This window comes from Nocardia sp. NPDC004260, from assembly GCF_053603155.1.
Window position 1 is genome coordinate 1 of record NZ_JBSGEZ010000019.1, and the last position, 55,959, is coordinate 55,959.

Consider the following 55,959-nt stretch of genomic DNA (forward strand, 5'->3'; position numbering starts at 1 on the left):
CCTGTTCAACGTCGCGCCGCAGCTGACCGAAGCGGTCAAGACGCACAAGGGCTGATCGGGCTCTCGCCGTCGAACGGCCCCGGACCTCGTGTCCGGGGCCGTTCGCGTTCCGGGGCGCATCTCGGGTCGCGTATTGTGGCCCATCGGAAAAGATCGGCGCGAAATTCGTGCGAACTCTCAAGGCCACTCGCGCGAAATTCGTGACCGAGGCGAAAGAAATTATGGCGCAGGCGATTTCGCGTCGAAATCGCAGGTCACGGACGTACACTCGGCCGGTGAGCATCCCAACGGAACCGATCGGTAGCATCCCTCGACCTCACGATCTGTTGGCCGCCATGGCCGATGAATCCGGCGACGCCACCGCGCTCGCCGAACTCCAGCGCAGCGCGGTCGCCGAGACCGTGCGCAAGCTGGAAGAACTCGGCTCTCCCGTCGTCACCGACGGCGAGCAGTCCAAGCCGAGCTTCGCCACCTATCCGATTGTCGGGCTGGATAATCTGGCCCCAGACGGGGCGATCATCCCGTTCGCCGACGGACACCACAGACAGCTGCCCCGGCTGGCCTCCGGTCCGTTCCGCTATGCCGCGCACGCGGCGGACTATCTGCGCGACGCGCAGCAGCACGCCACCGTTCCGGTGAAGCAGGCCGTGATCGCGCCGTCGGCGCTGAGCCTGCTGTATCCGGCCGACGGGATCGAGGGTTATCCGCGCGAGCAGTTCCTCGCCGACCTCGCCGACGCGGCGGAGGCCGACATCCGCGGCTGCCTGGATGCGGGTGCGCACCTGGTGCAGCTCGACTTCACCGAGGGGCGGCTGTCGCTCAAGCTGGATCCGAGCGGCGGCGTGCTCGACCAGTTCATCGAGCTGAACAACACAGTGCTCGACCGGTTCTCGGACGAGGAGCGAGCCAGAATCGGCGTGCACACCTGCCCGGGCGGCGACCAGGACTCCACGCACAGCCTGGACGTGGACTACGTCGAATTGCTGCCGAAGCTGCTGCAACTGCGGGTGGGCGCGTTCTATCTCCAGTTCGCGAGCGAGCCGGATCCGGAGAAGGTGCTCGCAGTGGTCGCCGAGCACCTGCCCGCCGAGGCGCGGGTGTTCATCGGTGTCACCGACCCGATCGACCCGCAGGTCGAGACACCCGAACAGGTCCGCGACCGGGTGCTGCTCGCCGCTCGTTTCCTGCCCGTCGATCGGTTGGGCACCTGCGACGACTGCGGCTTCGCACCGTTCGCCGACGACACCTCCACCTCGCGGGAGACCGCGTTCGCCAAGATCCGCGCGCGCATCGAGGGCACGGCTCTGGCGTCGACGGAACTGGGCGTCTGACCCTGGGGCGACTCGTGCGACCGGCCCCGGTTGGACCGGGGCCGGTTCCGTCCGGCGAGAAGTCGGATTGCGGTTGCCGGAGGGTTCGGCGCAGATGCGCAGCAGGGTCGTTGCGCCGTAGGGGAGCCCCTTGCCGATCTCGCTCTTTCGCCGGAAAGGATTCGATGGACGCAATGGAGCAGCCCCGCTCCGGCCGTGTGGTGGGCGGTGCGGGGCCAGTCGTTTCCCGTTAGTGGGTGCGAGTTCTCGTCAGGCGGGGCGGTCGAATTCGCCGACCTGCACGCTTGTGGTGAAGGCGTCCCACTCACCTGGTGCGAACACCAATGCTGGGCCGGTCGGGTTCTTGCTGTCCCGCACGCCGATCATGCCGCTGTGGAGCCATGCCACTTCGACGCATTGCGAACCACTCTCGCTGCGGCGGCTCTTGAACCATTTCGCCCCGGATAGGTCACTGTCCACCGCTCGTAACTCCTTGCCACCCGCCGAAGCAGGTCTCGCGATTCCACTTCGTGGCCGCGAGGGGCGTTGTCGTCCTGCGAGGCCTGAATCAGCAACGATGCAACGCGGTGAGCAGGGTGTCGAGGATCGGTGAGCGCCGGGCGTCGGCGCGCAGGACCGCCGACACGGGGATGCGCAGCTTGGATTCGGCCAGCCGCAGCACCACCAGCCCCTCGGTCGTGCTCTCCGCGTAGAGCACCGTCCACGCCTCGGGCCGGTTGATCAGCTCCATCGTCGCGGTGTGGTCCGGCGGAATGGGCGGTCCGAAGGTGGGGCCGGTGGGCAGTTCGGCGAACGCGTTGCGAATCACGGTGTGTAGCAACACCTGTTCCTGCTCCGGGGGGAGTAGCAGGGGGTAGGAGGCCAGATCCGCCAGGGTCACCGTGTCCTTCGTGGCCAGCGGATGCGCGCTGGAGGTGGCGATCACCAGATCCTCCACCCACAGCTGCTCGACCACGAGGCCGGGCTGGTCGACTCGGCCGCGGATGAGGGCCAGATCACAGTCGCTGTCCGCCACCGCGGTGATGCGCTGACGGAAGGGTTTGATGACGAACTCGATCTCCGCCTCCGGATGCGCGGCGCGCGCCCCCGCGATGGCCGACAGCGAGCGGGTGGCGAAGGACATGTTCGCGGCCAGCCGGATGCGCGGGCCGACCGTCCGCACGGCGGCGCGGATCGCCGACTCCAGACTCAGCATTTGTTTCGCAAGGGGAAGTAGCCGTGCGGTGGCGTCGGTGGGCACGACCGAGCGGGTCGAGCGCTCGAACAGTTGCACACCGAGGTCGCGTTCGAGCCGGGAGATCTGGTGGCTGATCGCCGACTGCGAGATGAAGCAGCGCGCCGCGGCGCCGCTGAAGCTGAGTTCCTCGCACACCGCGACGAAGTAGGTGAGCTGCCGAAGTTCCACGGCGCCTCCTGATTAATTACGAATCGAGATAAGAGTCATCTTAATTATGCGCCCACACACCTGAAATATCCGCCCTCCGGATCGCGGTTCGTAATGAGAGAAGGAGGCTGTCATGCAGTACGTAGACGCGGGAATCGAAACCGCGGGTGTCGTCATTGTCGGATCGGGGTTCGGCGGGCTCGCCGCCGCCAAGCAACTGGCCAAGTCGGGGGTGGACTATGTGCTGATCTCCAGCACGCCCGAGCATCTGTTCCAACCGCTGTTGTACCAGGTAGCGACCGGTGTGCTCACATCGGAGGAGATCGCGCCGCCGATCGCGGGCATCCTGCGCCGCCATCGCGAGGCCGACGTTCGCCTCGGCACCGTGGTCGGCATCGATCCCGACCGCGCCATCGTCACCTATGAGCACGAGGGCGTTTCGCACCGCATCCGTTACGGCTCGCTGATCGCGGCCACCGGCGCGAGCCAGTCCTACTTCGGCCGCGACGATTTCGCGGAGAAGACCTATTCGCTCAAGACCATCGATGACGCGCGGCGGCTGCGCGCCCAGATCGCGCGCGTCTTCGCCGAAGCCGCGCAGGCCGACGAGCAGACCAGGCGCAAGCTGCTGAGCTTCGTCGTGGTCGGCGCGGGCGCGACCGGCGTCGAGGTGGCCGGTCAGCTGAAGGAGCTGGCGAAACGGTATTACCACCAGGAGGTTTCGGTCACCCTCGTGGAGGGCGCGGGCGAGGTGCTCCCGCCGTTCGGCGGCGGGCTGTCGGAGTACGCGAAGAAGTCGCTGACCGGCAGCGGCGTGGAGGTGCTGCTCGGCACCTTCGTCACCGACATCGAGCACGGCAAGGTCACCGTGAAGAGCGCCGACGGGGTCGAGCACGCGATCGCGGCCGAGACCGTGGTCTGGTCGGCGGGCGTGCAGGCGGGCGGGTTCGCGAAGATCCTGGCCGAGGCCACGGGCGTGGCGACCGACCGGGCCGGCCGACTGCTGATCAACCCCGATCTCACCGTCGGCGGCTACGCCGACATCTACGCCATCGGCGACATGACCTCGCTCAACGGCTACCCCGGGCAATCGCCGGTGGCCATGCAGGAGGGCAGGCACGCCGCCGACATCATCCGCCGCAAGAAGCAGCCCGGCACGCCCTTCACCTACTGGGACAAGGGCAGCATGGCGGTGATCAGCCGGTTCAGCGCCGTGACGAAGCTGAACGACCGCATCACCTTCCGCGGTGTGATCGCCTGGTTCATGTGGCTCGCGGTGCACCTGTTCTACCTGGTCGGTTTCCGCAACCGCTTCGCCGCGGTCGCGTCCTGGCTGGTCGCGTTCATCTTCACCGGGCGCCCCGGTTTCGCCGAGGAGGACACGACCGCGCCGAAGGTACTCGCCGCGGAGAGCCGAGCCGCTTAAATGGCTTCTCGCACCTGAGAATCGCGTCGCGCACGATCGAAAGGCGGCGCGATTCGCGGTGCGCGGTATTCACGCTGCGCGGGATCGGACCGCGATTCGCTCGGTAAACCGCATGTCGGAAGCGGTTTCGGTGCGGGAGGGCGAACGCGGTGGAACCGTTCGGTGAACGCTCGGTGTGACAGCCGTCTCGTTCACCCAACCGGCATCGTGGCGACACTTCGAGGTTGCTGGGGCGCATTGTCGGGCTGGCTTCATCGTGGATATGACTATTTCGTCCGTGCTGACAGCCCCGGCTCGACCGACGGACTCCCGGGAGGGACGGTCGCGTTACTCGCTGGTGGTCTCCTCCGACCTCGATCACCGCGTCGCCGCGCAGCGCCTGCGCTACAACGTGTTCGCCAACGAGCCGGGTTTCCGGATCCCGGATGACGGCAGCGGTTTGGACGCCGTCCATTTCGACGAGCACTGCGACCACATGCTGGTGCGCGACGACGCCAGCGGGGAATTCGTCGGCTGCTACCGGATGCTGCCGCCGGACAAGGTCGCCGCGGCGGGCGGGTACTACACGGCGACGGAATTCGATCTCGCTCAACTGGATCCGGAACGGATGCGGATCGTCGAGATGGGCCGCGCGTGCGTGGTCCCCGACCACCGCAACGGCTCGGTGCTCACCCTCATGTGGGCTGGGATCCTGCACTACATCCAGCTCACCGGCTACGAGTGGGTGATGGGCTGCGTGTCGGTGCCGATGCAGGACACCCCGGCCGACCCGCCCGGAGTGAACGTGCGCGGCGTGCGCGACATGCTGCTCGGGCGGCACGCATCCGACCCGGAGCGCCGGGTGCACCCCTACAACCCGGTGATCGTCGACGGCAAGACCCTCGACGAACTGACCCCGCCGTCGCGTCCGAAGCTGCCCCCGCTGGTGCGCGGTTACCTGCGGCTGGGCGCGGAGATCTGCGGCGAGCCCGCCCACGATCCCGCCTTCGCGGTCGCCGACTTCGTCGTGCTGCTCGGGCTGAACACCATCAACACCCGCTACCTCGATCGCCTACAAGACGCCGCCGCGTCGTTCGACGGGGGACGGTGAGGACAGTGGTCTTCGACGCGCCACCCGCCACGTCCGCCGCGCACGCATGGATGCCGTCGAGTCCCTGCGGTTCCGGCTGCATCGATCCGATCGACCGGGTCGGCCCGGCGCGGGTGGCCGCCCGGCTGGCCGGAGTCGCGGGCCTGCTGCTCAGCTACCCGATCGCGCACGCGGTGACCCCGCGCGGCAAGCGTGCGCCGTTGCAGCGCGGCTACGCGCGCCTGCTGCTCGGTGCCATCGGCCTGCGGTTGCGCGTCGTCGACAACCGACTGACCGCGGACGAGCGTGGTGTCGTCGATGAGGGCGACACCACGCTCGCACCCGCCGGTTTCGGCGCCCCAGGCCGGGGTGTGCTGATCGTCACCGGGCACATCAGCTGGACCGACATCGTCGCCTTGGCCTCGGTGCAGCCGCTCGGCTTCGTGGCCCGCGCCGACATGCTGGACTGGCCGATGATCGGCAAACTCGCCGAGTTGATGCGGGTGATCCCGATCGAACGCGAGAGCCTGCGGCAGTTGCCGGGCGTAGTGGCCGCGGTCGGAGCACGGTTGGCGGCCGGTGAGCGGATCGGCGTCTTCCCCGAGGGCACCACGTGGTGTGGCCGCGCCTACGGCGGCATGCGTCCCGCGTTGCTCCAGGCCGCGGTCGACACCGGCACCCCCGTGCAGCCGGTGCGGTTGCGGTACCTGGACCGGCACGGCGTGCCGTGCACGGTGCCCGCTTTCGTCGGCGTCGACACCTTCGGCTCCTCCGCCGGGCGGGTGCTGCGTTCGCGCGGAATGGTCGCCGAAGTGGTGCTGGAACCGGTGCTGGAACCGGGCCCCGACCGGCGCGAACTGGCCCGCCGCTGCGAGGCGGCCGTTCGCGGCACCGCGTCGCCGCGCCACGAAACCACGGAATGGATCGAGGCGGGGCACACCCGGGTACAGGACCCGTCGGTCGCGGCCGAAGCACCGGAAGTGCGCCGACCTCGCCGCCGCCCGATTCTGCGCGGCCGCCGCACCGCAGCGGTCGCCCGGTAAGCGACTCGACCGATTTCACGAGTGGCACACCACCGAGAGGTCTACTCGCGGTTTGCCACAGCCATGTGCCACTCGCGGACGTGTCTGTTGGGGGGGTCGCGCGTTCACGTGAGCACCGGCGTGGAGGGTGCCCGCACATGAGTCCGGGGCGAGCCGATGTCGACCCGCCCCGGAAGCTGGGGAAGAACTCAGAAGCCGCTTCCCGTCGGCGGCCGCCACCTGTTGTCCCAGCCGTGATCCCAGCCGCGATCCCAGTCGTCGTGGCGGTCGCGGCCGCGGAACCAGTCGTCGTGGCGGCCGCGGTCCCAGTCGTTGTGCCTGCCGCGATTCCAGTCGTCGTGACCGTGGCGGCCGTGGGTCGCGTCGAGCTGGTCGGCGGGTTCGAGCACGATCGGGTCGGCGAGCGCGGGCACCGCGACGGCGGCGACCGGCATCAGGGCGAGTACGGACGCGGCGGCGGCGCGTGCCAGCACACGTCGGGTACGTCCATGGGTGCGTGGGTCCATCGGAACTTCCTCACTATCGATTCGTCCGGGAGGCGACCGCTCGGCCGTCCCGGCCCGGATCCGCTCTCCAAAACGGATCGACGATCAACACGCTGAACAACGTACCGCTATTCAGCGGTACGATCAATAGGTGAAAGCCCTGAGATCCGGCCGGTCACAGGGCGTTCGAACCTGAACAGCGCCGGGGAACGGACTCCGCGCGGGCGCGCGAGCAGGGGGGAATAAGCGGCTGAGGGTGACAGCTATCCTTAACTGGTCATGAAGTCGGCTTTTTCGGGTCCGGTCAACGGTGCTGCGCCCCAGACGGTCTACCTCGATCACGCGGCCACCACACCGATGCTGCCCGCGGCCATCGAGGCGATGACGGCTGCCTTGCGCAGCACGGGCAACGCGTCCTCGTTGCACGGCTCCGGGCGCGCCGCCCGTCGGCTGCTGGAGGAGGCGCGCGAGTCGATCGCGGCCGACCTGGGCGCCCGCCCCTCGGAGGTCATCTTCACCTCCGGCGGCACCGAGAGCGACAACCTGGCGGTGAAGGGCATCTTCTGGGCACGCCGCGACGCCGATCCGCGCCGGAACCGGATCATCACCAGCTCGGTCGAGCACCACGCGGTGATCGACGCGGTGGAGTGGCTGGAGCGGCACGAGGGCGCGGAAGTCACCTGGCTGCCGGTCGACGACGAGGGCGTGGTCGCGGCCGGAGCGCTGCGCGCCGCGCTCGCCGCCCATCCCGACGAGGTCGCGCTGGTCACCGTCATGTGGGCGAACAACGAGGTCGGCACGATCCAGCCGATCGTCGAGCTCGCTTCCGTCGCAGCCGAATTCGGCGTGCCGATGCACAGCGACGCGGTGCAGGCGGCGGCGCATCTGCCCATCGACTTCGCCGCGAGCGGCCTGTCCGCGGCCAGCTTCGCCGGGCACAAGGTCGGCGGCCCGCACGGTATCGGGGTGCTACTGCTCGGCAGGCAGGTGCCGTGCGTGCCGCTGCTGCACGGCGGCGGGCACGAGCGCGACCTGCGGTCGGGCACCTCGGACACGGCGGCCGCGATCGGGCTGGCCGCCGCGCTGCGCCAGACTTCGATCGAACTACACGCCCGGACCGCCGAGCTGGTCGCGTTGCGGGACGCGTTGATCGACGGGATCCGCTCGACGGCGCCCGACGCGGTGCTCAACGGGCCGGCCGGCGAACGGCGGCTACCCGGCAACGTGCACGTCACATTTCCCGGCTGCGAAGGGGATTCGCTGCTGATGCTGCTGGACGCCGCGGGGATCGAGTGCTCGACCGGTTCGGCGTGCACCGCGGGCGTCGCCACGCCCAGTCACGTGCTGATCGCGATGGGTGTCGAGCCCTGGCAGGCGCGCGGATCGCTGCGCTTCTCGCTGGGGCACACTTCGACGCGTGCCGACGTCGACGCAGTACTGAAAGTCTTGCCGCAAGTGGTGGAGCGGGCCAAGGCCGCGGGCCTGGCCGGTGCGAAAGGAGGTGTTTGATGCGGGTACTCGCCGCGATGAGCGGTGGTGTGGATTCGGCCGTGGCGGCGGCGCGTGCCGTCGACGCCGGTCACGAGGTGGTCGGCGTGCATCTGGCGCTGTCGGCGACACCGGGCACGCTGCGCACCGGATCGCGCGGTTGCTGCTCGAAGGAGGACGCCGGTGACGCCCGGCGCGCCGCCGACGTGCTCGGCATCCCGTTCTACGTCTGGGATTTCGCCGACCGCTTCAAGGAAGACGTCATCGACGACTTCGTCGCGGCCTACGCGGCGGGCGAGACGCCGAACCCGTGCCTGCGCTGCAACGAGAAGATCAAGTTCTCCGCCCTGGCCGACCGCGCGGTGGCGCTCGGCTTCGACGCCGTGGTCACCGGGCACTACGCGCGGCTCGAGGACGGTGTGCTGCGCCGCGCCGTCGACGCCGACAAGGACCAGTCCTATGTGCTGGCGGTGCTGACCGCGCAGCAGCTCTCGCGCGCGATGTTCCCGGTGGGCGATACCCCCAAGCCGCAGATCCGCGCCGAGGCCGCCGAGCGCGGGCTCGCCGTCGCGAACAAGCCCGACAGTCACGACATCTGCTTCATCCCCTCCGGCGACACGCGCGCCTTCCTCGGCGCGAAGATCGGCATCCGGCCCGGCGCGGTCATCGACGCCGACGGCCGGGAGCTCGCGCGGCACGAGGGTGTGCACGGATTCACCATCGGCCAGCGCAAGGGTCTGGGGTTGCCGGGTCCCGCCGCCGACGGCAAGCCGCGGTACGTCACCGGCATCGATCCCGAGTCCGGCACGGTCCGCGTGGGCTCGGCCGAGGACTTGCAGGTCTGGACGGTCGAGGCGGAGCGCGCGATCTGGACGTCCGGCTCCGCGCCCGCGGGCCCGATCGAGTGCGTGGCGCAGGTGCGCGCGCACGGCGGCACCGCGCCCGCGGTGGCCGAGGCGGTGGGCGACGGACTGCTCGTGCGGCTGCGCGAGCCCCTGACCGGCGTCGCGCGCGGCCAAGCCGTGGTCGTCTACCGTCCGGATCCCGAGGGTGACGAGGTGATCGGCAGCGGGACCATCTCCGGCACCGCGCAAGAGCCTGTCACGAGTGAAACGGGGGCCGAGGCGGCGCGGTGATCCCGCACCATCCTCCGGTGTCGTCCGGTGCGGAAAACTGGGCTGTGACCGTCGAGGACGGCGGGTCCCGTAAATGGCGGAATCGATCGGATGGAGTGCGGCAACGGTGTACGAGACCGGCACAGATGACGTGACGCGAGATGGCGGGACAGACGTGACCGCCGAGCCGGTGCGCTTGCGAGGCGGCGTCGCCACCGGCGTCGGCTCTTGGCCGGGCACCGACCCGCGCGAGGCCGCCGCGACCATCGTCGGCGAACTCGGTGAGTTACCGCACCTGGTGGAGCTGCCCGGTCGGGGCGCGGGCGCGGATCTGGTCGGCCGCGCCTCCGCGTTGCTGGTCGATCTGCGTTTCGACACCACCTCCAGGGGCTATCGACTGGCGCCGCGCCCGGGTTCGGTCTCGCGGCGCGCCCATGACCTGCTGCGGACCGATCTGGACGCGCTCGAGGAAGCGTGGGAGAACGCAGGCCTGTCCGGTCGCGGCCGGACGGTGAAGGTGCAGTCGGCGGGCCCGCTGACGTTGGCCGCGCAGGTCGAGTTGCCCGGCGGTCATCGCGTGCTCACCGATCCCGGCGCGGTGCGCGACCTCTCGGAGTCCCTGGCCGAGGGGCTGGCGCAGCACGTGGCGGAGGTGCGCAAGCGCCTCGGCGCGCAGGTCGTCGTGCAGCTGGACGAACCGTCGCTGACCGCCGTGCTGGACGGCTCGCTGCGCGGGGTGAGCGTGCTGAACACCGTGCGCGCGTTGCCCGAACCGGAAGCGCTGGCCGTGCTGGACGCGGTGATCACCGCCCAGTCCGCGCCGGTGCTGGTGCACAGCTGCGCCGAGCCGCCCGCGCTCGGTGCGCTGCGCCACAGCGCCGCCGCGGGGATCGGGTTCGATCTGAGCATCATCGGCACCGGGCAACTCGACGAGGTCGGGGAGGCCCTGGAAGCGGGCAAGCAGCTCGTGCTCGGCGTCGTCCCCACCGCGGCGCCTGCCACGACGGTCACCTGGCGGACCTTCGCCGAACCGGGCGTGCGGCTGATCGATCGGCTCGGCTTCGGCCGCCGCACGCTGGCGGAGCGGGTCGCGGTCAGCCCGGCATGCGGACTGGCGGGTGGGTCGCTGGAGTGGAGCAGACGAGCGCTGCGCTTGACCGCGGACGTCGCGCGCGCGTATGCCGAAGAGCCGGAGGAGCTTTCGTTCTCCTGACGTCGCCGTGCGAGAACGCGAATCCCCGCTCGGACCCGCGGGGCAGGTCCGTTCGCGGGATGACACCTCGTGAACTCGGTCTGCCGTGGTGTGGGTTCCGCGACGGCGAGCCGGGGCAGGCCGCCGCACCGCCGGAGCGCCGGTGCTCGCGCCGAAGAACGGACCGGCCGGAATTCGGGTCCGCCAGGGCGGCGACGTGCGCGAACACGGCGGCTCCCTGTCGGTGGCCTCCGCTAATGTGCGATGGGTGAGTGACAGCGAGAGCGCGGCGGCCCCGGCGACGCCAGAGCAGCGGGTGGACTGGCAGCAACTCGCGGACGAGGTGCGTGAGCATCAGTTCCGCTACTACGTCCGGGACGCGCCGATCATCTCCGACGGCGAGTTCGACGCGCTGTTGCGGCGGTTGCAGGCCATGGAGGACGAGCATCCGGACCTGCGCACGCCGGACTCGCCGACCCAGCTGGTCGGCGGTGGGTTCGCGACCGATTTCACCGCCGTCGATCATCTCGAGCGGATGCTGTCGCTGGACAACGTGTTCGACGTCGACGAGCTACGCGCCTGGGCCGCCCGAGTGGAGGCGGAGACCGGGCCGGACCTGCACTATTTGTGCGAGGTCAAGATCGACGGCGTCGCGCTGAACCTGGTCTACGAGAACGGCAGGCTGGTCCGTGGCGCCACCCGAGGCGACGGACGCACGGGTGAAGACGTGACGCTCAACGCGCGCACCATCGATGACATCCCCGGCGAGCTGAACCCCAGCGCCGAGTTCCCGATCCCGCGGCTACTGGAGGTCCGCGGCGAGGTGTACTTCCGGCTGGAGGATTTCGAGACGCTCAACGCCGCCATCGTGGCCGAGGGCAAGCCGCCCTACGCCAACCCGCGCAACACCGCGGCCGGTTCGCTGCGGCAGAAGGATCCGTCGGTCACCGCGCGGCGCAGGCTGCGCATGATCTGTCACGGCTTCGGCCGGATCGAGGGCTACACGCCGACCTCGCAATACGAGGCGTACCGCGCGCTCGCCGCATGGGGCCTGCCGGTGTCCGAGCACACCAGACGGGTGCAGGGCATCGACGCGGTGATCGAGCGAGTCGCGTATTGGGGCGAGCACCGGCACGACATCGAGCACGAGATCGACGGCCAGGTGATCAAGGTCGACGAGACCGCGCTGCAACGCCGCCTCGGCTCCACCTCGCGCGCTCCGCGCTGGGCGATCGCCTACAAGTACCCGCCCGAGGAGGCGACGACCAAGCTGCTGAACATCCAGGTGAACGTCGGCCGCACGGGGCGGGTGACGCCGTTCGCGGTGATGGAGCCGGTGTCGGTCGCGGGGTCGACGGTCGCGATGGCCACCTTGCACAACGCGGCCGAGGTCAAGCGCAAAGGCGTGCTGATCGGCGACACGGTCACCATCCGCAAGGCGGGTGACGTGATCCCCGAGGTGCTGGGGCCGGTGGTGGACGCGCGCCCCGAAGACGCGCGCGAATTCGTCATGCCGACGCACTGTCCCGAATGCGGCACCGAACTGCGCCCGGAGAAAGAGGGCGACGCCGACATCCGCTGCCCTAACCAGCAGTTCTGCCCGGCCCAGTTGCGCGAGCGCGTGTACCACGTAGCAGGCCGCGGCGCTTTCGACATCGAGGCTCTCGGTTACGAGGGCGCGATCGATCTGCTGAAGTCCGGCGCCATCACCGACGAGGGCGACTTGTTCGACTTGGACGAGGCGACGCTGCTCACCACGTCGCTCTACGCCAACAAGAACGGCAGCCTCTCCGCCAATGGCAAGCGGCTGCTGGAGAACCTTGCCGCGGTCAAGAACCGGCCGCTGTGGCGGGTGCTGGTCGGCCTGTCCATCCGGCACGTCGGCCCCACCGCGGCGCGAGCGCTGGCCGCCGAATTCGGCAGCTTGGACCGCATCGAGGCGGCGTCGGTCGAGGAATTGGCCGCCGCCGACGGCGTGGGCCCTACCATCGCGGCCGCGGTGGCGGAGTGGTTCACCGTCGACTGGCACCGCGCCGTGGTGGCGAAGTGGCGGGCCGCGGGTGTGCGGATGGAGGACGAGCGCGACGAATCCATCGAGCGCAACCTGGAGGGTCTGTCCATCGTGGTGACCGGCTCGCTGCAAGGCTTCACCCGCGACGGCGCCAAGGAGGCGATCCTGGTGCGCGGCGGCAAGGCGGCCAGTTCGGTTTCGAAGAAGACCGCGTTCGTGGTGATCGGCGACGCGCCGGGGTCGAAGGCCGCCAAGGCGGAGGAACTCGGCGTGCCGATTCTCGACGAGGAGGGGTTCCAGCGGCTGCTGGCCGGCGGTCCCGAGGCGGTCACGCCGGAGACGGCCGCGGAGGACGCCGAAGCCGAGGAGTGATCGGCGCTTGACCTGAAGATACGTTGAGGTATGAGGATCGACTGGTAGGCGACTACCAGGAGGTCATCATGTCTCGTCCTACCGCACTGATCACCGGCGCATCGGCCGGGTTCGGCGCGGCGCTCGCGCGGGCGCTGATCGAACAAGGGTGGCGGGTGCTTGGAACCGGGCGTCGAGCCGACCGGTTGACGCGGGTGGCCGCCGAACTCGGGCCGTCGTTCCAGGCGGTCCCGGGCGACGTCACGGATCCGGCGGATCGCGCCCGGTTGGCGGACGCCGCGCGCGGTGCGGGGGAACTCGCCCTGTTGGTGAACAACGCCAGCCGTCTCGGGCCGAGTCCGTTGCTGGGCCTCGCGGACTATCCATCCGACGAGTTCGAGCGCGTCTTGCGCACGAATGTCGTCGCGCCACTGGCGATTCTGCGGCTCGTGCTGCCGCTGCTGCGGCCGGACGGCGCCGTGGTGAACATCAGCTCCGACGCCGCGGTGGAGCCGTATCCCACGTGGGGTGGATACGGTTCGTCGAAGGCAGCGCTCGATCAGCTCACGGCGATCCTCGGTGCGGAGCATCCGGGCCTGTCCATCTACGCGTTCGATCCCGGCGACATGCGTACCGAGATGCATCAGGCCGCGTTTCCCGGCGTCGACATCTCCGACCGGCCCGAGCCCGCGACGGTGGTGCCCGCGCTGCTGCGGTTGCTCGCCGAGAAGCCGAAGAGCGGGCGTTATGCCGCCGCGGATTTCGTGGCCGGGCGGGCGTCATGACGATGCGGACCGAACTGCCGTTCTTCGATCTGTCCCCGGATCGTAACGCCACCCTCCCGCCCGAGGCGAGAGGGATGGCGCGCGACGAAGTCCGTTTGCTCGTCGTCGACGACGGTCTGACGCACGCCCGATTCCGGGAGCTGCCCGACCGCCTTCGCCCGGGCGACCTTCTGGTGGTGAACAACTCGGCGACCATCTCGTCGGCGGTCGACGCCACGATGGACGGGGAGCCGGTCGTGCTGCATTTCTCCACCTGGCTGGACGACGGCCGCTGGGTGGTCGAGGTCCGGACCACCGAGCGCACCCCCTATCCGGCCGAGCGGCTCTCGGCCGGGACCGTGTTGCGATTGCCGGGTGCGACGGCCGCGCTGCGAGCGCCCTGGCTTCCCGGCGGACGTCGTCTCTGGAGTGCGGAAGTCACCGGCGACGTGTTCGGGTTGCTCGCCGCACACGGCCGCCCCATCACGTATGCCTATGTGCCGCAGCGGTGGTCGGCGGCCTATTACACGACGGTATTCGGCAGGGTGCCGGGCAGCGCGGAAATGCCGAGTGCGGCACGGCCGTTCACCGAGCGCGTGGTGTTGGATCTGATCACCGCAGGGGTTGCTCTCGCGCCGATCACCCTGCATACCGGCGTCTCCTCGCCCGAGGCCGGGGAACCGCCGAGCCCGGAACGGTTCGCCGTTGCCGCCTCGACGGCGCGGCTGGTGAACGACACGAAAGCCGCCGGTGGGCGGGTAGTCGCGGTGGGCACGACGGTGACGCGGGCGCTGGAGACCGCCGCCGACCCGTCGGGACTGGTCCACACGTCGTGCGGGTGGACCGACCTGGTGCTCGGCGCGCGGCGACCGGCACGCGTGGTGGATGGACTGATCACCGGTTGGCACGCGCCCGGCGCGTCACACCTGGATCTCCTGGTAGCAGTGGCGGGGGAGGAAACCGTCGCCGCCGCGTATGCCGCCGCCGTGGACACCGGCTACCTGTGGCACGAGTTCGGCGACAGCGCTCTGCTGTTCGGGCGTGACCCGCTCAGTGGACCGTGACCGTGGCGCCCAGCTGGCCCGCGATGTCGAACCGCCCGCAGCGGCCGTCGCTCAGGTCGAGCTTCTGGGTGATGATCTTGCCGCGGCGATTCTTGAACGTCGCCTCGGCGGACACGTCGGCGGCGGCCGTCGAGCACACCTTCGACACCACGCCGGGCGGGTCGTAGCTGACCGTCCCGCCGCCCTGGCAGGTGTTCGTGCTGTTGGCCAGGAACACGCGTGCGGTGCCCTCCGGACACGGCGCGTCCGCCACCGCCTCCGACGCCACGGTCAGCGAGCCCAGCGCGAGCGCGGCCACGACGGAGCCTCCGACCACTACGCGACGAACCGTCGATCCCATCGTTACCCTCATCCCATCGAACAACTTCGGCAGTACGCCGCGGCAAGACCACAGCGTGCAGGCATGCTAACCCGCTATCACACCTGCTGTCCTGATGACGGTCGTCCAGCTACTGGGAGAACAGCAGATCATCCACGGCGATGGTGGTGTCCGCGTAATGGACGGGAATGTGGTCGCCGGGCCGGTACCTGGTCCGAGTGCGATAACCCTCCGACGTCGGTTCGGTGTGTTCGTAGATCACATCTTTGGTGACGACCCAATAGGTCGGATATCCGGCGCGGCTGTACAGATCCGCCTTGCGGTTGAGATCCTGCACCACCGTTTCGTCCGAAACCTCCACCACAAGAAGGACATCGGAAGCCGCCCACACCGACAGCTTGTTGCCGATCAGGTCGACGGGCTCGGCGCCTGAGCGAAGTGCCCAGCAGTCGGGATCGGGCAACGACTGACCGGTAGGTAGTGTCGCATTGGTCACTTCCACACCTGCCCGTGGCAGCCGACCGACGATCCGGCCGACTGTGAACCCGTGCCAGTCCCCGATAACGACCGGCCATACCTCCCCCTCGACGAGTTCGACACGATGGTCGAACGCGCCCGCCTCCCACGCGCGCAGGAACTCGCTGCGCGTCCAGCGGTAGGCGATCGAAGCCTCGGTCATGCGCTCAGGGTACCGTGCCGCCGACCGTCGATCCATCGGTAACAGACCTGTTCGACCAGGTAGCAGTCGTGATCAGGCACCGCAGGCGGAAAAGTCGTCGCCGGCCGAATCGATGTGTGAGCCTGATGTGTGAGTATCCGATCTGGACACGACAGGCGCGGATCGCGGACGCCACCGGGTTGATGTCGCACAGCCGTGGCCCAGACGGAAGTATGGCGGCATGCTGCGCAGTTTTCAGGTGACCAATCACAGATCGCTGGCCGACGAGCAGGAGTTGCGGCTCACCAGAGGGAGCGGGCCGGTGGCGGTGCCGGTGACCGCCGTGCACGGCGGCGCCGCTGCGGGCAAGACGAACCTGATCGACGCGCTCGGGCAGATGCGCGACGCGGTGTTGCACTCGGTGACCGGGTGGGACCCGTACGCGGGCCCGGTGCGGGCGCCGCATCTCGGATTCCCGGACCGGCCTTCGGAGTTCGTGGCGGCGTTCGTCGCCGAGGGCGTGCCGTATACCTACGGGTTCCGGCTGGACAACGCCGACGTGACGGCGGAATGGCTGCACACCCATCCGCGCTCGCGCAAGCGAATCGTGTTCGAGCGCAACGGGGAACAGATCAAGATCGGCCCGATGTTCGAGGCCGCGCGCTACGGGATCACCGCGCTGGCTCCGCTGGTTCGTCCGAACGCGTTGCTGCTCAGCCTCGCCGGTCAGATGTATTCCGACGCGCTCGTGCCCGCCTACCGCTGGTTCGATTCCATGCTGGAGGTGCAGCGCGGTCCCGCTGAACCCGACGCCATCGCCCATCGGCTGGGCAGTCACATCTCCCGATCCCCGGACAACGCGGCGCGGCTGTTGATGCTGCTGCGCACGGCCGAGCTGGGCATCAGCGATCTGCTCGTCGCCGAACACGACCCGTTGTACGCCGACTACCTGCGTGATCTGGACGCCGACATCGCCGGTCTCGGCAAGCAGATCGATCTGTGCGCCTCCTCGCCCGGCCACGCCGATCAGTTGCTGCGTGACAACGGCCTGACTCCGGTGCTGCTCGAACGTGAGCTGACCAATCTGAAGGCCGCGCGCGATGCCTTGTACACGCGCATGGTGGCCCGGCGCGGCGTCGGCCTGAGCCTGGTGCACGACGGCATCGACGCCCCGTTCGGGATCGGCGACGAATCCTTCGCCACGCTGTCGTTGCTGCGGGTCCTGCCCGCCATGCTCGACGCGCTGGACGAGGGCCGGGTACTCGCCGTCGACGACATCGGCGCGTGCCTGCCCGCGGAGGAGACCGATCGGTTGATCCAGCTGTTCCAGAACCCGGAGACGAATGCCCGCGGGGCGCAGTTGATCTTCACCACGAACAATCGGACGCTGATCGATCGGGGCAACGGACGATCGCAACGCACCCGCACATTGGTCTGGCAGGTACGGCGGACGGCTCAGGGCGCCAGCGAGCTCACGCCGGTGTGACGCGACTTAGCATGGGGGCATGTTGGAGTTCGTCGCGCTGGTAACCCTGACCGCGGTGCTGGTGTCGCTGATCGTGTTCACCATCCGCGGCAAGCGGGGCTACCGCCCGGCGAACCCGGAGGAGGGGACGCTGTACGTCACCGGTGTGAGCCCGCGCCCCGACGCGACGGGCGACCAGTACGTGACCATCACCGGGAATCTGAGCGGTCCTTCCGTCTCCGGCAAGGTCGTGTACGGCCGTTTCGCCTGGGACACGAGTTCCTGGCCGTCGATCGGCGACCTGCTCACCGTCGTCTATCCGGCGGGCAAGCCCGACCGCTGGCAGATCTCTCGTCCCGGCTGAGCGGTCGCCGTGCCATAGCTCACACTATGGTCGATGGCATCATGCCGGGTATGGATGAGCGGGACGCGGGTGTCGTCGTCCGGGCGGCGCGGCCCGATGAGTACGCGACGATCGGCGAGTTGACGGTGGAGGTCTACGTCGGCGAAGGCTACGTGGCAACGGGCAGCTGGTACGCGGGCGAGCTGGCCGACACCGCCCGCCGCGCCGCCTCGGCCCGGGTCCTGGTCGCCACGCACGCGGGCCGGATCGTCGGCTCGCTGACGGTCGCACCCGCGGGCAATCCGTACGCGGAGATCGCGCTGCCGGGTGAACTCGAGTTCCGCATGCTCGCCGTCGCGAAGGGCGCGCGCGGACTCGGCGCCGGGACGGCACTCGTGCGCGCCGTGCTCGATCTCGCCCGCGCGGAAGGTTGCGCGGCGGTCGCCCTCACCACCATGGCCGCCATGGTCGACGCCCGGCGGATATACGATCGCTTCGGCTTCCTCCCCGTACCGAGCCGGGACTGGCGTACTCCCGCGGGGGAGCTGCTGCATGTGCTCCGGCTACCGCTCGGCCCTTCTGGCGATTCCGCCTAGGTATCTCCGCGGCGCGGAATCCGCTGCGCCGCTTGCGAATCAGCCGAGGACGGTGGCGACGATCCCGGCGAGGTAGCCGAGCCGGGCCACCTCGGAGGGCCGGAAGTCGGGGCCGCCCGGCCTGCCGAGCAGCAGCACCTTGCCGGTGTTGCCGAGCGGAGCGGCGGCGAGTTTGGTGTCCATGTCCCGCCAGATCTCCGGCACCCAGTCGGCTTCGGGGTCGAGCACCGTCGGCTTCTCCAGCGGCATCCACGGCGCCGAACCCGCTTGTGTCTGTGGCGCACTCGGGCTGCCCACCACCCGGTAGGCGCCCTGCGGCCCGATATCGATGATCGTGCTCCAGCCGACCCGCAGCACCCGTGGCACACCGTCCACCAGCACCTGCATCCGGTCGTCGCGAGCACCGGCCACCTGATCGATGAGCTCGAGCTCGCGGTGGGTGTCGAGCACGCCGGAGTACGGGCGGATCGAGTCCACGTGCACGTCGCCGATGGATTCGGCGGCGGTGATGAGGGTGTCGGGGAGTGCGCCGGAGGGCACCTCGACGACCAGATCGTCGACGGCGTAGCCCGCGCCGCGCTCGACCACGTCCAGCGAGAGGATGTCGGCACCGACGGAGCCGAGTGCGAGGGCGAGCGCACCGAGGCTTCCCGGTCGATCCGGAAGTTGCACGCGGAGCAGATACGACACGTGCGTTTCCTTTCTTAGGGCGGCCGAGGCTCTGAACGGATACCCGGGTGACGCAATACTTACACCCCTTACGGCCGGTTATCGAGTCGAAGACCGGCGAGTGATGCGCGCCACTCGATGAATTCGCGCGAAACCGGCGTGTCGGGCTAGTCCGAGCGGACGTGTCGCACGCCGGAGGGGGTTGCCGGGGACCTGCTGGGCGTTGGTTCCTCCGCCGCGCCGACGAAGCCCGGGTGCCGGGTGGTGAGCCGGGCCCCGGTGGCTAGGCTGTGTGGGTTGAGCATTGTTGATAACGAAGCCGAAAGGGGTCCCGCGGTGCCCGCCATCTCCCGCGACGAGGTCGCACACCTCGCCCGGCTGTCCCGGCTCGCGCTGTCCGACGCGGAACTGGATCAGTTCGCCGGACAGCTGGATTCGATCCTGAGCCATGTGCGGACCATTTCCGAGGTAGCCGCCGCCGACGTCCCGGCTACGGCGTCGCCGAACCCGGCGACCAATGTGACCCGTCCCGACGAGGTGGTGCCGGGCCTGACCCCGCGGGAGGCGCTGTCCGGCGCGCCCGCGGTGGACGAGCAGCGGTTCATGGTGCCGCAGATTCTGGGGGAGGGCGAATGAACGCGGCATCGCATCGCGATTCCATGGGGGGCGGTGGCGAGGCGACGGGTGGGCGTGATCTGACGACGCTGTCGGCGGCCGAGCTGGCGGGCAAGATCCACGGCCGCGAGCTGTCCTCGGTCGAGGTCACCCAGGCGCACCTGGACCGGATCGCCGCGGTCGACGGCGAGTATCACGCCTTCCTGCACGTCGCGGGAGAGCAGGCGCTCGAGGCCGCGGCCGCGGTGGACGCCGCGATCGCCTCCGGCGCCGAGCCCGCCTCGCCGCTGGCCGGAGTTCCGTTGGCGCTCAAGGACGTGTTCACCACCACGGACATGCCCACCACCTGTGCGTCGAAGATCCTCGAGGGCTGGGTGTCGCCGTACGACGCGACCCTCACCACGCGGCTGCGCGCGGCGGGCATCCCGATCCTCGGCAAGACCAACATGGACGAGTTCGCCATGGGCTCCTCCACCGAGAACTCCGCCTACGGTCCCACCCGCAACCCGTGGGACACCACCCGCATCCCGGGCGGTTCGGGCGGCGGCTCCGCGGCGGCGCTGGCCTCGCATCAGGCCCCGCTGGCCATCGGCACCGACACCGGCGGATCGATCCGCCAGCCCGCGGCCGTCACCGCCACCGTCGGCACCAAGCCCACCTATGGCACGGTGTCGCGCTTCGGCCTGGTCGCGTGCGCGTCGTCGCTGGACCAGGGCGGTCCGTGCGGTCGAACGGTGCTGGACACGGCGCTGCTGCACGAGGTGATCGCCGGATACGACCCGCGCGACTCCACCTCGCGCGATGTGCCGGTGCCGCCGGTGGTGGCCGCCGCGCGCGCCGGGGCGCAGGGCGATCTGCGCGGCGTCAAGATCGGCGTGGTGAAGGAACTGCACTCCGACAGCTACCAGCCCGGCGTGCTCGCCTCCTTCGACGCCGCCGTTGCGGTGCTGAAGGATCTCGGCGCCGAAGTGATCGAAGTGTCCTGTCCGCACTTCGAATACGCGCTGTCGTCCTACTACTTGGTGATGCCGTCGGAGGTGTCGTCGAACCTCGCGCGATTCGACGCGATGCGCTACGGCCTGCGCGTCGCCGACGACGGTCAGCACAGCGCCGAGCAGGTCATGGCGGCCACGCGCGCCGCCGGGTTCGGCCCCGAGGTCAAGCGGCGGATCATGATCGGCACCTACGCGCTGTCGGCGGGCTACTACGACGCCTACTACGGCCAGGCCCTGAAGGTGCGCACGCTGATCGCCCGCGACTTCGACAAGGCCTACGAGCAGGTCGACGTGCTCGTCTCGCCGACCAGCCCGTTCACGCCGTGGAAGCTGGGCGAGAAGGTCGATGATCCGCTGGCCATGTACCTGTCGGACCTGTGCACCCTCCCGACCAACCTGGCCGGTCATCCCGCCATGTCGGTCCCCTCCGGGCTGAGCAAGGACGACGGCATGCCCGTCGGCCTCCAGATCATGGCCCCCGCCCTCGCCGACGATCGCCTCTACCGGGTGGGCGCGGCCTACGAGGCCGCCCGCGGGCCCATCGCCTGATATCGCCGAGCCGCTCGGTTTCCGCGCACGCGGTACCGAGCGGCTCGGTGAATGATCAGGCGGGCCAGACGAATTCGGGGTCGCTGACGTAGTCGTCGCGGCGTTGATCCAACGCGAGTGCGACCATCTGGTGCGCGCCGGGCCCGATGATCTTGCGTAGCGGGGGGTTCGCCATGTGCACCAACTCGATCAGGCCCGCTGCGGCGACCTCCGGGGGCGCTTCGATCCATTCGGACTCGGTGTCGGCGCTCGGCTCCACCGAAGCGGTGAGCTCGTTCGATGTGTTTCCCGGCCCGGCTTCGGTCGACGTCGTTCCGGTCGCCGGACCGGCAGTCGCTTCGGCCGGGTAGTCCGGCATACCCAGGACGGCGTTGCGCAACTGCGCATAGGCGGGAATGCCAGTGGCGAATCGCATGCTCGACTTGGCCCAGTCGGTGTCGAAGCCGCCCATCTGCGCGAGCGTGACCCGGATGCCGAAGGCACGCAGTTCGTCCGCGAGCGAGGCGCTGAATCCCTCCAGGGCCCATTTGCTCGCGTTGTACAGCCCGAACAGGGGAAGACTGCCCACGGCCCCGACCGTGGAGATCTGCACGATGTGCCCCGAACCCTGCGTGCGCAGATGGGGCACCGCCGCTTGGGAAACCCAGAGGGCGCCGAAGAAGTTGGTGTCCATCTGGTCGCGGATCTGCGTCTCGGTCAGTTCCTCCACGGCGCCGACCAAGCCGTAACCCGCGTTGTTCACGATCACATCGATCGTGCCCGTCAGCGCGAACGCCTCGTCCACGGTGGCGATCACGCCGGCGCGGTCGCGAACGTCCAAGGGCAACACGGTGAGACGGTCGTCGGCAATGCCCGCGAGGGTCTCCGGGTTCCTGGCGGTCGCGACGACGCGATCGCCCTCGGCGAGCGCGGCCGTCGTGAAGGCGCGGCCGAGTCCGCGGCCTGCGCCGGTGATGAACCACGTTCTGGTCATGGGTGATCCTTTCGTCGCGAGACGCTCCGTCTCGTCGGATACCGTGCCAATCCGCTCGCGCCTTGTCAAGACGAGACGTTTCGTCTCGTCTTCTGCTACCGTCACGGCATGCCCGAGACTCCCACCGCCGCACGCCGCAGCGAGCGCTCCCGTGCGGCGATACTCGCCGCGACCGCCGAGCTGATCCGTGAGGTGTCCTACGCGAAACTGGGCATCGAGGCCATCGCGGCCCGGGCGGGCGTCGGCAAGCAGACGATCTACCGCTGGTGGCCGTCGAAGGGGGCGGTGGTGTTCGATGCCATGCTCGAAGCCGATTCGGGGCCCGAGGGCCCGGCGCTACCCGACACCGGCGACATCGCCGCCGATCTGCGCCAGTTGCTGCGCGGTTCGGTCGTCGCGCTGACCGATCCCGGGTTCGAATCCTTCCTCCGCGCGATGTACATCGAGATCCAGCAGGACGCCGAGTTGGGCGCCGCCTACCGTGAGCGCCTGTTGCTGCCTCAGCGCACCGCCGTCGCCGACCGTTTGGCCGCCGCGGTCGCCACCGGTGAACTGCGTGCGGACCTCGATCTCGAGCTCGCCGTCGATCTGCTGCTCGGTCCGATGCAGATGCGGTGGTCGCTCGGGCTCGGTGGCCTCACCGAGGCCTACGCCGATGCCGCGCTCGACGCCGCGCTGGCCTATCTGCGCGTGTGAACCCTGCCCTTTGCTCCGCCTTCAGGAAGCCCGCAGGGATTCGGCCTGCTTCTGGATGCCGTCGGTCATGCCCTCGAAACCCCGCCGGAGGTTCTTGCCCAGCGATGCGACGACCACGGGATGCAGCCATCCGCCGAGTTCGAAATGGGATTCGTAGCGAGCGCGGTTGTCCGGAAGCGGCGTCACGGTGTGGGAGCGCAGGCTGTGCAGTGCGCCCAGGGGCACGGGTTTCATCGCGTAACTCAGCTCGCGGCCCGGGGTGTGCGAGCGGATCCATTCCCGCTGCTTGCGCGGCTTCGAGCCGGAGACCTGGACGAGCATGTCGATCGGCTCGCCGGGCACCAGAGAACTGCGGCACTCCGTGACGAAGGGATTCCATTCGCCGTAGCGCGGGAAGTCGGTGATCACCTGCCACACCAGGTCGGCTGGGGCGTCGATGTCGGCAGCGAGGTCGATGACGAAGGCCATGAAGAAATTAGAACATGTTCTATGGCGGTCGCGGGTGAGTGGCGCGCCGAACAGCTCAGCACGAGCCCAGCGCCGTCCCTTGGTCCGGGCCGTACCGGTGGCCGTGGCCCGGCGGAGCGTGCAGCGCGGCGAGCAGATCGGCGGTGGTCTGCGCGAAGCTGACCACCGGAAGCCATTGCGGAACCGGAGCGTCGACGCGGGCGCCGGTGAGGTCGGGCGCGCGCCACAGCTGGGAAAGCGACCAGTGGATCACCGGATCCGAGCTATTGGCCAGCACGGTCGCGCCGGCGCGGTGGACATTGTTGGCCGGTGGGCCAGCCCAAAGAACCGCGCAGGTTCGGTCGTCCTGCTCGGCGTCGTCGGCGAAGACGGCGTTGCCGCCCAGAGCGCCCAGGCTCTGCCCGTACAGGTACAGCTTCGGCTTGTGCGCCTGGCTTCGGATGTGGCGCTCGACGGCGGTGAACAGGGCGCGAGCGGCCGTCACCGCCGATTCCCGGCCGAACACGAACGTCGCCCAGCTCGGGAGATAGGAGTATTGCAACCCGACCAGCGCCACGTCACCGCCGAAGCGTCGATCGAACCCCGCCACGGCGTTCGCGTCGATCCAACCCGATCCGGTGGGCACCGTGACGACCAGGTGCGAGCGCGCGAAGCCGCCCGACCGTTCCAGTTCCCGGATCGCCAGCGCGACGCGGCTGTCCAGGTCGGGTGCGGAGGCCACCCCGACGTAGACCCGCACGGCGCGCACCGACGGGTCGCTCACGAATTTGCGCCCCTCGGCGCCCAGCGACGTCCAGCTCACCGCCGACTCCGCGCTACCCGATCCGGCGTGCGAAACCGGTCGCACCAGAGTGGGATCCAGCTCGGCGTTGGCCCGCGCGTACGCCGCCTCCCGCCATCCGACCACCGCGGGCACACCGACCAGGTACAGCAGCACCGCAGCGACGGCAGCCAGCGAGACGCCCCGCGACCAGCCCAGTTTCCGCCAGGCCCAGGCGACCGAGCGGGTGGCGGCGGCGAACAGCCCGATGATCAGCGCCGCGCCGAGCGCGCAGCGCACCCAGTAGTCGGCGCCGATCGGCGACGTGCCCATCGCGGCGCGCAGCCGGTTCTGCCAGTGTCCCGCGTTCGCCGCTGCTCCCACCACCAGCACCGATATCGCGATCAGCAGGGGCAGTCGCAGCCACGCATGGTGCCGATCGAAGTCGAAACCCCGTCGCCGCACGATGATTCGCAGCGTTCCGGCCACGCCGAGCGTCAGCGCCGCGAGGAGCCCGGTCAGCACGGCTTGCGCGCCCGGTGTGCGAGGGAGCAGACCCGGGGCCAACGACGCCAGTGTGCCGAGCCCGATGCCGAGTGTCGTGCCGATCCGCGGCGGTCGCACCTGAAATCGGAGACGGCGGTTCGGCAACGACGCGGTCATCGCCGCACCGTTGCCGCGACGGACGCAGGTGGCGGGCAATCCGCGAGTGCGGAGCCACGCCGCCGGTGGCCGACGACGAGAGCCGCGCTCATAGCGGCGATTCCGGCGGCGAGCACGCCGAGCAGCGTCCAGCTCGACGCCGAGCCGGACTCGGCGGCGTCGAACAGGGGCTCGACTACCGGTGCGCCGTAATCCTGCCGGCGCGAGTTCAGATCGACGGCGGTGTTCGCGATCGATGCCATCGCATCGCAGCGGGCGCGGGAGAACGGGTCCACGCGGGTGGCGCAGGCCTGGTGCATCTGCCGGTCCAGCGACGCGTCGAGGGCCTGCCGCGCCCATGGGCCGAGCGGTTCGCCGCGCTGGTCGGCGTAGCGCAACAGGTCGTAGCCGAGGTCATGGGCCTTGCACGCGGTGTCGAACTCGGCGGGCAGCGTCACCGGGGACGAGCAGTCGCCGTCCGGATCGACCAGGAAACCGTCCACCGTGCTGGGCCGGTAACCGAACGACGCGACGAAGTCCGCCGGGATCGCGGTGAGCGCGTCGGGGCCACCGGCGGCCAGCTCGGCGACGGCGGCACTCGCCTGCGGGCTCTCGATCGGCGCGGCCGCCGCGGCGGCCTGCGGGGCGGGGGAGAGGAAGACCGTCGCCGCCACGGTGGTCAGCGCGGTCGCGGTGAGCGCGGCGTAGCGTCGCGTGTGCGCGGTGACGGAAGAGGCTGCGGCGGAATGATTTCGGGCTCCTACGGCCGAAGCGAACCGGGTCTCGCGCCCGGCGCTGGTCGGTGTGCTCATGGCGACGACGTTAGGGGCCGGCTTTCCGGTCCCACCTCACGCCCGGGAAGGTTTTGCGCGCCCTGCCGCCGGGTGAGCCGCCGCGCCGCCTCACACCGGGGTATCGGGGCGGAAATCACCCGTGGGTATGAGGCCGCGGTGAACTGGGAGTTCCTAGTGTCGTAGGCATGAACCGAGAAAGTCGCGGCTGGACGCGACGGCTGGACGCGCGGACCTGGTTCGACCTGGGCACGGTGCTGGTCGCGCTGATCTGGTACGCGGTGGCCTGGCCGACCCTGCACCTGACCCACGCGGTGCCCGCCGCGGCGCAGCCGTTCATCGCGGCGCTCGCGGCGTTCCCGGTGCTGCTCGTCCGGGTCAACCCGGCGCTGGGCTGGGCCATCTCGGCGGGCTCCGCGCTGGTGATCGCGCTGGCGATCCCGCATCAGCCGAACAACGACCTGCCGTTCCAGGTCGTGCACCTGCTTTGTGTGCTGGTGCTGCTGTTCGCGGTGGCATTGCGCGCCCCGGGACAGATCGTGGCGGTGTCCTGGGCGGCGACCGCCCTGCTGTTCGCGACCACCATGCCCGGCGAAGGCGAAGCGTTCGCGAACGCCGCGTGGGGCTGGCCGATCGCGCTGGCCGCGCTGGTGCTGTTCGGACTGCTCGTCCGCTGGCTGGCGCTGTCGCGGCGACAGCTGGTGCGCCAGGAGGAGGAGAACGAACTCGAGCGGGCCCGCCGTGCGATTCTGGAGGAGAAGGCGCGCATCGCCCGCGATCTGCACGACGTCGTGGCCCACCACATGTCCTTGGTGGTGGTGCAGGCGCAGACCGCGCCGTACCGGGTCGAGGGCGTCACCCCGGCCGCGCGCGCCGAGTTCGAGTCGATCGGCGCCACGGCGCGCGAAGCGCTCAACGAGATCCGCGGCATGCTGGGTGTGCTGCGCAGCGACGGCCAGTTGCCCGAGCACGCGCCCCAGCCGAAGGCGGCCGACGTGATCGGCCTGTTCGAAGGCGCGCGCCGCGCTGGTGTCCGCATCGAGTGGACCGTCGAGGGTGCGCTGGACACGATCCCGGAGACCACCGGCCTCGCGTTGTTCCGCGTCGTGCAGGAATCACTGTCCAACGCCTCCCGGCACGCCCCGGGCGCGCCGGTCCAGGTGCGCATCGCCCGCGACGCGGAGCTGCTGCTCGACGTCGAGAACGAGCCGGGGGCCACGCCCGCCCGGACGGTCGGCAACGGCGGCCACGGCATCGCGGGTATGCAGGCGCGAGCGCTGGCCGTGGGCGGCGAGGTGACGGCGGCGCCGCGCGCGGACGGCGGATTCCGGGTCCACGCGCGCTTCCCACTCGCCGTGCCCGAAGCGGCTGCTGTCGGTGCCGGCGCGGTGCCCGGCGAACCAGGACGCTGAGCAGCGCCGGGCGAGGAAGCGCGGTGGGCTGCGGGTTCTTGCGGATGCCGATCGGAGGCAGCGGCGGAAGGCAGGTGCCGCCGTTGCACAAAGCACCCGAGGCTGCCGGGCACGACACGGAATCGGGAGTTGAGCGGTGTCGGACCGTCGCATCAGAGCAGACCGTGGCCGGCAGCGCCCGACCGGCGATCAGACGTGCTGGCCTCGGACACGGGCCGAGCGTGCCCGTCGATGCAAAGTCGGCACAGTCGGCCCCTCGCATGCTCGTGGGTCTGGTCGGCGCGACGCCCGGTCGTTCGGGGCAATTAGGGTGAGCTGGTGGCAATTACGGTGTTGATCGCCGACGACCAGGCGATGGTCCGTCAGGGGTTCGGGGCGCTGCTGGCCGCGCAGCCGGATATCAGCGTGGTGGGCGACGCGGCGGACGGCAAGGTCGCGGTGGCCGAGGCGAAGCGGCTGCGCCCGGACGTCGTGCTGATGGACGTGCGCATGCCGGAGATGAACGGGCTCGACGCGGCCCGCGCCATCCTGGCGGCCGGGTTCGACCCACCGGTACGCGTGCTGATGCTCACCACCTTCGACATCGACGACTACGTCTACGAGGCGCTGAGCCTCGGTGCCAGCGGGTTCCTGCTCAAGGACGCGCCCGCCGAGGAACTGGTCCGCGCGGTGCGGGTGGTCGCCGACGGTCAGGCGTTGCTCGCGCCCACGGTCACCCGCAGACTCATCGCCGATGTCACCCGCCGCCGCAGCGCTGCTCGCGCCAAGCCGTCGCCGCAGCTGTCCGCGCTGACTCCCCGGGAGCGGGAAGTGCTGGAACTGATCGCGAAAGGCATGTCGAACTCCGAGATCGCCGAAACCCTGTTCGTGGCCGAGCAAACCGTGAAAACGCATGTCTCCAAGGTGTTCTCGAAGCTGAATCTGCGCGACCGGGCGCAAGCCGTGGTGCTGGCCTACGAAACCGGCCTGGTCACCCCGGGCTGAGCCGGATTCACATCGGCGGGCAGGACCCGCCGCGCAGTTCGTCGAGATGACGGCCGAGCATCCGCGCCATCCGGCTCAGGATGGTGGTGGAGTCGTCGAAGCTGCCGGAATCGGCCGTCGCCGCCAGCGCGACGGCGACCATGCCGGACCGCACCGGCACCAGGCCGAACTGGCGGACGGTGTAGACGCCGGTGTCGTCGTCGGGACCCCAGCCGCCTTTGAAGGCCGTGCCCTCCAGGACGCCCAGACCCCATGCCTGCTCGGGCGTTATCTTTGTCATCAGCTCGGTGACCTGGAACGACTCGGGCAGGCACGGCAGCCGGGAGGCGAAGCGGGCTTGATTGGCCAGCGTCCATTCGGTGCCGCCGAAGGAGGTGTAGTCCAGCGTGGTGCGCGGGCCCGCCACCCCGGTCGTGGCGTCGCCCGCCTCGTCGATCACGTCCTGCACGGCCTTGGCCGCTTCCAGCCCGTCGCCGAGCGATTGCCACAGCGCCTCGGCGGCGTCGTTGTCCGACCACGTGATAGCGGCCTCCACGTCGTGGATGATGCCCTCCTGGGGGTCGTGCCGCAACGCCGCGATCGCGAGCGGCACCTTGATGGTCGACCACGCGATGCCGCTGGCCCAGTCGCCGAAGACGGTCATCCGGCCGCCGCCGACGGGCATGATCGCCATGCCGACCTGTCCGCCCAGCTGCGGCTGCAACTGGGTGAAATCGGCGGCCAGCGAGTCGGGCATGGACACCGCGAGCCGTGGCCGCCACGCCCCCGCGGTGTCGACGACCACTGCGGGGGGATCGGTGTCGACTCGATCACCTGGAAGCAGCGTGCACGAGGTCAGCGTGAGCAGCACCACCATCGCTCCCGCGCGTAGCGCAGAACGAGACGTCGAAGCAGATCTCGTCGACCTCACCACCGAGTCCTCCCCACCACCGGTGACGCGTCGCGCTGTAGAACGGCGGTGCAAAATATCTCATCGGGCCCGTCCGGTCGGTGACCGGACAGGAGACATCACCGCGGCGCGCGGCGGCGTCGACGGCACGAAGTCTCGAACATAGTTTTGCCGATCTTCCCGGAGAATTCGAAACCCCGTGGCCACGGCGTCACCCGGTAGGCTCCAGGATCGGTAGGAAAGCGGTCACCTGAAGGGGGCGTGTTGCTCGACAGCGGTGCGGTGTTCGCCGGGTTCACCATAGAGAAGCTCCTCGGTCAGGGCGGCATGGGATCGGTGTATCTCGCCCGTCATCCCAGACTTCCTCGGCAGACCGCGCTCAAACTGCTCAACCGGGAGTTGTTCACCGACGTGGAGGTCCGGGCCCGCTTCGAGCGGGAGGCGGACCTGGCGGCGCAGTTGGACCATCCGAACATCGTCGCGGTGTACGACCGCGGCACCGAGGACGAGCAGCTGTGGATCTCCATGCAGTACGTCGACGGCGTCGACGCGGCCACGGTGAACCCGCAGAGCCTGCCGCCGGAGCGTGCCGTGCAGATCGTCGAAGGCGTCGCGTCCGCCCTGGACTACGCGCACGGGATGGGGGTGCTGCACCGCGACGTCAAGCCGGCGAACATCATGCTGGCCCGCGCGGTGGGCGGCCACGGCGAGCGGGTCTTCCTCACCGATTTCGGTATCGCCCGGCTGCGTGAGGATTCCACCCACCTGACCCAGACCGGCATGTTCACCGCGACGCTGGCCTACGCCTCGCCCGAGCAGATGACCGGGGCCCACCTGGACCACCGCTCCGATCAGTACTCGCTGGCGTGCGCGCTGTATTGGTTGCTGACCGGCGCCGCCCCGTTCGACGCGCCCGCACCCGCCGACATCATCCGCGGCCACCTCCAGTTGCCGCCGCCCTCCGTCGCGGCCCGGCGCGCCGGTCTGTCGCCCGTGCTGGACGCGGTGATCGCCAAGGCCATGGCGAAGCGACCCGACGACCGATACGTCTCCTGCGTCGAGTTCGCCTCGGCCGCACGGCGAGCGCTCACCGAGCCCGCTCCGACGGTGGTGGCCGCGCAGTACCAACCGCAGCCCGCGCCCACCGTCCTCGCGCAACCGGCCTATCCCGGGCCGGAGGCGAGTCCGCCGACCTACGTCCCCACCGCCTCCGCCCCTGGCTATACCGCTCCACCGCAGTACAACCCGAATCCCATGAGCGGCCAGCAGTTCTCGGCGTCCAATGGCTATGCCGCGGCGGCTCCGCAGCCGAGTTACCCTGCGGCGCCGCCGCCTTCCGCTCCGGCACCGATCGCCTATCCGCCCCACCAGCCGAGTTATCCTTCGCAGGGCCGCTCCAATACCGGCCTGATCGTGACCATCGTCCTGGTGATCGTGGCGCTGCTGGTCGGCATCGGCATCGTCGTCGCGAAGGTCGGATTCTCGAATTCCGCCTCGCCGCTGGACCTCCCCACCAAGACGCCGTCGGGCCCGTCCGCCGCGGACAAGCTCGCCGAAGCGTTCCCCAAGCTGCTGCCGCAAGGCGTCGATACGAAATACGACATCGGGTCCGGACCCGGCTATCGCGGCAAGACCTGCTTCCTCGGCACCGCCAAGCCGGGCGGCAAGGTGTCCAGCGCCAACGGCGTACCCGACTTCCCGAACTGGGCGACGGCCTGGAACTGCTGGGGCACACCGATCGACGAGCCCGACTACGTCCTCATCGGCTTCAAGTCGTCCGCCGACGCCCAGGCCGCGGTGCGGGACCTGCCGTCGAATACCGCGACGACCGAACGCAACAACGGCGAGTCGTATTCGACCTACCGGTGGCAGGAGAAGGCGAGCGGACTGCCGGACGGCTATCTCGTCGTCGACTTCGCCCACGACCCGGCCCGGTCGAACTACCTGCTGTTCGCCACGGTGACCCTCACCGACAGCATGCCGAACTCCGGGTTCGGCATCACCTCGGCGAAATTCAAGACCTGGTTCGCCGACCTGCCGCTGTGAACCCGGAGTCTCAGTCGACGGCCAGCGCCTCCACGATGGGCAGCCGGGCCGCCCGCAACGCGGGTGGAATCGACCCGAGCAGCGCCAGCGCCAGCGCGATCACGGCGTAGACCAGCAGCATCGGGCTCGGCCGGTAGGCGACGTCGATGGTCAGGGCATGCCCGATGGCGACCGTGCCCAGGAACTGCACCGACGCGCCGAGCGCCAGACCCAGCACCGCGCCGACGATCCCGATACCCGCGGCCTCGGCCAGCACCGAGCGCATCAGGAACTTGCGCCCGGTGCCCATGGCACGCAGTACGCCGAGTTCCCTGCGGCGCTCCAGCACCGAGAGCATCAACGTGTTGAGCAACGCGACCGTGGCGACCAGCACCACGATCCAGAGAATGGCGTTGCTCATCGCCATGCCCTGCCGGATGCTCGACGAAGCGGCCACCACCGTGTCCGCGCCGGTGTCCACGTTCAACTCCGGCGGCACCACTTGCCGTATCGCCGCGAACACCGCCGCGCGGTCGGCGCCGGGCGCGATGTCGACCGCGATGACCGTCTCCCCGGGCCGCTCGTACCAGTTGCGCATCAGGTTCAGGTCCATCATCACCACGCCGGCGATGGCGGAGAAGTACGGAATCACCTGCAACACACGCACGGTGTGGGGGCCGGTCGGAGTCGGCAGGGTCAGTTCCGCGCCCGCGCCGACGCCGAGTGAGCGCGCCACGTCGCGCGAGATGGCCACGCCTTCCCCGGCCGACAGCCGGGCGACCGATTCGTCGGTGAGCATGCGCATCCGCGTTTCCCTGGCGTCGGGCGGAAACCCTTGCAGCATCACGCGACTGCCGCCCAGGGTGGCGAAGGCCATCTGCGCCGGGCTGAGATGCGCGACGCCGGGCACCGCCGCGAGCTTGCCCGCCAGATCCGCGGGCAGCAGCGGCCCGGTCGGGAACTGCGCCATCGAGGCGGGGCTGACGTAGACGTCGTTGCGGGCCAGATCGGTGAAAGTGACCGTGGCCGAGTCGATCATGTTGCTGGACGCGCCGCTCATGCCGACGGTGGCCCCGACACCGATCATCACCGTCATCACCGTCGCCCACACGCGCCGCGGTGCACGCTCCAGCGTGGTCGCGCCCAGTGCGCCGGGAGCGCGGAACCAGCGCGCGATCCCCGCCGCGGCCCGCACGATCGGGCCGGTCGCGGCGAAACAGATCAGGATCGCGGCGATGAACGACATCGAGATCGCGGTCAGCGAGTAGCGGCCGAGATCGCTGCTCGCGATCAGCACCGCCGCCCCGGCCAGCCCGCCACCCGCGATGACGGCGAGCCAGCGCAGCAGCGGGCTCGCGGCGTCGGTCCGGCCCGCTCCGACCGGAGCCAGCGCCTCGATGGGCTGGACCTTGTACACCTGGCGGGCGGCGAGGGAGGCCGCGAGCACGCTGGTGCACACGCAGGCCACGACGGCGAACGGAATCACGTACCAGGGCACCGAGTATTCGGTGCGCGCCTCCACGGACTGCACGATCGCGGTGGGCAGTGTGCCGATCGCGATGCTGCCCATGAACACACCCAGCGCCGCGCCGACCGCGCCGCCGAGCACGCCGAGCAGCGCCGCCTCGGCCAGCAGGTCGCGCACCATCGGGCCGCGCTTGCCGCCGATCGCGCGCAGCAGCGAGAGCATCGGCCTGCGCTGGGCGATCGCCATGCTCATCGCGTTGTAGATGAGAAACGCCGAGACGATCAGCGCGGCCGCCGACGCCATGGTGGTGGAGTAGCGGACGATCTGCACCGCGCCGCCCGCCTGCGCGGTGCGCAGACTCGGCTCGGCCACCACCGCGCGGCCGGCCACCGCGTCGGTGAGTGCCGCGCGCACTTGGCCGAGATCGGCGCCCTGAGCGGGAATGATCTGCACCGAGTCCAGCCGCCCGGCCCGGTCCGTGATCGTCTGCGCGAGCCCGAGCGGGGCGGCGATGAGGTGGCCGTCGTTGAGTTTCCGGGAGGTCTCCGCGTCGAGGACACCCGCGACGGTGACCGTCGTGCCGCCCAGCGCGAACCGCTCGCCCTCGGCGCGGCCGAGCCCGGTGCCCACCAGCACCCCATTGGGCACCGAGAGCAGCTTCCCCGTGAAAGCGCTCATCGGAGCGGTCAATTCGCTGCCCAGCGCGCCGATGTTCGAGTCGGCGCCGATCAGCAGCGCACGGTCGGCGCCGGTGCCGATCTGCGCCCGCAGCATCGGCACCGCCACCGCGACGCCGGGTGTGGTCGCGATCCGCCGCAGCAATTGCTGGTCGAATCCCGCGTCGGTGATCCCGCTGACCTCCAGCTGCGCCTTCCCGCCAAGGCCGCGTGTCAGTCTGTCCACCGAGCCGGTGACCGAGCCGGAGATGCTCAGCACCGCCACCAGCAGCGACGCCGACACGCCCATCACGATCAGCGACATGAAGGTGCGGCCGCGGTGGGCGAGCAGCTCGCCGATATTGAACAGCCGCAAGCGATCCCACGCCGCGCCGATCATGCTGTTTCCCTTCCCGCCCGCATGGCCACGCAGCGCCGCCGACCGTTCACGCGTTGACCGTCCGCTCGACCTTGTCGTTGGACCCGATCCGGCCGTCGCGCAGGGTGATCACACGGTCGCAGTAGGTCACCGCGCCCATGTCGTGGGTCACCATCACCACCGAACTGCCCGATGCGGCGATCTCCCCGAGCAACTCGAGAATGGCGGCGCCGGTCTTGGAGTCGAGATTGCCGGTGGGCTCGTCGGCCAGGATCAGCGGCGGGTCCATGATCAACGCCCGCGCCACCGCCACCCGCTGCATCTGCCCGCCGGACAATTCGGCTGGGCGGTGTTCGGCCCGCGCCGCCAGGCCCACCCGGTCGAGCAACTCCAGGGCGCGCGGCTTGGCCTTGCGCAAACCCGTGCCGTCCAGCAGTTTCGGTATCGCCACGTTCTCCCACGCCGAGAGCGTGGGCAGCAGGTTGAAGAATTGGAAGACGAATCCGACCTGGTGACGCCGGAATTCCGACTGCTGCTCCTCGTCCAGCAAGCCGATCTCCTCGCCCCGGAACCGGATCGAGCCCGCGTCGGGACTGTCCAGCGCGCCGAGCAGATGCAACAGGGTGCTCTTACCGGAACCGGACGGCCCGATGATCGAGGTGAATTCCCCTGTCTCGATGCGCAATGCGACGTCGTCGAGTGCGCGGACCGCCTGGCCGCCGACCCGATACTCCTTCGTCACGCCCGATAGTTCCAGCATTGCCGGTTCCGGCATCGTCGTCCCCCGCTCCGTATGGTCGATCAAAGTTCTTCGTTCCTCATCGCGCGTTACCGCGCCATGGCCTCCGACGCGAGTTTGCGGCGACGATACTGTGCGTCGAGCACCGCGCGCAGCACCGGCTGCTCGGCCGCCAGTTCGAGATAGGCCTCCATCGCCGTCGATCCCTGGTCGAGTTTCGCGGCGAAGTGGAGGTTCCACCGGTAGCGCAATGTGAGCAGGAGCCCGTCCTCGCCGCCGAACAGCCGATCCAGATCGGGGAGTCCCGCGAACAGGTCGGGATCGGCCGGGTCGAGCGCCGCGCGGGTGAGTACGGTGTGCACGATGTCGGTTCGAGCGTGCTGATCCGTCCAGGACATGGCCATCGCCTTCCTCTGTGAATACCGCCAACGCTACGGACGCGACCGTCTTGTTGTCGTCGTGCCAGGGACCCGAATGCGTCTCCGACCATGGTAGGAGCGGCGGCCCGCTCGCGGGACGATGTACCGGCCCGGATCCGGCGGCTAGCCTTACAGAATGGGTTCGACCGGCGTATCCGAAGCACCGCCAGGTACGCCTCGCGCGGGCCGCGTGCGGGCCTCGATGCGGCGGGTCGGGGAGCGGTGCGCCGAGTTCGCACGCGATCCGGTCGCGGCCTTCCGGCGCAGCGTCGAGGAGTTGCCCTACGACTACCCGCCCTCGGTGATCGTCAGCGTCGACATCGCGGTCTTCGCCGTGGCGGTCGCGGCGGCGATCCAGCGGCACAGCTATTTCCCGACCCTGCTTCCGATCGTGGCGGTGCTACTGACCTGCGCTTTCGGTCCCTTGCACGCGTTGCTCGGCGTGTTGCCGCGCCCGCTGCTGCTCGGCGTAGTGGCCATGACGGCCGAGGCGCTGTTCCTCGCTCAACCGGTCGAGGCCGATTTCGCGCCGTTCGTCCTGGTCGCCGCCGCGGGCGAGATCGCGGCGATCGCGCCGAAACGGGTGAGCATCCCGGTCACGATCGCGATGATGCTGCAACTGGTCGCCTTCGCCGTGATCGGCCACGTGACCGAGGGGTTGCCGACGTATCTGGTCGGCATCGCCTTCGGCTGGATGGCCGGGTTGATGCTGCAGTACCAGCGCCGCTTCCTCTACCAGGAACGCGGGTATCAGGACATTCGCGCCGCGCAGGCTGCCGACGAGGAGCGGCACCGGATCGCCCGGGAAGTGCACGACGTGATCGCGCACTCGCTGAGCGTCACGCTGTTGCATCTCACCGCCGCCCGGCACGCATTGCAGACCGACCGCGACGTGGACGAAGCCGTGGAAGCGCTGACCGACGCCGAACGGCTCGGCAGGCAGGCGATGGCCGACATCCGCCGCACGGTGGGCCTGCTCGACGCGCGCCCCTGGAAACAGGCGCCGGAACCCGGTGTGGAGGACATCGAGGATCTGGTCGGCGATTTCGTGCGGGCCGGTCTGGACGTTCGCTACGACCGCGAGGGCGATCTCGGCGCGGTGTCGCCCGCGGTCGGGCTCGCGCTGTACCGGATCGGCCAGGAGTCGCTGGCGAACGTGGTCAAACACGCGCACGGCGCGTCCGCCAGGATCCGGGTCGCGGTGGACACGACGATGGTCACCCTCACGGTGGACAACACGGTGCCCGCCGGGCTGCCCGCCCAGCGCGGCGCGGGCATGGGTCTGTCCGGTATGCGGCAGCGCGCCGAACTGCTCGGCGGCCACATGACGGCGGGCCCGTCCGGCCGCGGCTGGTCGGTGCGCGCCGGTATTCCGCTCGCGCCCGGTCGCGGCGGATTCTCGTGTTCGGTGCTGCCGGGAACCGCCACCACCGGACGGGAGGGTTCGTGAGCGAGCGTCGGCGAACCGGAGCATCGGGCGTTGCCGGGTCCGGGCAACGAGGTGGGGTTGTGCGCGTTCACCGGCGAGTGAACCGAGAACGGAGCGTGCCGTCGTGCAGGTCGGAGCCGAACGCCACCGGGGTGCGGTCGTGAGCGTGACGACACCCGCCAGTAGCGAGGACGCCGTAACCGTGCTGGTGGTCGACGACCAGGAACTCGTGCGCGGCGGTCTGCGGCGCATCCTGCGCAGGCGGGACGGATTCGTGGTCGCCGAATGCGCCGACGGCGACGAGGTGCCCGCCGCCGTCGCGGAGGTCGGCCCCGACGTGGTGCTGATGGACCTGCGGATGAAACGGGTCGGCGGCATCGACGCGACCAGGATGCTGCGGGCGCGCGACGGGGCTCCGCCGGTCCTGGTGCTCACCACTTTCGACGACGATCAGTTGCTGTCCGGAGCGCTGCGCGCGGGCGCGGCCGGATTCATCCTCAAGGACTCGCCCGCCGAGGACCTCATTCGCGCGGTACGGATGGTCGCGGGCGGCGGCGCCTGGCTCGACCCCGCGGTGACCGGCCGCGTGCTGTCGGCCTACCGCACCGTACGCCCGGTGCGCACCACCACGGACGCGCGCCTGTCCGAGCTGACCGCGCGCGAATACGAGGTGCTCGAACTGATCGGGCGCGGCCGGGTGAACGCGGAAATCGCTCGTGAACTCGGCATCTCGGAAGTGACCGTGAAAAGTCATGTGGGGCATATCTTCGGCAAGCTCGAGCTGCGGGATCGGGCCGCGGCGATCGTGTTCGCGTTTGACCACGGGGTGGTGACACCCGGAGAATCCAATCTATGACGGGCAGGCTCCGGTCGCGTACCGCGTGATCTCGGTGTGCGTTCCAGGCCCGGGATGCGGAGGATGACGGGTGCAGGAACCTGGGCCGAGAACCGGGACGCGGTTCGGGCCGTACGAACTGCGGTCGTTGCTGGGCAAGGGGGGAATGGGGGAGGTATACGAGGCGTACGACACGGTCAAGGACCGGGTGGTCGCGGTCAAGCTGCTCTCCGAAGAACTCGCCAAAGACCCGACGTACCAACTGCGTTTCCGGCGCGAATCGCAGGCCGCGGCACGGCTGGCCGAACCGCACGTCATCCCGATCCACGACTGGGGCGTCATCGACGGGGTGCTGTTCATCGACATGCGGCTGGTCCGGGGCGTCGACCTGCGCACCCTGTTGCGCGGCAAGGGTCCGCTGAGCCCCGCTCGCGCCGTCGGCATCATCGAGCAGATCGCCTCGGCGCTCGACGCCGCACACGCGAATAATCTGGTGCATCGCGACGTGAAACCGGCGAACATTTTGGTCACGGACGCGGATTTCGCGTATCTCGCCGATTTCGGTATCGCGCACACCGAAGGCGACAGCGCGGTGACGCTGGTCGGCATGGCCGTCGGCTCCTACATCTATATGGCTCCGGAGCGCTTCGACGTCGGCCCGGTGACCGGCCGCGCCGACGTCTACTCGCTGGCCTGCGTGCTGCACGAGTGCCTGACCGGGGCGACGCCGTTCCCGGCGGCCAGCATGAACGTGCTGATCAAATCGCACATGTCCGAGCCGCCGCCGCGGCCGAGCGCGCAGGCCAGTGGCATTCCCCCCGCATTGGACGAGGTGGTGAACCGCGGTATGGCCAAGGACCCGGCCGACCGCTACCCGACCGCGACCGCGCTGGCCAGAGCCGCCCGCGCCGCGCTCACCTCGGCGCCTGTCACCGGGCCGACGCTGGTGGTGCGCGCGCCCGACCGGTCGCAGCAGGCCGGCGCGGCGATCGCGCCGGAACCGACCGGCGAGCTGCCCGTGATTCATCCGAGCGCGCCGACGGTGGTCCGGCCGACGGAGTTCCAGTTCACGCCGCTTCCGTCGGCTGATGCGCCGCAGCCGCCGCGAGCCCCGTTCCCGCCGGAGGTGGACTTGCCTCCGATGCGTCCCTTCCCGGACGCGCACCTGTATCCGGAAACCCGGGCGTATCTGGAGGCGGCGGGATATCCGCAGGCGCCGGAGCCTGCCGCGTCGCCATCGCAGGCGTTCGGGCAGGGTTCAGCCGCGCCGGGGGTTTTCGATTCCGCGTACGCGGGACAGGCGGACGACGCCGCGTACGCCGATCCGGATTCCACGCGGGTATACGCGGAACCGACTGTGGCGCAGGCATATTCCGATATGCCGCCGCAACCCTATTCGCAGGCCCCCGAAAATGCCTTCACCGAAAGGCATCCGGGGCTCGGGAACTACCCGCAGTATCCGGACCGAGAACAGCCACCCGCACCGCACGGCGCGCCCGACCACTTTCCCGCACCGGACTCCGCCCCGACCCAGTATCTGCCGGCAGAGCACCACGCACACGCGGCTCGCACCGACTATCCGCCGCCGGGCGATTACCCCGCGCGCACCGGCCGCCCCCTGGGCCGCGACGAACCGGAGTACGGCTATGACGAGTACGACGAGCAGCCTGATTACTCCGAGTCTCGTCCGAGTCGCTCCATAGCGCTGCCCATCATGGTGGCGGTTTTCGCCATCGTCGCGCTGACCGTCGGCGGCGCGATCGCCTGGCAATCGTTCGGCCGCGGCCAAGTCGAGACGCCCTCCGCCGCCGCGCAGTCCGAGGCGTCCGCGCCGGTGGCCGGGCCCACCACTCGCGCGCCGAGCCGCACATCGGCCCCGTCGGCCACGTCCACCTCGGCGAAGCCGACCCAGGTCACGCTGCCCGCGGGCGCGAAGCCGTGCGGCCAGGGGCAAGCCGCCGCCGGGACGTTCACCCAGTCGGCGACGGGTACCGCCGTGACCAGCTGCGCGTTCGCCGAGGAGGTGCGCAGAGCCTATGCCGCACTCGGCCAGACGCAGAACGCGACTCGTGACGCGCCGCGCTCGGTCGTGGCGACCAGCCCGGTCACCGGCCGCAGCTACACCATGAACTGCCTGCCCGAAGGCCAGGTCGTCACGTGCAGCGGCGGCGAGAACGCGGTGGTGTACGTCTACTGACGGTGCGGCGGTGGTCGGCTACGGCACGGCCGGGCTTCCGCCCGCGACCACCGGCAAGCCCGCCGCCTTCCAGGCTCGGAACCCTCCGACGAGGTCGGTCACCTGACGCAGTCCCAGACGCAGCCCGTCGGCGGCCGCGAGACTGGAGGCGTAGCCCTCGTTGCACACGATCACCACCGGGGTGTCGGCGGCGACGCCAGGCAGCCGGTGGTCGCCGTTCGGGTCGAGGCGCCACTCCAGGACGATCCGTTCGACCACGACCGCGCCGGGTATCTCACCCTCGGCGCTGCGGTTCGCGTGCGGCCGGATGTCCACGATCAGCCCGCCCTCGGCCTGCACCGCGGCGGCCTGCTCCGGCGTCACCCGTTCCAGCTGCGCTCTGGCCCTGGTCACCATGTCCTCGGCGCCTGTACTCATCGTGCATCCACTCCGCTCGCTGATGTCCCTGCGAAGTCAGCCAGCGTACGGTATTCGCGGACCGGCCGAAGCGGGGGAGAGTACGCGTGCACCGACGCGGCGGGCCACAGCTTGTCGTTGCGCAGCTGATGCGCTCGATCGGGACCGAATCCGACCGTGTCACCTGCCCGTCGTTCCGCCTTCCTGACCGTCCCGCCCAGATGCAGATATTCCTCGCTGAGTTCCCCCACGGTCATGGTGAACGAGCCGGACGCGCCGCCGTGGTCGTGCGGTTCGGTGCCCTGCCCAGGAGCCCAGGACAGCAGCCACAACTCCACGCCCATGGTCAGGGCCAGGCGGGTCCACCAGCGCTGCTCGGCGTCGAAGCGCACGATGTCCAGCAGCGGCGTGGCCAATTCCGCGGCCACCAAGCTGGTCAACCGGTGTAACTCGGCGGGCGACCACAGCGTCCGCTCCGGGTGGATGGCGTCTCGAACCAGCGGCACGTCGATGTCGGGATGGATATCGCGCGCGTGCTTGAGGTTCACCGGAACGGATGTGGTCACATGTGCTCCTGACGGGATCGATCGGATGAGCGGCTCGTGGCTGCCGCGTGGATTCTCCGCCATCGCGCCCGGATTTCCACGAATCACGATCAGGGCGAATAAAATTCATCGTTCGCCTTTCACCGCCGCACACCGGGCCTCGGCGTCCGGTGCCGCCGCCGATCGGCTACCCGAACCCGGGCATCGGCGGGGATTCCGGGAAGACGACGGGCAACGACACGAGGGCACGGTGGAACGGTCCCGGTCGCCAGGACAGCTCTTCCGGCTCGACCGCCAGTCGTAGCTCGGGCAAGGCATCGAGTAGTTGGTCGATGGCGTCCTGCGCGATCAGGTACGCCATCGATTTGGCGGGGCAGGAGTGCGGTCCGGCTCCCCAAGCCAGGTGCGCCCGGCTGTCGGTGTGCTGGCCGGTGTGGATCGCCGGATCGGTGTTGCACGCCGCCATGCTGATCACGACCGGCTGGTGCGCGGGCAACCACACGTCGTCGATGAGGATCGGCTGCTTCGGGTAACTGAAGCAGTAGTTGGCGCCGGGCGGGTCGTCGAACAGCACCTCGTCGAGTGCGTCGCGGGTGGACAGGCTGCCGCCGAATAGCCCGCCCGCGAATCGGCGGTCGGTGAGCATCAACAGCAAGGTGTTGGCGATCAGGTTCTGCTGTGGCTCGATCCCCGCCCCGTACAGGGTGACCAACTGGTGGATCATCTCCATGTCGTCGAGGCCGACGGAGTGCCGCAGCAGTCGCGAGGTGATGTCGTCCCCCGGACTCCGCCGCTTCATCTGCACGAGGTCGAACAGCGCGTCGGCGAGCATCGCGTTGCCCTTGTCCGCGTTGACGCCCTCGAAGATGGCGGCCATGCCGATCGCGACGTGCTGCCCGATCTCCGGCGGGCAGCCGAGCATCGAATTGAGCACCGCGAATGTGAGCGGGAACGCGTACTGGCTGATCAGATCCGCCGCACCGTCTTGGCAGAAGGCGTTGATCAGCGGGCCCGCGATCTGTTCGGTCGTCGTGTGCAATCCGTGCAGGTCGACCGCGTCGATAGCGGCGACATTCACCTGCCGGTAGCGCTGGTGCTCGAATCCGGTGTTGCGCAGCGCGTTCGGCCGCCACTCCATCATCGGCAGGATCGGGCAGCCAGCGGGAATGCCCTGCTGCCAGGTGCGTGGGTCCGAGGGAAAGTGCACCGGGTCGTTGAGGATTCGCAGGGCCGTGTAGTAACCGATCACCAACGTCGCGGGCACATCCGGCGCCAGTTCGATCGGCACGAGCGAGCCGTACCGGCGGCGCATCTCACGGTAGGCGTTATGTGGGTCCGCGGCGAATGCCTCCGTGTACAACGCGACCCGCGGCCCGTCGGTGTCTAGTGGCGAATTGTGCTGGACTGGACAGCTTTTCGTGCTTTCAGAAGCGGATTGCGGGGACTGTGGCGTGGACAAAGGGCATGACTCCAGAAGAGAAGGCTCGTCGCCGGCGCGTGCGGGCACGCGGGGTCGGCTATGCGCCGGTCAGGTGCATGTTTTCCGATGTAGCTACGGGATCGTAAGCAGTTCCGGCGCCGTGGTGGGGTGGTTTGAGCCACCCGATCGGTGAACGCGGGGCTGTCCGCCGCGGCCGCGTCGGTCTGGGGCTTGCTCGCGCCCCTCGGCAGGCGACTCGCCGAGCACGTCGCCGTTTCGTCCGTACGGCGTGGGGATTCGGTGGCCACAGAGGCCTCGGTCGCGTGCGTCCGCTTGTTCGGACGGGCGCGGATGCCCCGCCCGAGCGCTCTTCAGTGTGAGCGGAAGCGTCGTGGCGACTGACTCACCAAGCCCCGCCTCCGTTGCGCGATCGGGGGTTCGGCGTTCATGCGATGGTCGGCCTGATCATCCGAGGTCCGCCGCATACCGTTCGGCGACGCGAGCGACGGGATGGTGTCCTCTCTCGTCGGGCATGGCGTCGAGATGACGTTCCATGGCGTCGAGGCGGTTTCAGGGCTGTGGCCACGACCGCAGTGCGATGTCCGCGGTCCGGCGCAGGTGCGACGGTTTCGCGCCCGAGGCCGCTTGGACCGCGATCCCGTCGGAGACCGTCATGAGGTAGCGGGCGAGGTCGGCGGGTTTGCTGTCCTCGGGAAGGTCGCCCTCGGCGCGTGCTCGCTCCAAGCGCCGCCGCAGCGCGGCCTCGCCCGCGAGGCGGACCGCCACCGCGCTCTTGCGGCTGTGCTCGGCTTCCGGCCCGCAGGCTTGGGCGCTGCGCACCGATAGGCAGCCGGGGCTGTCGTGCCCGGTGGTCAGCTCGATCGCGCCGGCGAGGTACGCGGCCGCGACCGCGCGAGCGGTCGGGAGTTCGATAGCTTCGGTGAGGTAGCGCCCTGGTCCGTCGACATAGCGTTCGAGCGCTCGGTCGAACAGTTCGGCTTTGCTGCCGAAGGCGGCGTACAAGCTGGGACGGTTGATGCCCATCGCCGCGGTGAGATCCGACAACGCGGCGCCCTCGTAGCCGTACCGCCAGAACACCTCCAGCGCGCGGTCCAGCGCGCTGTCGATGTCGAAGCTCCGGGGCCTGCCTCCCGGCATGGGCACCTCCCACTGCTGTTTGCCTATCGGTACCTTAGGCCGCCGCGGTGCGCCCTCACAGGTCGCCGACCGGTCTGCGCACACCGGTTTCCGCGGCTTCGGCGATGGCGTCGACGAGGCGGCGCTGGCGCAGGCCCACGGTGAAGTCGGGCCGAGCGGTCCTGCCCTCGGCGATAGCGCTGGCGGTCTCGCGGTAGACGCCCGCGACGTGGGCGACCGGGCCCGCGGGCAGTGTGGACGGCACCAGGCGGTAGCGGTCCGGGATCGGGAGTTCGCTGACGGACCCCCGGTCGGTGCGTAGTTCGATGCGCCAGTCGGCCCAGTGCGGATACATCCCGGCCTGCACCGGGCTGATGGCGAGAGCCCCCTCCGTACCGCGAATGTGCAGCGCGAATCCGGACGGAGCATCCGCGTTTCCGCCGTGCACGGTCACCGCGGCGACCGCGCCGCTCTTCAGGCGACCGGCCAGGACCAACTGCTCCGGCTGCCGATTCGGGACGGTCCGGCCGGTGCCGACGACGGTCAATTCGTCGTGCAGTGTGGCGACGACGGCGGACACTTTGGCGAGTTCACCGGCCAGGCGTTCGAGCACCGCGAGCACGTGCCCGGCCATGATCGTCAGCAGACCGGTGCCCTGGGCGGGATCGGTGGTCCAAGCCAATTCCGGCCGAATCGAACCGCCGCCGAACGGATCTCCGGCGGCGATGACGGTGACCGCGGAAACGGCGCCGATCCGGCCCGCCGCGAGCAGATCGCGGACGAAGTTCACCGACGGCGAGTGGTAGCCCTGCAAGACCACCGCGTGCACTACATCCGCCGCTGTCGCCGCCGCGGTCAGCTCGGCGCTCTCGGCCGCGCTCGCGCCCATCGGCCACTCGCAGACGACGTGCTTGCCCGCCGCGAGCGCCGCGCGCACCACCGCCGCGTGCCCCGGTGACTTCACCGTCGCCACAACCAGATCCACCTCGGGATGCGCGGCCAGCTCGGCCGCGTCGGTGAACGCGTGCGTGGCGCCGGTAGCCTCGGCCGCGGCGGCGGCCGAGGCGGGGTTGGTCGTCGCCACCGCCGTGACGCGGAACTCGGGTAGTGCGGCCAGCGCGGGCAGGTGGGTCGCGGCGGCCCAGCTTCCGGTGGGATTCGCGCCGACGACGCCGACACCGAGCGGGGCGGTGCTACCGGTCATGAGGACTCCTAGTTCTGTACCGTTTGGTAGCAAACTAGACGCGCCGCGGTTGCGCGGCAACCGATAATTTACCGATAGGTAAAAAATTAGCCGATTCGAGAGTGTGCCCCCTTCGCTTCGGCTCCAGTGATGGTTGCTGAGAGATTGCGATTAAGTGTGCGAGAGATTTGCGCCGGATCGGGACGGCGGTGCTCCGGGGTGGTCCGCCGCGGGAGTGCCCGCGGGTTGGAAGTTCACGTCCGGGCAGTGGCGCCACTCCGGCGAATTGGCGGTGACCGTGCTTGCGGCGGGGGCGTCGGCCGGGCTCGATCCGATCGTGGCTGCCGAACTGCATGGCGGTGGTCGTTCCCGGCCTCGGGGGCTTGCGTCCACCGCCTCGATGTGCTGTCTGTAGAGCCGGGTGCATCTCGTCGTGAAGTCCGCCAAACGCGCTCGCGGGCAGCCTTGCCCTCGGGGGCGTACCGCCGGCACCCAAAAAATCCTGCGGTAATACTCGAATGCTATTGAACGCGACCGGGGTGCGCTGACCCGTTCGGCAGTGGCCGTGGCGGTCAGAGGTTTTCGGTGAACTGGGGCGTAATCAATTCATCTAGTACGTTCTCCGGGATAACGAGAAGCAGTTCTCGGGTGAGGCCGACGGCGAACGTCGGTTCCGAACCCGGCCGCTCGGCGACATCGGGCGGGTAGGTGGAGGTGTCCATGCTTGTTGACCGCGCCGTCGTCATCTGGCGGGGAGACAAGAGTCAGTCGACCCGAGGCCGCGCCCCTGTCGCCGCGGTCGCCGGTCGGCGAGCCGGGGGAGTTCGCGAGAAGAATGTGCCGAAAATGTCTACTGATCGATTCCGCAGAGTTCGAAACGTCCTGGGTTGTGCGGCGCTTGCCGCGGCTCTGGTAGCCGGGTGCGGTACCAACCGCGCCGAGGATTCGTCCAGCGAGCCGACCATCACCGAGGCCGCGGCCCGCACCGACCAGAAGGGCCTGTCCATCATCGTGCCGGGCACCTTGGCCGCGAGCTACGCCGAGCTCGCTGCGGGCGTGCGCGGGAAGATGGGCATGGCCATCGTGCCGGTCGGCGGCGAGCAGCCGATCACCTTCGGCGAATGGACCAGCGGTCCGGCCTGGTCGACGATGAAGGTGCCGCTGACCGTCGCCGCGCTGCGGCGCAGTCCGAGCAGCTCGAACTACGCCGCGTCGGCCGCGATCACGCAATCCGACAACGCCGCCGCCGACGTGCTGTGGCAGTCGCTGGGTACGCCGCAGGAGGCGGCGCAGGCCGTGCAGGCGGTGCTGCGCGAAGGCGGGGACAACAAGACCGTCGTGCCCGCCACCCGCGCCCGTGCCGAACACTCGGCCTTCGGTCAGGCGGAGTGGTCGCTGATCGACCAGGTGCGGTTCGCTTCACATTTGCCGTGTCTGCCCCAGACCGACCGCGTGACTTCGCTGATGGAACAGGTCATCGCCAGCCAGCGCTGGGGTCTCGGCGAGTTCGGCGGCGCCGAGTTCAAGGGCGGCTGGGGGCCGGACGTGTCGGGCAACTACCTGGTGCGGCAGTTCGGGATCATCAACGTCCCCTCGGGGCAGATCGCGATCGCGGTCGCGGTGCAGCCGGAGTCGGGATCGTTCAGCGACGGCATGAACGTTCTGGACAAACTGGCCACGGTCGTCTCCCAGCATCTCGACGAGCTGTCCGGGGGTCATTGCGCGGCCGCGTGAGGTCATCTGTCCAGGTCAGTGTTACGCGACGTTCACGGGGGCGGGGCTGCCGAGATCGGACATGAGGGGCAAGATAGCGGCCATGCGCATCGGAGTTCTGACCGGAGGCGGAGACTGCCCAGGACTGAACGCGGTCATCCGCGCCGTCGTTCGCACCGCGAACGGCCGTTACGGAGACGCGATCGTCGGCTTCGAGGACGGTTGGCGCGGCCTATTGGAGGACCGAAAGATCCAGATCCGCAACGACGACCGCACCGACCGGATCCTCACCAAGGGCGGCACCATCCTCGGCACCGCCCGCACCAACCCCGACGTGCTGCGCGAGGGCCTCGGCCGGATCAAGCAGACCCTGGACGACAACGGCATCGAAGCCCTGATCCCGATCGGCGGCGAGGGCACGCTCACCGCCGCGAGCTGGTTGTCCGACGAAGGTGTACCGGTGGTCGGCGTCCCGAAGACCATCGACAACGACATCGATTGCACCGACGTCACTTTCGGCCACGACACCGCCTTGAACATCGCCACCGAGGCGATCGACCGGCTGCACACCACCGCCGAATCGCACCAGCGCGTCATGCTCATCGAGGTGATGGGCCGCCACGCGGGCTGGATCGCGGTCGGCGCAGGCATGGCGGCGGGCGCCCATCTGACGCTCGTGCCGGAGGTCCCCTTCGAGGTGGACGAGGTGTGCGCCATGATCAAGCGGCGTTTCCAGCGCGGTGACAAGCACTTCATCTGCGTCGTCGCCGAGGGGTCGCACCCGGCGCCGGACTCCGGGTTCACCTTGCGCGAGGGCGGCATCGACGAGTTCGGCCACGAGCGGTTCACCGGCGTCGCCCAGCAGCTCGGCGTGGAGATCGAGCGGCGCATCGGCAAAGAGGTCCGCACCACCGTGCTCGGTCACGTGCAGCGCGGCGGCAGCCCCACGCCCTACGACCGGGTGCTGGCCACCCGCTTCGGCCTGCACGCGGCCGAGGCGGTGCACGCGGGCAAGTTCGGCCAGATGGTCGCGTTGCACGGCGCCACCATCGACCTGGTCCCGCTGTCGGAGGCCACCAAGCAGCTCAAGCGGGTGCCTTCGGAGCGCTACCGCGAGGCGGAGGCGTTCTTCGGGTAGGGCGCTCCTCCGGGTTCGACCCACAGGTGATAGCGTCGGATAGCATTCGACGCTATCATCGACCTGTGTCCCGAACTATCAGCCAAGCTGAACTGCGCAACGGAAGTGCCGCTGTGATGGATGCTCTGGAAGCGGGTGAGGATTTCATCATCACCCGCAACGGCCGCCCAGTGGGTGAGTTGCGGCCGTTGGCGCCAGCGCACGAGGTCACAACCGCTGAGCTGAAGCGGCGGCTCGCGCGCTTTGCTCGCGCGGGCAGCAGCGTCGAGGAGCGTGCCCAGGTGGACGCGATCTTCGGGGAAGACCGGCTCGATGAGCAGTGAGCGGCTGGACTCTGGCCTGCTGGATACATGCGTACTGATCGACCTCGATGAAATCCCGGAAGATCAGCTTCCGCTTGTGTCGAAGATCAGCACCGTGACCCTTGCGGAACTGGGGTTGGGGGTTGCCGCAGCGCCCGACGCTACCAGCAGGTTGTTACGTACCGAACGCCTTCAAGAGTTCGAAAGCGCCTTCGCAGCATTGCCTTTCACTGCAGAGGCTGCTCGCCGATTGACTTTGATGGCCGGTTTGCTGACGGTCGGAGGACGAAGCCCGAAACCACGCAAGTTCGATCTGATGATCGGCGCAATCGCTTCCATTCACGGATTGCCGCTGTTTACCCGTAACCCCACAGACTTCTATGGCCTCGAGCAAGTGCTGACTGTCGTTCCGGTTTGAGCCGTCTCACCGGCGCGTGTGGTGAGTTCGCACGAGCAGCCGCGCTGTTTCGGTAGTTGGTCGGCGCGGGTCGGTACCCTGAGTCGCATGCGCAGTGGGCGACTGATCGCGTTGGCTCTGTTCGTGATCGCGGCACTGGTGGCCGGGTGCTCGGAGTCGAATCCCCCCGAGCCGACCACGGGTGACTGGCACGGCGCCGTCGAGGTCCCCGGCCAGCCGGTGCAGGTCGGCGTGAGTTTCCACGACGACGGCACGGCCACCGTCGACATCCCGGCGCAGGGCATGAGCGGCGTGCAGCTCAAAGACGTCAGCACCGACCGCGACGGCGTGTCCTTCGCGGTCCCCGACGTCCCGGGCGATCCGGTGTTCCACGGCAAGTACGAGTCCGGAACCGACCGGATCACCGGAGATCTCACCCAGGCGGGGCAGAAGTTCCCGCTGGTGCTGAGCCGGGGCAAGGTCGTGCCGCCGGCCCATCCGCAGGAACCGAAGCCACCGTTCCCGTACAAGACGGAGGAGGTCACCTACAGCAACGGCGGCATCACCATCGCGGGCACGTTGACCGAACCGCAGGGCCCTGGCCCGTTCCCCGCCATCCTCATGATCACCGGAAGCGGCGCCCAGGACCGCAACGAGGAACTGATGGGGCACAAGCCGTTCCTCCTGCTGGCCGACACCTTCACCCGCGCGGGCTACGCCGTGCTGCGCACCGACGACCGAGGCGTCGGCGGCACCGGCGGCAAGCTGGACGACGCGAACTACACCGACCTGGCCGAGGACGCCGCCGCGGGCGTCCGCTTCCTGCGGGCCCGCTCCGAGATCGACCCGGCGCGAGTCGGGCTCTTCGGCCACAGCGAGGGCGGATACCTCGCGCCGCTGGTCGCCGCGCGCCCCGACAGCGGCGTCGCGTTCGCCGTCCTGATGGCCGGACCCGGCGTCCCGGGCTCGGAGGTGCTCGTCGAACAGACCCGCTTGCTCGCCACCGCGAACGGAACACCTCCCGACCAGGTGGAGACCCAGGTCCGCGACATGGCCGAACTGTCCGCCCTGCTGAAGGCGGGCGACCTCGACGGAGCGAGACAACTGGCCGTTCGGCAGAACCAGGCCCTGCCCGCCGACCAGCGCGTGCCCGACGACCAGGCCGCCGCGCAGATCACGCCGTATCTGGCCGCCCTGGTCGCCTACGATCCGGCGCCCGCCCTCTCCGCGCTACGCGTTCCGGTGCTCGCGTTCTTCGGCGGCAAGGATCTCCAGGTGCCCCCCGCGCAGAGCGAGCAGCCGATGCGCGCCCACCTCGCCGCCGACCCCGATGCGACCGTCCACGTCTTCCCGGGTCTCAACCACCTGATGCAGCACACCGAGACCGGCCTTCCCCGCGAGTACGGCGCCATCGAAACGACCATCGCTCCCGAGGTGCTCGACTACGTCACCGGCTGGCTGCGGCAGCGGGTCCCGGTGAAGTAACACCGCGCCGCGGGACGCGAGAGCCGCTGCGCTGCGACGGGAGCGCTTACCTAAACTGATGGCCATGAGCGCACCCACGGTCGACCTGATGGATTACTCGGATGTCATCGCCCGGTTCGAGCCGGTGCTCGGCATGGAGGTCCACGTCGAGCTGAACACCGCGACGAAGATGTTCTGCGGTTGCCCGACCGAGTTCGGCGCCGAGCCGAACACCCAGGTGTGCCCCGTGTGCCTCGGCCTGCCCGGTTCGCTCCCGGTCGTCAACCAGAAGGCCGTCGAATCGGCCATCCGGATCGGGCTGGCGCTGAACTGCTCGATCACGCCGTGGGGCCGGTTCGCGCGGAAGAACTACTTCTACCCCGACCAGCCGAAGAACTACCAGATCAGCCAGTACGACGAGCCGATCGCCACGAACGGGCACCTGGACGTGGTGCTCGACGACGGCAGCACCTTCCGTGTCGACATCGAGCGCGCGCACATGGAGGAGGACACCGGCAAGTCGGTGCACATCGGCGGTGCGACCGGCCGCATCCACGGCGCGAGCCACTCCCTGCTCGATTACAACCGGGCGGGCGTGCCGCTGATCGAGATCGTCACCAAACCGATCACCGGCGCGGGGGAGCGCGCCCCCGAGGTGGCGCGGGCGTACGTGACGGCGCTGCGGGATCTGCTGAAGTCGCTCGGGGTGTCCGACGTGAAGATGGAGCAGGGTTCGCTGCGCTGCGACGCGAACGTCTCCCTGATGCCCATCGGCGCAACGGAATTCGGCACCCGCACGGAGACCAAGAACGTCAACTCGCTGCGCAGCGTCGAGGTCGCGGTGCGCTTCGAGATGCGCAGGCAGGCCGCTGTGCTCGCGGCAGGCGGCACGATAGTCCAGGAGACGAGGCACTTCCACGAGGCCGACGGCACCACTTCGCCCGGTCGCCGCAAGGAGACCGCCGAGGACTACCGCTACTTCCCCGAGCCGGACCTCGAGCCCGTCGCGCCCGCGGCGGAGTGGGTCGAGCAGTTGCGCGGCACCATTCCCGAGTACCCCTGGCTGCGCCGTGCGCGCATCCAGTCCGATTGGGGCCTGTCCGACGAGGTGATGCGCGACCTGGTCAACGCGGGCGCGCTTGACCTGATCATCGCCACCGTCGACGCGGGCGCACCGGCCAACGAGGCGCGCTCCTGGTGGGTCGCCTACCTCACCGAGAAGGCCAAGGAGCGCGAGGTCGCGCTGGAGGAGCTGCCGATCAGCCCGGCCCAGGTCGCCGAGGTGATCAAGCTGGTCGACGCGAAGACGATCAACAACAAGGTGGCCAAGCAGGTCGTCGACCACGTGCTGGCAGGCGAGGGCGACCCGGCGCAGATCGTCGAGGCCAAGGGCCTCGGCATGGTCAGCGACGACAGCGCCTTGCAGTCGGAGGTGGAGAAGGCCCTGGCCGCCAACCCCGACATCGCCGACAAGATTCGCTCAGGCAAGGTGCAGGCCGCGGGCAAGATCGTCGGTGACGTCATGAAGGCGACCCGCGGTCAGGCCGACGCGGCGCGCGTCCGCGAACTGGTCCTGGCCGCCTGCAGCTAGGTGCGGCGGTCGACCCCGACCACGCTGTATGACGTGGTCGGGGTAGGCGGCGTGGTGTAGCGCGCGTTCGGCAGGTAGAGCCGCTCCTCGTACGCCGCGACTGTCGTCGGTACGTCGAAGCGCGGGTCGGTGACGCGTCCTACGACCGATCCCGTAGCGCCCGCGTGGTCGAGCGCGACCACCGCGATCGTGTTGGACCGGTTCTGCACGACCAGAAGTGTGTCGCCGCGTAGCAGCAGTCCGTCCCCATTGGGCAGGGTCTCGGCGCCGATGTCGATCCGCCGTGTCGTGCCCGTCGCCGGGTCGACGCGGAACAACCGGCCGGTCACCGACTGCATGATGATCAAGCCGGTGCCGTCGGGTGTGCGCAGTGCCGAGCGTTTCGACGTCTCAGTAACCGACGGTGAAATGTTCGTTCTCGCGGGGGTTTTCGAGCTCGTCCAGAACGGCTACGGCAAGGTCTTCCGCCGAGATCCGGGACGCGCCGTCGGCGCCGGTGATAAGCGTCGTGGTGCCCCGCCGGTACTTCCCGGTGCGCTGTCCGGGTTCGAGGAGGGCGGGTGGGCTGAGATAGACCGAGTCGGCCGGATGCGCTCGGCAGGTGTCCCATTGCGCCACGCTCGCGGCGGCGATGGTGCGGATCGACGCCGGTACGTATTCCGGACTGTCGATCACCAGCCGCTCGGGGTGTCCCGGAACCCGTAGCGGCGCGGCGCCGCCGACGACGAGGATGCGCGTCCCGGTGGCCGCGGCCGCGTCGAGCAGGGCTGTCGTGGTCGCCGTGACGGTGTGTTCCTGCCCAGCGGCCGCACGGGTCGCGGCCACGATCGCGTCGGCGCCGTCGAACAATTCGCTCATCCGGACCTTGTCGTTCGCGTCGCCCTCGGCAACGGTCACCATGGGCGGCAGGGCGATCCGCCGCCCTTTCCGGAAGGCGGCGACGATCTCGTGGCCGCGGCTGGCGGCCTCGTCGACGACGCACGAGCCGACCATGCCTGCGGCTCCGACTACGGCGATCTTCATTTCGATATCCCTTCGGGTGCTGCGACAGGAGCGGACGAGCGGGTGGGCGCGGGAAGCTGTCCCGCGACGATCGCGGCGAGCGCGAGCCCGAACCCCGCGAGTTGGACCGGGCCGAGTGTCTGGCCGAGCAGAACGGCGCCGAGAACCGCCGCGACCAGCGGCGAGAGCAGAACCAGAACCGCGACGGAGGTGACGGGCAAGGAGCCGATGCCGCGGAACCACAGGACATACGCGAGCAGACCCCCGACCAGCCCCAGCCATAGGTACCCGAGAACGGCGGGCGGGTCGATCGCGGGAGGCGGCCCTTCGACGAAGAACGTGAGAGGCAGCAGGAACAGCCCACCGGCAGTGAGTTGCCAGCCCGCGAACGCCGTGGGACCGGCCTCGGCAGGCCGCCCCCACTTCTTCGTGAGGGTCAGGCCGATCGCCATGGAAGCCGCGGCGGCAAGGCCCGCGACCACCCCGGTGAGGTCGAAGGCCGCGTCCGGCCCGATCACCACCAAGCCGATGCCGACAAGGCCTATCGCTCCCCAGACGAGGCGCCGAGCGGAGGGGCTTTCGCCCAAGATCACCACGGCCAAGACGGCCACGACGAGCGGCTGGGCCGCCGCCAAGGTCGCGGCCACGCCGCCCGGTAGGCGTTCAGCGGCGAGGAACAGCATCGGGAACAGCAGCCCGATGTTGAGCACACCCAGCACCGCGGCTTTGCCCCACCAAACTCCGCGCGGCAGCGTCCGCGTGATCGCCAGCGCGATCAGACCCGTCGGCAACGCGCGCAGGAGACCGGCGAACAACGGGTGTCCCGGTGGGAGCAGCTCGGTGGTGACGACATAGGTCGTGCCCCATGACGCGGGAGCGAGCGCCGTCAGAACGGTGCGCGGCAGGGTTCCCAGTGGCGCAGTTCCGCCGAAAGCCGCCTGGGTTGCTGGACTTTTCACCTTCGCAGTCTCACGCGAAAGTGATCAATGAGTCCAACACATGTTTGTCACTTCATCAATCGTGTTTAATGATCAATCCATGGAGCTCCAGCAGATGCGCTACGTCATCGCCGTGGCCGAGACGAACAGCTTCACCCGGGCCGCCGAACGATGCCTCGTCGTGCAGTCCGCCCTCAGCCATCAGATCGCGCGTCTGGAACGGGAATTGGGCGCGCGACTCTTCGAGCGCACCAGTCGCCGGGTGCGCCTCACACCGGCCGGCGCGGCGTTCCTCCCCGCCGCCCGCCAGTGCCTGGACGCCGCCGAGCGCGCCGCCGCCGAGGTGGCCGCGGCGGTCGGCGAGGTGCGTGGGCGGCTCGCCGTCGGGCTGATCCCTACGGTCGCCGCGGTGGACATTCCGGAGGCGCTGCGCGATTTCCGCCGCCGTCACCCGCACGTGCGCATCAGCCTGCGCGTGGGTGCGAGCGAGGAACTGGTGGAGAAGGTCGAGCAAGGAGCCATCGACGTCGCATTCCTCGGATTGCCGACCACGACACGACCCCGAGGCGTGGTCGCGCACGAACTCGCCCGCGACCGGCTCGTAGCCGTCGTCGCGCCGGACCACCCGCTCGCCGGAGAGCGATCGACCGACCTGCGCACATTGTCCGCCGAGGTCTTCGTGGATCTCCCGGCCGGGACCGCCGGACGTCTCCAGTCCGACCAAGCCTTCACAGCCGCCGGTCTGGACCGCGACGTCGCTTTCGAAGTGACCAGCGCGGACTATATCGCCCGACTCGTCCGCCCCGGCCTCGCCATCGCCATGCTCCCGTCCGCTTACGTGCCCCAACTGGAGGGCGTGACCACCATCGAGGTCACCGATGCCCCCGCCCGAGTCGAATACGTCATCTGGAGCCGCAGCCGCACACCGGCGGCCACCGCGTTCCTCACCGTTCTCGGCATCGCCGCGCAGGCCTCGGACGACTCCTGAAGAATCTCGTCTCATCTCGGCGCAAGCGCCGCACCGGGAGAGATGCTGTGGAGGGACATTCTGACCTCCTTCGCCCCCCTGACCTGATCGGACTCTGCCGGATGTGTCGGTGTCGAGTGGCACGAGCGAAATCTGGGTCCGTCCGTCGCTTCCCAGGGCGGTCGGCGCCGGTTCCGGCAGCGAGATCGGCGCGCATGCCGTTGTGCGCTCGCCTCGGTCGGGGGCGGCTGTTCGTTCGTGCGGAAGGAGTGAGCGGCAGCCACCCACCACCTCGACAAGGCAAAGCGCCAGGGCGCGCGATTACCGCCGCACGCGCCCAGCGCACCTCGACCACGTTTTTCGAGCGAACCGAGACCGAGCCTGTTCCGTTCGCGGCCCGGCTCGCGTCCGAGCGGCCGCCGCGTCCGCGACGAAGTCGCCAGCGGCGGTTGCTCGGACGCGAGCCATAAGAGGGCCGCGAACACCCGGCGCCGCAGGCGCTGGAAAGATCAACACAGCCGCGCCCGCGCGGCCGACAACTCAGTCCGGTCCGCCGCCTCCGGCCTGGGGCGGCGGAATGCGGACGACGCGGTCGTCGAACGGTCCCGGTTGGCCGTCGGTCTTGTTCACCGTGGCCACCCAGATGGTGCCGTCGGCGCCGACCGCCGCGCCGCCGAGTTGCCCGTACTTGTCCTGCGCGGTCAGCGTCGGCGTCGCGGTGACCGCGTGGGTGGTCGGGTCGGCGGCGGCGATGGCGAGGGCCTTCGCGCGGGTCATCGAGATCGCGACACCGTCCGAGGCGGCGGCGCACCCGGCGACGCCGGGCCGGTCCGGCCAGGTCCACATGGTGGTGACCACGCCGTCGCCGCCGAGTCGTTGCAGCCGGTCCTCGGCGGCGGTGCGGTCGGTGATCCAGATGCTGTCCTTGCTGTCCCGGCACACGTCTCCGGCGGTCCCGATGCCCGAGACGGCGACCTCCGGCGTGAGTGTGCGGCCGGGTACCGGGGAGCTCACGCGCAGCAGCTTGCCCGCGAGGGAACCGGCCGAGGCGGCCGCGCCGGGGTTGCCCGCGTCGCCGGTCAGCACGAGCATCTGGTCGGACGAGGCGAATTCGATCGCGCCGTGATTTCCACTGGAGCCCTTCGGGATTCCGGTGAGCACGTCCTTCGGTGAGCCGCCTTCGGCGATGCGGACCACCCGGTTGTCACTGCCGGTGGTGATGTACGCGTACATCAGGCCGTCTTCGTTGTAGGTCGGGGACAGCGCGATGTCGCTGAGGCCGCCGTCGCCGGAGCCGTCCACGTCCAGCCGGGCGATCTCGACCGGCGGCTGGTCGGGCACCACCTTCAGGATCCGCCCGGTCCTGCGCTCGGCGACCAGCGCGCCGTCGGGAAGCGCGACCAAGCCGCCGGTGGTGTCCAGGCAGGTGGCCACCACCGCGGGGTCGGGATCGATGCACGGGCCGCTCGGCCGGGTGGTCGAGGTGGGCGGCTGGCTCGGCTTCTTCGGGTCGATGTTGGCTCCGTGCAGGGTCGGTTCCGGGGTGAACGGACTGGACGCCGAATCGTCGAACCGGGCGCATCCGACCAGCAGGACGGAGCCGAGCGCCAGGCTCGCCGCGACGCGGCCCACGACAACCAAACTCATAGCCCAGACGTTACGGAAATTCCGTCGCCCGCGCCCTTCCGGGTGGGGGTGTCGCGCGCGCACTGACACGCCGCGCTGTACTTGCCCGCCCTGGTGCGGTGCGGCATAGGGTATTGGCCGTGACCGACAAGCCGAAAGACACGCCCGAATCCAAGGCCGGGAACGCCGCTCCTTCCACGGCCGAGCAGGCGGCGGTGTCGTCCACCGGTCGGGGAGTGACCAGCCCGTACGATTCGCCGACCGAGCAGTTCGAGCGGGTGGATCCGGCCCAGCGGCCGCAGCTGTCCAAGGACGTCCCGCGCACCGAGGAAGAACTCGGGCTCGAGCCCGAGGTCCCCGCTACCGGCGCGAACAGAACCGCTGCCGGCGCGACAGCGGCGCCCACCTACGACTACGCGAGCATCCCACCCGCCCCCGCCCCGCCGAGCGACACCGCGCGTCTACGTCGCCGCAACGGCGAGGTCCGCCGCGGCACGCTCGATCTCGGATTGTTGCTGCTTCGCTTGGTCGTCGGCGCCACTTTCCTCTACCACGGCCTGCAGAAGCTGACCGGCTGGTTCCACGGCCCCGGCCTGGACGGCACCCGCGACATGATGGAGCGCGGCGGCTGGGACCACCCGAGCGTGTCCGCCCTCCTGGTGACAGCGGGCGAGGTCGGCGGCGGTGCCCTGCTGATCCTCGGCCTGCTGACTCCGCTGGCGGCCGGTGCGGTGCTCGCGGTCATCCTGGACGCCTGGGCCTGGAAGCAGGGCATGGCCCCCGGGTTCCAGTACAAAGCCGGTCCGGGAGCGGTGGAATACGAGAGCGTCCTCGCGGGCGTCTCGGCCGTCATCATCCTGACCGGCCCCGGTCGCCTGTCCTTCGACCGCAACCGAGGCTGGGCCATCCGCCCCGCCTCCGGCTCTTTCGTCATCCTGCTTCTCGCTGTGGCGGCGGCGGTCGGCGCGTACTGGTACCTGCACGGCGGCAACCCGCTGACGGGCATCGGCCCCTTCGACTGAATCCAGACGAACCGAAGGCCCCTTCGTCGTAACGGGACGAGGGGGCCTTCGTCGTTTGCTGCCCAACTCCACGATGGGTACCACGGAACCGGCCGATCTGCCGACGTCTTCGTGCAGGTCACGGGATCGAGCTGAGATCCAGCCGCAGCACGAGAGAACGACGACGCCGACCTTCGCCGTGATCCCGGCCCACCGGCCGGGGGCGCCCACGACAAGGTCGTCGAAGCCCTGTGAGCCCTGCGGGTAGAGCGACAGCCGACACCGGCGCCGCCGGGAGTTCCGCCGTTCCGGCAGGACCGTGAATGACGTTGATTTCGGATCAAGACTTGACGTAGGTCACAATTTGATGTTGAGTTCAGTTTCAATATCGGCCCACCGGAGGGAGGGTCGAAGCCCAGATCCGAAACACGACGATCGAGGGAAC

At 69.5% G+C, this 55,959-nt stretch carries 54 protein-coding genes; 30 read left to right on the top strand and 24 right to left on the bottom strand.

What is annotated here, in order from left to right:
* The first annotated feature begins 221 nt into the window (after positions 1–221).
* Entirely contained in the window at positions 222–1,331 is a 1,110-nt protein-coding gene (locus ACWEO7_RS13660; protein ID WP_452423557.1) for a cobalamin-independent methionine synthase II family protein, read from the top strand.
* Positions 1,332–1,580: 249 nt separating this feature from the next.
* Here the strand turns inward: ACWEO7_RS13660 and ACWEO7_RS13665 are convergent, their stop codons facing one another.
* Positions 1,581–1,790, bottom strand: coding sequence for a DUF397 domain-containing protein (locus ACWEO7_RS13665; protein ID WP_452423408.1), 210 nt, complete (start codon positions 1,788–1,790; stop codon positions 1,581–1,583).
* A gap of 88 nt (positions 1,791–1,878) precedes the next feature.
* The gene (locus ACWEO7_RS13670; protein WP_450020489.1) at positions 1,879–2,736 is read right to left on the bottom strand and encodes a LysR family transcriptional regulator; all 858 of its coding nucleotides are present in this window, start codon (positions 2,734–2,736) and stop codon (positions 1,879–1,881) included.
* 112 nt (positions 2,737–2,848) lie between these two features.
* Here ACWEO7_RS13670 and ACWEO7_RS13675 point away from each other — a divergent pair, with 112 nt between their 5' ends.
* From ACWEO7_RS13675 to ACWEO7_RS13685, 3 genes are all read left to right on the top strand, one after another.
* The gene (locus tag ACWEO7_RS13675) at positions 2,849–4,141 is read left to right on the top strand and encodes an NAD(P)/FAD-dependent oxidoreductase (RefSeq protein ID WP_452423410.1); all 1,293 of its coding nucleotides are present in this window, start codon (positions 2,849–2,851) and stop codon (positions 4,139–4,141) included.
* Positions 4,142–4,403: 262 nt separating this feature from the next.
* Positions 4,404–5,231, top strand: coding sequence for a GNAT family N-acetyltransferase (locus ACWEO7_RS13680; RefSeq protein WP_452423412.1), 828 nt, complete (start codon positions 4,404–4,406; stop codon positions 5,229–5,231).
* Between the two features lie 5 nt (positions 5,232–5,236).
* The gene (locus tag ACWEO7_RS13685) at positions 5,237–6,253 is read left to right on the top strand and encodes a lysophospholipid acyltransferase family protein (RefSeq protein ID WP_452423414.1); all 1,017 of its coding nucleotides are present in this window, start codon (positions 5,237–5,239) and stop codon (positions 6,251–6,253) included.
* Positions 6,254–6,441: 188 nt separating this feature from the next.
* Here ACWEO7_RS13685 and ACWEO7_RS13690 read toward each other — a convergent pair whose 3' ends face one another.
* Positions 6,442–6,759, bottom strand: a complete 318-nt coding sequence (locus tag ACWEO7_RS13690; RefSeq protein WP_452423415.1) for a hypothetical protein — start codon at positions 6,757–6,759, stop codon at positions 6,442–6,444.
* Positions 6,760–7,017: 258 nt separating this feature from the next.
* Here ACWEO7_RS13690 and ACWEO7_RS13695 point away from each other — a divergent pair, with 258 nt between their 5' ends.
* The 6 genes from ACWEO7_RS13695 (at position 7,018) to ACWEO7_RS13720 (ending at position 14,723) form a co-directional block, all read left to right on the top strand.
* On the top strand, positions 7,018–8,247 hold the full coding sequence (locus ACWEO7_RS13695; RefSeq protein ID WP_452423417.1) for a cysteine desulfurase family protein: 1,230 nt from the start codon (positions 7,018–7,020) through the stop codon (positions 8,245–8,247).
* Positions 8,247–9,362 carry a tRNA 2-thiouridine(34) synthase MnmA gene (gene mnmA, locus ACWEO7_RS13700; protein ID WP_452423419.1) on the top strand — a complete coding sequence of 372 codons (1,116 nt, stop codon included), beginning with the start codon at positions 8,247–8,249 and terminating at the stop codon, positions 9,360–9,362. Before ACWEO7_RS13695 ends, mnmA begins: the two co-directional genes overlap by 1 nt.
* Positions 9,363–9,435: 73 nt before the next feature.
* Entirely contained in the window at positions 9,436–10,554 is a 1,119-nt protein-coding gene (locus ACWEO7_RS13705; RefSeq protein ID WP_452423421.1) for a methionine synthase, read from the top strand.
* A gap of 247 nt (positions 10,555–10,801) precedes the next feature.
* Positions 10,802–12,916, top strand: a complete 2,115-nt coding sequence (ligA, locus tag ACWEO7_RS13710) for an NAD-dependent DNA ligase LigA (protein ID WP_452423423.1) — start codon at positions 10,802–10,804, stop codon at positions 12,914–12,916.
* 68 nt (positions 12,917–12,984) lie between these two features.
* The gene (locus ACWEO7_RS13715; RefSeq protein WP_452423425.1) at positions 12,985–13,680 is read left to right on the top strand and encodes an SDR family NAD(P)-dependent oxidoreductase; all 696 of its coding nucleotides are present in this window, start codon (positions 12,985–12,987) and stop codon (positions 13,678–13,680) included.
* Positions 13,677–14,723: an S-adenosylmethionine:tRNA ribosyltransferase-isomerase gene (locus tag ACWEO7_RS13720; protein WP_452423427.1), complete on the top strand. Its 1,047-nt coding sequence runs from the start codon at positions 13,677–13,679 to the stop codon at positions 14,721–14,723. The genes ACWEO7_RS13715 and ACWEO7_RS13720 overlap by 4 nt, the downstream gene beginning before the upstream one ends.
* Here ACWEO7_RS13720 and ACWEO7_RS13725 read toward each other — a convergent pair.
* Entirely contained in the window at positions 14,710–15,063 is a 354-nt protein-coding gene (locus ACWEO7_RS13725; RefSeq protein ID WP_452423429.1) for a hypothetical protein, read from the bottom strand. The two genes, ACWEO7_RS13720 and ACWEO7_RS13725, sit on opposite strands and share 14 nt — an antisense overlap.
* 109 nt (positions 15,064–15,172) lie before the next feature.
* A complete protein-coding gene (locus tag ACWEO7_RS13730) occupies positions 15,173–15,721 on the bottom strand; it encodes a Uma2 family endonuclease (RefSeq protein ID WP_450020513.1) in 549 nt (182 codons plus the stop codon).
* Between the two features lie 220 nt (positions 15,722–15,941).
* On the opposite strand from ACWEO7_RS13730, the gene ACWEO7_RS13735 reads away from it, so the two are divergent.
* Genes ACWEO7_RS13735 through ACWEO7_RS13745 form a run of 3 tightly spaced genes read left to right on the top strand, consistent with a single transcriptional unit; the run spans position 15,942 to position 18,104 of the window.
* On the top strand, positions 15,942–17,186 hold the full coding sequence (locus tag ACWEO7_RS13735; protein ID WP_452423431.1) for an AAA family ATPase: 1,245 nt from the start codon (positions 15,942–15,944) through the stop codon (positions 17,184–17,186).
* Positions 17,187–17,205: 19 nt separating this feature from the next.
* Positions 17,206–17,529 (top strand): hypothetical protein, encoded by a 324-nt coding sequence (locus ACWEO7_RS13740; RefSeq protein ID WP_397275401.1) that lies wholly within the window; start codon positions 17,206–17,208, stop codon positions 17,527–17,529.
* Positions 17,530–17,579: 50 nt separating this feature from the next.
* Entirely contained in the window at positions 17,580–18,104 is a 525-nt protein-coding gene (locus ACWEO7_RS13745) for a GNAT family N-acetyltransferase (protein ID WP_452423434.1), read from the top strand.
* Positions 18,105–18,143: 39 nt separating this feature from the next.
* Here ACWEO7_RS13745 and ACWEO7_RS13750 read toward each other — a convergent pair whose 3' ends face one another.
* Entirely contained in the window at positions 18,144–18,794 is a 651-nt protein-coding gene (locus tag ACWEO7_RS13750) for an amino acid-binding protein (protein WP_450020519.1), read from the bottom strand.
* Between the two features lie 315 nt (positions 18,795–19,109).
* Here ACWEO7_RS13750 and gatC point away from each other — a divergent pair, with 315 nt between their 5' ends.
* Both gatC and gatA read left to right on the top strand, forming a co-directional pair.
* The gene (gene gatC / locus ACWEO7_RS13755; protein ID WP_067797657.1) at positions 19,110–19,409 is read left to right on the top strand and encodes an Asp-tRNA(Asn)/Glu-tRNA(Gln) amidotransferase subunit GatC; all 300 of its coding nucleotides are present in this window, start codon (positions 19,110–19,112) and stop codon (positions 19,407–19,409) included.
* Positions 19,406–20,932: an Asp-tRNA(Asn)/Glu-tRNA(Gln) amidotransferase subunit GatA gene (gene gatA, locus ACWEO7_RS13760; protein WP_452423436.1), complete on the top strand. Its 1,527-nt coding sequence runs from the start codon at positions 19,406–19,408 to the stop codon at positions 20,930–20,932. The genes gatC and gatA overlap by 4 nt, the downstream gene beginning before the upstream one ends.
* Before the next feature lie 55 nt (positions 20,933–20,987).
* Here the strand turns inward: gatA and ACWEO7_RS13765 are convergent, their stop codons facing one another.
* The gene (locus ACWEO7_RS13765) at positions 20,988–21,905 is read right to left on the bottom strand and encodes an SDR family NAD(P)-dependent oxidoreductase (protein ID WP_452423438.1); all 918 of its coding nucleotides are present in this window, start codon (positions 21,903–21,905) and stop codon (positions 20,988–20,990) included.
* Between the two features lie 108 nt (positions 21,906–22,013).
* Between ACWEO7_RS13765 and ACWEO7_RS13770 the strand changes: the two genes are divergently transcribed.
* Positions 22,014–22,601 (top strand): TetR/AcrR family transcriptional regulator, encoded by a 588-nt coding sequence (locus tag ACWEO7_RS13770; protein ID WP_452423440.1) that lies wholly within the window; start codon positions 22,014–22,016, stop codon positions 22,599–22,601.
* A 21-nt stretch (positions 22,602–22,622) separates the two neighbouring features.
* Here the strand turns inward: ACWEO7_RS13770 and ACWEO7_RS13775 are convergent, their stop codons facing one another.
* The 3 genes from ACWEO7_RS13775 to ACWEO7_RS13785 are packed head-to-tail and all read right to left on the bottom strand — an operon-like array spanning position 22,623 to position 25,283.
* Positions 22,623–23,069, bottom strand: a complete 447-nt coding sequence (locus tag ACWEO7_RS13775; protein WP_450026708.1) for an SRPBCC family protein — start codon at positions 23,067–23,069, stop codon at positions 22,623–22,625.
* Between the two features lie 55 nt (positions 23,070–23,124).
* Positions 23,125–24,492: an alpha/beta-hydrolase family protein gene (locus ACWEO7_RS13780; protein ID WP_452423442.1), complete on the bottom strand. Its 1,368-nt coding sequence runs from the start codon at positions 24,490–24,492 to the stop codon at positions 23,125–23,127.
* Entirely contained in the window at positions 24,489–25,283 is a 795-nt protein-coding gene (locus tag ACWEO7_RS13785) for a hypothetical protein (RefSeq protein ID WP_452423444.1), read from the bottom strand. The genes ACWEO7_RS13780 and ACWEO7_RS13785 overlap by 4 nt, the downstream gene beginning before the upstream one ends.
* A gap of 167 nt (positions 25,284–25,450) precedes the next feature.
* Here ACWEO7_RS13785 and ACWEO7_RS13790 point away from each other — a divergent pair, with 167 nt between their 5' ends.
* Both ACWEO7_RS13790 and ACWEO7_RS13795 read left to right on the top strand, forming a co-directional pair.
* Positions 25,451–26,674 carry a sensor histidine kinase gene (locus ACWEO7_RS13790; protein ID WP_452423446.1) on the top strand — a complete coding sequence of 408 codons (1,224 nt, stop codon included), beginning with the start codon at positions 25,451–25,453 and terminating at the stop codon, positions 26,672–26,674.
* Between the two features lie 318 nt (positions 26,675–26,992).
* Positions 26,993–27,658 (top strand): response regulator, encoded by a 666-nt coding sequence (locus ACWEO7_RS13795; protein WP_039799687.1) that lies wholly within the window; start codon positions 26,993–26,995, stop codon positions 27,656–27,658.
* Between the two features lie 7 nt (positions 27,659–27,665).
* On the opposite strand, the gene ACWEO7_RS13800 is transcribed toward ACWEO7_RS13795, so the two are convergent.
* Complete coding sequence (locus ACWEO7_RS13800) at positions 27,666–28,514, bottom strand: hypothetical protein (protein WP_452423448.1); 849 nt, start codon at positions 28,512–28,514, stop codon at positions 27,666–27,668.
* A 297-nt stretch (positions 28,515–28,811) separates the two neighbouring features.
* Between ACWEO7_RS13800 and ACWEO7_RS13805 the strand changes: the two genes are divergently transcribed.
* Positions 28,812–30,593, top strand: a complete 1,782-nt coding sequence (locus tag ACWEO7_RS13805) for a protein kinase domain-containing protein (RefSeq protein WP_452423450.1) — start codon at positions 28,812–28,814, stop codon at positions 30,591–30,593.
* A gap of 10 nt (positions 30,594–30,603) precedes the next feature.
* Here ACWEO7_RS13805 and ACWEO7_RS13810 read toward each other — a convergent pair whose 3' ends face one another.
* The 3 genes from ACWEO7_RS13810 to ACWEO7_RS13820 are packed head-to-tail and all read right to left on the bottom strand — an operon-like array spanning position 30,604 to position 34,212.
* Entirely contained in the window at positions 30,604–33,096 is a 2,493-nt protein-coding gene (locus ACWEO7_RS13810) for an FtsX-like permease family protein (RefSeq protein WP_452423452.1), read from the bottom strand.
* A 46-nt stretch (positions 33,097–33,142) separates the two neighbouring features.
* A complete protein-coding gene (locus ACWEO7_RS13815) occupies positions 33,143–33,850 on the bottom strand; it encodes an ABC transporter ATP-binding protein (RefSeq protein WP_450025728.1) in 708 nt (235 codons plus the stop codon).
* Positions 33,851–33,903: 53 nt separating this feature from the next.
* The gene (locus ACWEO7_RS13820; protein WP_355078811.1) at positions 33,904–34,212 is read right to left on the bottom strand and encodes a hypothetical protein; all 309 of its coding nucleotides are present in this window, start codon (positions 34,210–34,212) and stop codon (positions 33,904–33,906) included.
* A gap of 157 nt (positions 34,213–34,369) precedes the next feature.
* On the opposite strand from ACWEO7_RS13820, the gene ACWEO7_RS13825 reads away from it, so the two are divergent.
* The 3 genes from ACWEO7_RS13825 to ACWEO7_RS13835 all read left to right on the top strand — a co-directional run bounded on the left by ACWEO7_RS13825 (position 34,370) and on the right by ACWEO7_RS13835 (position 38,694).
* On the top strand, positions 34,370–35,683 hold the full coding sequence (locus tag ACWEO7_RS13825; protein ID WP_452423454.1) for a sensor histidine kinase: 1,314 nt from the start codon (positions 34,370–34,372) through the stop codon (positions 35,681–35,683).
* 181 nt (positions 35,684–35,864) lie between these two features.
* On the top strand, positions 35,865–36,518 hold the full coding sequence (locus ACWEO7_RS13830) for a response regulator transcription factor (protein WP_355078833.1): 654 nt from the start codon (positions 35,865–35,867) through the stop codon (positions 36,516–36,518).
* 70 nt (positions 36,519–36,588) lie between these two features.
* Complete coding sequence (locus ACWEO7_RS13835) at positions 36,589–38,694, top strand: protein kinase domain-containing protein (protein ID WP_452423456.1); 2,106 nt, start codon at positions 36,589–36,591, stop codon at positions 38,692–38,694.
* Positions 38,695–38,712: 18 nt separating this feature from the next.
* Here ACWEO7_RS13835 and ACWEO7_RS13840 read toward each other — a convergent pair whose 3' ends face one another.
* From ACWEO7_RS13840 to ACWEO7_RS13865, 6 genes are all read right to left on the bottom strand, one after another.
* Positions 38,713–39,111, bottom strand: coding sequence for a rhodanese-like domain-containing protein (locus ACWEO7_RS13840; RefSeq protein ID WP_452423458.1), 399 nt, complete (start codon positions 39,109–39,111; stop codon positions 38,713–38,715).
* Positions 39,108–39,656: a cysteine dioxygenase gene (locus ACWEO7_RS13845; RefSeq protein ID WP_450025737.1), complete on the bottom strand. Its 549-nt coding sequence runs from the start codon at positions 39,654–39,656 to the stop codon at positions 39,108–39,110. The genes ACWEO7_RS13840 and ACWEO7_RS13845 overlap by 4 nt, the downstream gene beginning before the upstream one ends.
* Positions 39,657–39,822: 166 nt before the next feature.
* Positions 39,823–40,923, bottom strand: coding sequence for a cytochrome P450 (locus tag ACWEO7_RS13850; RefSeq protein ID WP_452423460.1), 1,101 nt, complete (start codon positions 40,921–40,923; stop codon positions 39,823–39,825).
* 702 nt (positions 40,924–41,625) lie between these two features.
* Positions 41,626–42,213, bottom strand: a complete 588-nt coding sequence (locus ACWEO7_RS13855; protein WP_452423462.1) for a TetR/AcrR family transcriptional regulator — start codon at positions 42,211–42,213, stop codon at positions 41,626–41,628.
* A gap of 55 nt (positions 42,214–42,268) precedes the next feature.
* The gene (locus ACWEO7_RS13860; protein ID WP_452423464.1) at positions 42,269–43,396 is read right to left on the bottom strand and encodes a Gfo/Idh/MocA family protein; all 1,128 of its coding nucleotides are present in this window, start codon (positions 43,394–43,396) and stop codon (positions 42,269–42,271) included.
* 551 nt (positions 43,397–43,947) lie between these two features.
* Positions 43,948–44,097 (bottom strand): hypothetical protein, encoded by a 150-nt coding sequence (locus tag ACWEO7_RS13865; protein ID WP_355078819.1) that lies wholly within the window; start codon positions 44,095–44,097, stop codon positions 43,948–43,950.
* A gap of 124 nt (positions 44,098–44,221) precedes the next feature.
* On the opposite strand from ACWEO7_RS13865, the gene ACWEO7_RS13870 reads away from it, so the two are divergent.
* The 6 genes from ACWEO7_RS13870 to gatB all read left to right on the top strand — a co-directional run bounded on the left by ACWEO7_RS13870 (position 44,222) and on the right by gatB (position 49,980).
* The gene (locus tag ACWEO7_RS13870; protein ID WP_452423467.1) at positions 44,222–45,109 is read left to right on the top strand and encodes a hypothetical protein; all 888 of its coding nucleotides are present in this window, start codon (positions 44,222–44,224) and stop codon (positions 45,107–45,109) included.
* Positions 45,110–45,191: 82 nt separating this feature from the next.
* Positions 45,192–46,226 carry an ATP-dependent 6-phosphofructokinase gene (locus ACWEO7_RS13875; protein ID WP_452423469.1) on the top strand — a complete coding sequence of 345 codons (1,035 nt, stop codon included), beginning with the start codon at positions 45,192–45,194 and terminating at the stop codon, positions 46,224–46,226.
* Positions 46,227–46,291: 65 nt separating this feature from the next.
* Positions 46,292–46,549, top strand: coding sequence for a type II toxin-antitoxin system Phd/YefM family antitoxin (locus ACWEO7_RS13880; RefSeq protein WP_452423471.1), 258 nt, complete (start codon positions 46,292–46,294; stop codon positions 46,547–46,549).
* A complete protein-coding gene (locus tag ACWEO7_RS13885; protein WP_452423472.1) occupies positions 46,539–46,946 on the top strand; it encodes a PIN domain-containing protein in 408 nt (135 codons plus the stop codon). The genes ACWEO7_RS13880 and ACWEO7_RS13885 overlap by 11 nt, the downstream gene beginning before the upstream one ends.
* A gap of 87 nt (positions 46,947–47,033) precedes the next feature.
* Complete coding sequence (locus tag ACWEO7_RS13890; protein WP_452423474.1) at positions 47,034–48,410, top strand: alpha/beta hydrolase family protein; 1,377 nt, start codon at positions 47,034–47,036, stop codon at positions 48,408–48,410.
* A 64-nt stretch (positions 48,411–48,474) separates the two neighbouring features.
* Positions 48,475–49,980, top strand: a complete 1,506-nt coding sequence (gene gatB / locus ACWEO7_RS13895) for an Asp-tRNA(Asn)/Glu-tRNA(Gln) amidotransferase subunit GatB (protein WP_450026329.1) — start codon at positions 48,475–48,477, stop codon at positions 49,978–49,980.
* On the opposite strand, the gene ACWEO7_RS13900 is transcribed toward gatB, so the two are convergent.
* From ACWEO7_RS13900 to ACWEO7_RS13910, 3 genes are all read right to left on the bottom strand, one after another.
* Positions 49,977–50,309, bottom strand: a complete 333-nt coding sequence (locus tag ACWEO7_RS13900; protein WP_452423476.1) for a hypothetical protein — start codon at positions 50,307–50,309, stop codon at positions 49,977–49,979. The two genes, gatB and ACWEO7_RS13900, sit on opposite strands and share 4 nt — an antisense overlap.
* A gap of 61 nt (positions 50,310–50,370) precedes the next feature.
* Positions 50,371–51,003 (bottom strand): NAD(P)-dependent oxidoreductase, encoded by a 633-nt coding sequence (locus ACWEO7_RS13905; RefSeq protein WP_452423478.1) that lies wholly within the window; start codon positions 51,001–51,003, stop codon positions 50,371–50,373.
* Positions 51,000–51,941, bottom strand: coding sequence for an EamA family transporter (locus ACWEO7_RS13910; RefSeq protein ID WP_452423480.1), 942 nt, complete (start codon positions 51,939–51,941; stop codon positions 51,000–51,002). The genes ACWEO7_RS13905 and ACWEO7_RS13910 overlap by 4 nt, the downstream gene beginning before the upstream one ends.
* 79 nt (positions 51,942–52,020) lie before the next feature.
* On the opposite strand from ACWEO7_RS13910, the gene ACWEO7_RS13915 reads away from it, so the two are divergent.
* Positions 52,021–52,908 (top strand): LysR family transcriptional regulator, encoded by an 888-nt coding sequence (locus ACWEO7_RS13915; protein ID WP_452423482.1) that lies wholly within the window; start codon positions 52,021–52,023, stop codon positions 52,906–52,908.
* A 519-nt stretch (positions 52,909–53,427) separates the two neighbouring features.
* On the opposite strand, the gene ACWEO7_RS13920 is transcribed toward ACWEO7_RS13915, so the two are convergent.
* Positions 53,428–54,534: a PQQ-dependent sugar dehydrogenase gene (locus ACWEO7_RS13920; protein WP_452423483.1), complete on the bottom strand. Its 1,107-nt coding sequence runs from the start codon at positions 54,532–54,534 to the stop codon at positions 53,428–53,430.
* Positions 54,535–54,653: 119 nt separating this feature from the next.
* Here ACWEO7_RS13920 and ACWEO7_RS13925 point away from each other — a divergent pair, with 119 nt between their 5' ends.
* Positions 54,654–55,535, top strand: coding sequence for a DoxX family protein (locus ACWEO7_RS13925; RefSeq protein WP_452423485.1), 882 nt, complete (start codon positions 54,654–54,656; stop codon positions 55,533–55,535).
* Positions 55,536–55,959: the final 424 nt, after the last annotated feature.

Coding starts and splice junctions, on each gene's coding strand:
- ACWEO7_RS13660 (WP_452423557.1), top strand. CDS start 222: ATGGCGCAGGCGATTTCGCGTCGAAATCGCAGGTCACGGACGTACACT.
- ACWEO7_RS13675 (WP_452423410.1), top strand. CDS start 2,849: ATGCAGTACGTAGACGCGGGAATCGAAACCGCGGGTGTCGTCATTGTC.
- ACWEO7_RS13680 (WP_452423412.1), top strand. CDS start 4,404: ATGACTATTTCGTCCGTGCTGACAGCCCCGGCTCGACCGACGGACTCC.
- ACWEO7_RS13690 (WP_452423415.1), bottom strand. CDS start 6,759: ATGGACCCACGCACCCATGGACGTACCCGACGTGTGCTGGCACGCGCC.
- ACWEO7_RS13695 (WP_452423417.1), top strand. CDS start 7,018: ATGAAGTCGGCTTTTTCGGGTCCGGTCAACGGTGCTGCGCCCCAGACG.
- mnmA (WP_452423419.1), top strand. CDS start 8,247: ATGCGGGTACTCGCCGCGATGAGCGGTGGTGTGGATTCGGCCGTGGCG.
- ACWEO7_RS13705 (WP_452423421.1), top strand. CDS start 9,436: ATGGCGGAATCGATCGGATGGAGTGCGGCAACGGTGTACGAGACCGGC.
- ACWEO7_RS13715 (WP_452423425.1), top strand. CDS start 12,985: ATGTCTCGTCCTACCGCACTGATCACCGGCGCATCGGCCGGGTTCGGC.
- ACWEO7_RS13720 (WP_452423427.1), top strand. CDS start 13,677: ATGACGATGCGGACCGAACTGCCGTTCTTCGATCTGTCCCCGGATCGT.
- ACWEO7_RS13725 (WP_452423429.1), bottom strand. CDS start 15,063: ATGGGATCGACGGTTCGTCGCGTAGTGGTCGGAGGCTCCGTCGTGGCC.
- ACWEO7_RS13730 (WP_450020513.1), bottom strand. CDS start 15,721: ATGACCGAGGCTTCGATCGCCTACCGCTGGACGCGCAGCGAGTTCCTG.
- ACWEO7_RS13735 (WP_452423431.1), top strand. CDS start 15,942: ATGCTGCGCAGTTTTCAGGTGACCAATCACAGATCGCTGGCCGACGAG.
- ACWEO7_RS13740 (WP_397275401.1), top strand. CDS start 17,206: ATGTTGGAGTTCGTCGCGCTGGTAACCCTGACCGCGGTGCTGGTGTCG.
- ACWEO7_RS13745 (WP_452423434.1), top strand. CDS start 17,580: ATGGATGAGCGGGACGCGGGTGTCGTCGTCCGGGCGGCGCGGCCCGAT.
- gatA (WP_452423436.1), top strand. CDS start 19,406: ATGAACGCGGCATCGCATCGCGATTCCATGGGGGGCGGTGGCGAGGCG.
- ACWEO7_RS13765 (WP_452423438.1), bottom strand. CDS start 21,905: ATGACCAGAACGTGGTTCATCACCGGCGCAGGCCGCGGACTCGGCCGC.
- ACWEO7_RS13770 (WP_452423440.1), top strand. CDS start 22,014: ATGCCCGAGACTCCCACCGCCGCACGCCGCAGCGAGCGCTCCCGTGCG.
- ACWEO7_RS13775 (WP_450026708.1), bottom strand. CDS start 23,069: ATGGCCTTCGTCATCGACCTCGCTGCCGACATCGACGCCCCAGCCGAC.
- ACWEO7_RS13780 (WP_452423442.1), bottom strand. CDS start 24,492: ATGACCGCGTCGTTGCCGAACCGCCGTCTCCGATTTCAGGTGCGACCG.
- ACWEO7_RS13785 (WP_452423444.1), bottom strand. CDS start 25,283: ATGAGCACACCGACCAGCGCCGGGCGCGAGACCCGGTTCGCTTCGGCC.
- ACWEO7_RS13790 (WP_452423446.1), top strand. CDS start 25,451: ATGAACCGAGAAAGTCGCGGCTGGACGCGACGGCTGGACGCGCGGACC.
- ACWEO7_RS13800 (WP_452423448.1), bottom strand. CDS start 28,514: ATGGTGGTGCTGCTCACGCTGACCTCGTGCACGCTGCTTCCAGGTGAT.
- ACWEO7_RS13810 (WP_452423452.1), bottom strand. CDS start 33,096: ATGATCGGCGCGGCGTGGGATCGCTTGCGGCTGTTCAATATCGGCGAG.
- ACWEO7_RS13815 (WP_450025728.1), bottom strand. CDS start 33,850: ATGCCGGAACCGGCAATGCTGGAACTATCGGGCGTGACGAAGGAGTAT.
- ACWEO7_RS13820 (WP_355078811.1), bottom strand. CDS start 34,212: ATGTCCTGGACGGATCAGCACGCTCGAACCGACATCGTGCACACCGTA.
- ACWEO7_RS13825 (WP_452423454.1), top strand. CDS start 34,370: ATGGGTTCGACCGGCGTATCCGAAGCACCGCCAGGTACGCCTCGCGCG.
- ACWEO7_RS13840 (WP_452423458.1), bottom strand. CDS start 39,111: ATGAGTACAGGCGCCGAGGACATGGTGACCAGGGCCAGAGCGCAGCTG.
- ACWEO7_RS13855 (WP_452423462.1), bottom strand. CDS start 42,213: ATGCCGGGAGGCAGGCCCCGGAGCTTCGACATCGACAGCGCGCTGGAC.
- ACWEO7_RS13860 (WP_452423464.1), bottom strand. CDS start 43,396: ATGACCGGTAGCACCGCCCCGCTCGGTGTCGGCGTCGTCGGCGCGAAT.
- ACWEO7_RS13865 (WP_355078819.1), bottom strand. CDS start 44,097: ATGGACACCTCCACCTACCCGCCCGATGTCGCCGAGCGGCCGGGTTCG.
- ACWEO7_RS13870 (WP_452423467.1), top strand. CDS start 44,222: ATGTCTACTGATCGATTCCGCAGAGTTCGAAACGTCCTGGGTTGTGCG.
- ACWEO7_RS13875 (WP_452423469.1), top strand. CDS start 45,192: ATGCGCATCGGAGTTCTGACCGGAGGCGGAGACTGCCCAGGACTGAAC.
- ACWEO7_RS13885 (WP_452423472.1), top strand. CDS start 46,539: ATGAGCAGTGAGCGGCTGGACTCTGGCCTGCTGGATACATGCGTACTG.
- ACWEO7_RS13890 (WP_452423474.1), top strand. CDS start 47,034: ATGCGCAGTGGGCGACTGATCGCGTTGGCTCTGTTCGTGATCGCGGCA.
- gatB (WP_450026329.1), top strand. CDS start 48,475: ATGAGCGCACCCACGGTCGACCTGATGGATTACTCGGATGTCATCGCC.
- ACWEO7_RS13905 (WP_452423478.1), bottom strand. CDS start 51,003: ATGAAGATCGCCGTAGTCGGAGCCGCAGGCATGGTCGGCTCGTGCGTC.
- ACWEO7_RS13915 (WP_452423482.1), top strand. CDS start 52,021: ATGGAGCTCCAGCAGATGCGCTACGTCATCGCCGTGGCCGAGACGAAC.
- ACWEO7_RS13920 (WP_452423483.1), bottom strand. CDS start 54,534: ATGAGTTTGGTTGTCGTGGGCCGCGTCGCGGCGAGCCTGGCGCTCGGC.